41 protein-coding genes (2 of these 41 cut by a window edge) are annotated in these 57,671 nt (G+C 54.4%); 14 read left to right on the forward strand and 27 right to left on the reverse strand.

The window, feature by feature from the left end; genetic code table 11:
- On the reverse strand, positions 1-2,089 hold the 5' portion of the coding sequence (locus CDO73_RS18175; RefSeq protein WP_088489955.1) for a LamG-like jellyroll fold domain-containing protein. Its footprint begins 431 nt before the window's first position; only the first 2,089 of its 2,520 coding nucleotides appear in the window; the start codon lies at positions 2,087-2,089; the stop codon falls past the left edge of the window.
- A 343-nt stretch (positions 2,090-2,432) separates the two neighbouring features.
- Between CDO73_RS18175 and CDO73_RS18180 the strand changes: the two genes are divergently transcribed.
- Complete coding sequence (locus tag CDO73_RS18180) at positions 2,433-4,022, forward strand: ArnT family glycosyltransferase (protein ID WP_088489956.1); 1,590 nt, start codon at positions 2,433-2,435, stop codon at positions 4,020-4,022.
- A gap of 22 nt (positions 4,023-4,044) precedes the next feature.
- Positions 4,045-5,061, forward strand: a complete 1,017-nt coding sequence (locus tag CDO73_RS18185; protein WP_088489957.1) for a glycosyltransferase family 2 protein — start codon at positions 4,045-4,047, stop codon at positions 5,059-5,061.
- A gap of 156 nt (positions 5,062-5,217) precedes the next feature.
- Here CDO73_RS18185 and CDO73_RS18190 read toward each other — a convergent pair whose 3' ends face one another.
- Positions 5,218-6,147 carry a helix-turn-helix domain-containing protein gene (locus CDO73_RS18190; protein ID WP_088489958.1) on the reverse strand — a complete coding sequence of 310 codons (930 nt, stop codon included), beginning with the start codon at positions 6,145-6,147 and terminating at the stop codon, positions 5,218-5,220.
- 263 nt (positions 6,148-6,410) lie between these two features.
- Between CDO73_RS18190 and CDO73_RS18195 the strand changes: the two genes are divergently transcribed.
- Positions 6,411-7,076, forward strand: coding sequence for a hypothetical protein (locus CDO73_RS18195; protein ID WP_256972754.1), 666 nt, complete (start codon positions 6,411-6,413; stop codon positions 7,074-7,076).
- A 373-nt stretch (positions 7,077-7,449) separates the two neighbouring features.
- On the opposite strand, the gene CDO73_RS18200 is transcribed toward CDO73_RS18195, so the two are convergent.
- A complete protein-coding gene (locus CDO73_RS18200; protein WP_088489959.1) occupies positions 7,450-11,262 on the reverse strand; it encodes an alpha-L-arabinofuranosidase C-terminal domain-containing protein in 3,813 nt (1,270 codons plus the stop codon).
- 189 nt (positions 11,263-11,451) lie between these two features.
- Positions 11,452-11,964 carry a hypothetical protein gene (locus CDO73_RS18205; RefSeq protein ID WP_143536154.1) on the reverse strand — a complete coding sequence of 171 codons (513 nt, stop codon included), beginning with the start codon at positions 11,962-11,964 and terminating at the stop codon, positions 11,452-11,454.
- Between the two features lie 394 nt (positions 11,965-12,358).
- Here CDO73_RS18205 and CDO73_RS27245 point away from each other — a divergent pair, with 394 nt between their 5' ends.
- Entirely contained in the window at positions 12,359-14,233 is a 1,875-nt protein-coding gene (locus CDO73_RS27245) for a glutamate synthase subunit beta (protein ID WP_088489961.1), read from the forward strand.
- Between the two features lie 468 nt (positions 14,234-14,701).
- Here the strand turns inward: CDO73_RS27245 and CDO73_RS18215 are convergent, their stop codons facing one another.
- The 4 genes from CDO73_RS18215 to CDO73_RS18230 all read right to left on the reverse strand — a co-directional run bounded on the left by CDO73_RS18215 (position 14,702) and on the right by CDO73_RS18230 (position 22,423).
- Positions 14,702-17,485, reverse strand: coding sequence for a glycoside hydrolase family 3 protein (locus CDO73_RS18215; RefSeq protein ID WP_088489962.1), 2,784 nt, complete (start codon positions 17,483-17,485; stop codon positions 14,702-14,704).
- A 229-nt stretch (positions 17,486-17,714) separates the two neighbouring features.
- Positions 17,715-18,746 (reverse strand): DUF4179 domain-containing protein, encoded by a 1,032-nt coding sequence (locus tag CDO73_RS18220; protein WP_088489963.1) that lies wholly within the window; start codon positions 18,744-18,746, stop codon positions 17,715-17,717.
- The gene (locus CDO73_RS18225; RefSeq protein WP_088489964.1) at positions 18,743-19,309 is read right to left on the reverse strand and encodes a sigma-70 family RNA polymerase sigma factor; all 567 of its coding nucleotides are present in this window, start codon (positions 19,307-19,309) and stop codon (positions 18,743-18,745) included. Before CDO73_RS18225 ends, CDO73_RS18220 begins: the two co-directional genes overlap by 4 nt.
- Before the next feature lie 669 nt (positions 19,310-19,978).
- Positions 19,979-22,423, reverse strand: coding sequence for a polyprenyl synthetase family protein (locus CDO73_RS18230; protein ID WP_088489965.1), 2,445 nt, complete (start codon positions 22,421-22,423; stop codon positions 19,979-19,981).
- Between the two features lie 159 nt (positions 22,424-22,582).
- On the opposite strand from CDO73_RS18230, the gene CDO73_RS18235 reads away from it, so the two are divergent.
- Positions 22,583-24,250, forward strand: a complete 1,668-nt coding sequence (locus CDO73_RS18235; RefSeq protein WP_088489966.1) for an RNA-binding domain-containing protein — start codon at positions 22,583-22,585, stop codon at positions 24,248-24,250.
- A gap of 237 nt (positions 24,251-24,487) precedes the next feature.
- Here the strand turns inward: CDO73_RS18235 and CDO73_RS18240 are convergent, their stop codons facing one another.
- From CDO73_RS18240 to CDO73_RS18260, 5 genes are all read right to left on the reverse strand, one after another.
- Positions 24,488-25,336 carry an aldo/keto reductase gene (locus CDO73_RS18240; RefSeq protein ID WP_088489967.1) on the reverse strand — a complete coding sequence of 283 codons (849 nt, stop codon included), beginning with the start codon at positions 25,334-25,336 and terminating at the stop codon, positions 24,488-24,490.
- 99 nt (positions 25,337-25,435) lie between these two features.
- Positions 25,436-25,651: a hypothetical protein gene (locus tag CDO73_RS18245; protein ID WP_088489968.1), complete on the reverse strand. Its 216-nt coding sequence runs from the start codon at positions 25,649-25,651 to the stop codon at positions 25,436-25,438.
- Between the two features lie 207 nt (positions 25,652-25,858).
- Positions 25,859-27,142, reverse strand: coding sequence for a galactokinase (locus CDO73_RS18250; protein ID WP_256972755.1), 1,284 nt, complete (start codon positions 27,140-27,142; stop codon positions 25,859-25,861).
- A 152-nt stretch (positions 27,143-27,294) separates the two neighbouring features.
- Positions 27,295-27,705, reverse strand: a complete 411-nt coding sequence (locus tag CDO73_RS18255) for a hypothetical protein (protein WP_088489969.1) — start codon at positions 27,703-27,705, stop codon at positions 27,295-27,297.
- On the reverse strand, positions 27,702-28,148 hold the full coding sequence (locus CDO73_RS18260) for a LytTR family DNA-binding domain-containing protein (RefSeq protein ID WP_088489970.1): 447 nt from the start codon (positions 28,146-28,148) through the stop codon (positions 27,702-27,704). The genes CDO73_RS18255 and CDO73_RS18260 overlap by 4 nt, the downstream gene beginning before the upstream one ends.
- A gap of 145 nt (positions 28,149-28,293) precedes the next feature.
- Here CDO73_RS18260 and CDO73_RS18265 point away from each other — a divergent pair, with 145 nt between their 5' ends.
- On the forward strand, positions 28,294-28,650 hold the full coding sequence (locus CDO73_RS18265; protein WP_088489971.1) for a hypothetical protein: 357 nt from the start codon (positions 28,294-28,296) through the stop codon (positions 28,648-28,650).
- Between the two features lie 97 nt (positions 28,651-28,747).
- Here CDO73_RS18265 and CDO73_RS18270 read toward each other — a convergent pair whose 3' ends face one another.
- Positions 28,748-29,200, reverse strand: coding sequence for a GNAT family N-acetyltransferase (locus tag CDO73_RS18270; protein WP_088489972.1), 453 nt, complete (start codon positions 29,198-29,200; stop codon positions 28,748-28,750).
- A 155-nt stretch (positions 29,201-29,355) separates the two neighbouring features.
- On the opposite strand from CDO73_RS18270, the gene CDO73_RS18275 reads away from it, so the two are divergent.
- The 3 genes from CDO73_RS18275 (at position 29,356) to CDO73_RS18285 (ending at position 31,774) form a co-directional block, all read left to right on the forward strand.
- Entirely contained in the window at positions 29,356-29,988 is a 633-nt protein-coding gene (locus tag CDO73_RS18275; protein WP_088489973.1) for a TetR/AcrR family transcriptional regulator, read from the forward strand.
- A 98-nt stretch (positions 29,989-30,086) separates the two neighbouring features.
- Positions 30,087-31,067, forward strand: coding sequence for an ABC transporter ATP-binding protein (locus CDO73_RS18280; RefSeq protein ID WP_088489974.1), 981 nt, complete (start codon positions 30,087-30,089; stop codon positions 31,065-31,067).
- Positions 31,064-31,774: an ABC transporter permease gene (locus CDO73_RS18285; RefSeq protein WP_088489975.1), complete on the forward strand. Its 711-nt coding sequence runs from the start codon at positions 31,064-31,066 to the stop codon at positions 31,772-31,774. The genes CDO73_RS18280 and CDO73_RS18285 overlap by 4 nt, the downstream gene beginning before the upstream one ends.
- A 41-nt stretch (positions 31,775-31,815) precedes the next feature.
- On the opposite strand, the gene CDO73_RS18290 is transcribed toward CDO73_RS18285, so the two are convergent.
- Positions 31,816-32,823 (reverse strand): LacI family DNA-binding transcriptional regulator, encoded by a 1,008-nt coding sequence (locus CDO73_RS18290; RefSeq protein ID WP_088489976.1) that lies wholly within the window; start codon positions 32,821-32,823, stop codon positions 31,816-31,818.
- A 300-nt stretch (positions 32,824-33,123) separates the two neighbouring features.
- Here CDO73_RS18290 and CDO73_RS18295 point away from each other — a divergent pair, with 300 nt between their 5' ends.
- Positions 33,124-34,488, forward strand: a complete 1,365-nt coding sequence (locus tag CDO73_RS18295) for a GH1 family beta-glucosidase (RefSeq protein WP_088489977.1) — start codon at positions 33,124-33,126, stop codon at positions 34,486-34,488.
- A complete protein-coding gene (locus tag CDO73_RS18300) occupies positions 34,485-37,892 on the forward strand; it encodes a cellobiose phosphorylase (RefSeq protein WP_088489978.1) in 3,408 nt (1,135 codons plus the stop codon). The genes CDO73_RS18295 and CDO73_RS18300 overlap by 4 nt, the downstream gene beginning before the upstream one ends.
- 90 nt (positions 37,893-37,982) lie before the next feature.
- Here CDO73_RS18300 and CDO73_RS18305 read toward each other — a convergent pair whose 3' ends face one another.
- Both CDO73_RS18305 and CDO73_RS18310 read right to left on the reverse strand, forming a co-directional pair.
- Complete coding sequence (locus CDO73_RS18305) at positions 37,983-39,266, reverse strand: mechanosensitive ion channel family protein (protein ID WP_088489979.1); 1,284 nt, start codon at positions 39,264-39,266, stop codon at positions 37,983-37,985.
- Between the two features lie 231 nt (positions 39,267-39,497).
- Positions 39,498-40,655, reverse strand: a complete 1,158-nt coding sequence (locus tag CDO73_RS18310; protein WP_088489980.1) for a cobalamin-independent methionine synthase II family protein — start codon at positions 40,653-40,655, stop codon at positions 39,498-39,500.
- A 318-nt stretch (positions 40,656-40,973) separates the two neighbouring features.
- Between CDO73_RS18310 and CDO73_RS18315 the strand changes: the two genes are divergently transcribed.
- Both CDO73_RS18315 and CDO73_RS18320 read left to right on the forward strand, forming a co-directional pair.
- The gene (locus tag CDO73_RS18315; RefSeq protein ID WP_088489981.1) at positions 40,974-42,323 is read left to right on the forward strand and encodes a glycosyltransferase family 2 protein; all 1,350 of its coding nucleotides are present in this window, start codon (positions 40,974-40,976) and stop codon (positions 42,321-42,323) included.
- Between the two features lie 197 nt (positions 42,324-42,520).
- Entirely contained in the window at positions 42,521-44,035 is a 1,515-nt protein-coding gene (locus CDO73_RS18320; protein ID WP_088489982.1) for a carbohydrate binding domain-containing protein, read from the forward strand.
- Between the two features lie 77 nt (positions 44,036-44,112).
- On the opposite strand, the gene CDO73_RS18325 is transcribed toward CDO73_RS18320, so the two are convergent.
- Both CDO73_RS18325 and CDO73_RS18330 read right to left on the reverse strand, forming a co-directional pair.
- On the reverse strand, positions 44,113-46,563 hold the full coding sequence (locus CDO73_RS18325) for a flavocytochrome c (RefSeq protein ID WP_088489983.1): 2,451 nt from the start codon (positions 46,561-46,563) through the stop codon (positions 44,113-44,115).
- Positions 46,563-47,186 carry an NADPH-dependent FMN reductase gene (locus CDO73_RS18330; protein WP_088489984.1) on the reverse strand — a complete coding sequence of 208 codons (624 nt, stop codon included), beginning with the start codon at positions 47,184-47,186 and terminating at the stop codon, positions 46,563-46,565. The genes CDO73_RS18325 and CDO73_RS18330 overlap by 1 nt, the downstream gene beginning before the upstream one ends.
- A 208-nt stretch (positions 47,187-47,394) precedes the next feature.
- Here CDO73_RS18330 and CDO73_RS18335 point away from each other — a divergent pair, with 208 nt between their 5' ends.
- Positions 47,395-48,333, forward strand: coding sequence for a LysR family transcriptional regulator (locus CDO73_RS18335; RefSeq protein ID WP_088489985.1), 939 nt, complete (start codon positions 47,395-47,397; stop codon positions 48,331-48,333).
- On the opposite strand, the gene CDO73_RS18340 is transcribed toward CDO73_RS18335, so the two are convergent.
- The 8 genes from CDO73_RS18340 to CDO73_RS18375 all read right to left on the reverse strand — a co-directional run.
- A complete protein-coding gene (locus CDO73_RS18340; RefSeq protein ID WP_088489986.1) occupies positions 48,299-49,225 on the reverse strand; it encodes an FAD:protein FMN transferase in 927 nt (308 codons plus the stop codon). The genes CDO73_RS18335 and CDO73_RS18340 overlap by 35 nt on opposite strands.
- 518 nt (positions 49,226-49,743) lie before the next feature.
- Entirely contained in the window at positions 49,744-49,941 is a 198-nt protein-coding gene (locus CDO73_RS18345; RefSeq protein ID WP_088489987.1) for a hypothetical protein, read from the reverse strand.
- Between the two features lie 212 nt (positions 49,942-50,153).
- A complete protein-coding gene (locus tag CDO73_RS18350; protein WP_088489988.1) occupies positions 50,154-50,987 on the reverse strand; it encodes a hypothetical protein in 834 nt (277 codons plus the stop codon).
- 430 nt (positions 50,988-51,417) lie between these two features.
- Positions 51,418-53,991: a S8 family peptidase gene (locus CDO73_RS18355; protein WP_088489989.1), complete on the reverse strand. Its 2,574-nt coding sequence runs from the start codon at positions 53,989-53,991 to the stop codon at positions 51,418-51,420.
- Between the two features lie 12 nt (positions 53,992-54,003).
- Positions 54,004-55,005 (reverse strand): AAA family ATPase, encoded by a 1,002-nt coding sequence (locus CDO73_RS18360; RefSeq protein ID WP_179218743.1) that lies wholly within the window; start codon positions 55,003-55,005, stop codon positions 54,004-54,006.
- Positions 55,006-55,272: 267 nt separating this feature from the next.
- The gene (locus tag CDO73_RS18365; RefSeq protein WP_483880247.1) at positions 55,273-56,238 is read right to left on the reverse strand and encodes a recombinase family protein; all 966 of its coding nucleotides are present in this window, start codon (positions 56,236-56,238) and stop codon (positions 55,273-55,275) included.
- A gap of 139 nt (positions 56,239-56,377) precedes the next feature.
- Positions 56,378-56,716: a recombinase family protein gene (locus tag CDO73_RS18370; protein ID WP_088489990.1), complete on the reverse strand. Its 339-nt coding sequence runs from the start codon at positions 56,714-56,716 to the stop codon at positions 56,378-56,380.
- Between the two features lie 197 nt (positions 56,717-56,913).
- Positions 56,914-57,671, reverse strand: the 3' portion of a protein-coding gene (locus tag CDO73_RS18375; RefSeq protein ID WP_088489991.1) for a restriction endonuclease. Its footprint extends 163 nt past the window's final position; 758 of the gene's 921 nt are visible here — the last part of the coding sequence; its start codon lies beyond the right edge, outside the window; it ends in the stop codon at positions 56,914-56,916.

Raw genomic sequence — 57,671 nt, forward strand, 5'->3', positions numbered from 1 at the left:
GGATCAGATTGTCCGGCAGGCTGACGCCGGAAGCGCCGTCGAACACGGCCGCTTGGCCTTTCGCGCCGGCCGCATAAGTCAATTTGCCGCCCGTTTTGCCGATCCGGTCGCCGGTGATGCCGCCTTTGGCGAACTTGCCTTCGCTGTCGGAGAGGTTATTTTCGAACGCGTAATGCGCTTGCAGCGTCGCGTTCTTGACCGGAAGCACCGTGATCTCGAACGTCGCGGTCTTCTGCGCGCCGCCTTTGACGATCTTCGCCGTCAGCGTCGCGGTGCCCGCGGGTTGTCCTTCGGCCGGACGCTGGATCTTGCCCGACGAAGAGATTACGTTCTCGTTCGAACTGCTCCAAGCGATCGAAGCGCCGCGGCTGCCGATCGTCGGCAGCTTCAGATCCGCCGTTACTTTGCTCGTATCGCCCAGATCCAAGCCTTCCGCGATTCTGTCCACGACCTGCTCGTCGGTCAGATCGGCCAGACGCGTGCCCCATGCCGCTTCGCCTTTGCCGGACACGACGGTGAAGGTCATGACGTTCGTCTGCGAGACCGGGTCCCACTGGCGCAGGAACACGCCGTCGAATTCTTCGCCGCCGAGCGTCAGCTTCGCTTTGTTATCCGCGTTCTTGCGCCATTTGCCCTGAAGCGCGCCGGTAACGGTGCCGTCCGCTTTCAGCGTGATCGACTGCGTTTCGGCAATCGCGCCGGAGTAAGCTTTGCCGTGATTGACGTACGCGTAATCGCCCGCGATCTCGTCTTTTTTGACCGCCGCCAGCTTCTCGCCTCCGTAGCGGTAAGGCGCGACCACCGGCCAGCCGTCTTTGTTCATGAACATCTGATGCACGCGCACTTCATGCGCTTCGCCCTGCTGAGGGAAGCGCGTATGGAACACGAGGAACATCTGCCCGTTCTTGTCCGTGTAGACGGAATTGTGTCCCGCCGACAAATAGCCGTAGCCGATGCCCGTGCCCGGATCGCCCGCTTCGCGTTCGAACAGGAAATTGCCGATCAGTTTGTTGCCGATCTCCGTGTTCTCCGTCGCCGCCGGCAGCACCGCGTTCTGACCGAGCGAATCGACGTACGGGCCGTCGATGTTCTTCGAGCGGAACACGCGCATATTGTAACCGCCGTCCGCGCCCAGCCAGCCGTAGGTGACGTAGAGATAATAATTTTTGGTGCTCTTGTTGTATTCGATGTACGGACCTTCGCCGGATTTGCCGTAGCCGCCCGCGATCTTCGTTCCGAAGTAGCGGTCGATCATGCGCCCGTCTTTGGCCTTGCCGTCTTTGCCCGGGAAGATCGGCTGTCCGGTCTTCGGGTCGATCTCCAGCAGGAAAATGCCGCCCGACCACGAGCCGTACGTCATCCACAGCTTGCCTTTCGTATCGTAAGACAAAGCCGCGTCGATCGCGTTCGGATACTGCTGGTTGTTGTACGAACCGTCGGCGTTGAACCAGTTTTCGTTTTCGCCGGTCAGTTTGCCCGCCGCGATCAGCTCGTCGATTCCGGTGTTTTTCCATTGTTTGTTGACTTTGCTGTCTTTGTCGTAGGCGTCGTTGGCGGTGAATCCGGAATACATGACCGTATCGCCGTATTCGTACGGGCCTTCGATGTTCTTCGAAGTAGCGAAGCCGATCGCCGAACGGATATACGTGGAAGACGCGCTGTAATAGATCATATATGCGCCTTTGGAACCGTCTTTGTTGACGTAGTCTTTATTCCAGAATACGTCCGGCGCCCAGACCGCGAAGCCGTTTTTGCTGTCCGAGTCGTTTTCGCCCGCCCATTCGAACGATCCGGCCAAATTTTTCGACAGATCGCCGTACAGCGTGTTTCCGGGAGTTGTGTAACCGTTTGCAAAAGAAGTCCAGTTCATCAGGTCTTTCGACTTGGCGGCCGCGATATGCGAGCCGAACACGTAATACGTGTCGCCGTCTTTGACGATCGAAGGATCGTGTACGGAGACTTCCGAGAACGTCGGAGGCGTATCGGCCGCCGCCGCGTCGGCCGCGCTGCTGCAGCCTGCGGTCATCGGGACGAGCAGCGCGAGCGACAGCAGCACCGCCGTGCCGCGAGTAAACTTGCTGAGATTCATGAAATGAGATTCCTCCTTCGAATATGGAATACAGGAATAAATAGAGCTTGCCCTATCCATTTCGTCTTCGTGTTACATTTTCCTTCACATTTTTAAAAATAAATAATAAAAAAGTTAACTATATAAGCTTTTTTATTTATTTTCATGCCATTTAGCGATTAATTTTCACAACTAGATTTCCCTTTAAGTTAATTTTGTTCAAAAGTTTATTTTCGTTTCGACAATTTTGATTTCTGCTGTTTACGATTGAATCGTTTTCCAAAAATTCGGTTATATAACTCTTACGTTTATAGCTTTATACCCTTGCCGCCATTTATCTCAAGACTTTCGAAGGAGTCCTACCATGCAGACAAGCCCGCCGTTCCGGAAAAGTTCCGGACAACCGCCGTTCGCGTACGGACCGAAGACCCCCTCTTCCTCCGCCGTCCGCCTGATTATCGCAGCCTACTGCCTCGTTTCGTCCGCTCTGCTGCTGCTGCTCTGTACCAAGTCCTCGCCGCTGTATCCGCTGAACGACTGGGTGGACGCCAACTCGTTTTTCACGATGGGCAAAGGCATGGCTCACGGACTCGTTCCGTACCGCGACCTGTTCGAACAGAAAGGCCCGCTGCTCTATTTCATCCATACGCTCGCTTATTGGATCTCCGATCGTTCTTTCTTGGGCGTCTACGTGTTCGAAACGATCTCGTTCGCCTTCTTTCTTTACTACATACATAAAATCGTCGCTCTTTTTCTCGACGTTCGTTACTCGCTGCTCGCCCTGCCTTTTTTCGCCGCCGTGATGCTGAACCTGCCGAGCTTCACGCACGGAGACAGCGCCGAAGAGTTCACGATGCCGCTGCTCGCGTTCAGTCTGTACGCGCTGCTGCGCTATTTCAAAGAAACCTATCCCGACCCGCCGCCTTATGCCATGCTGCTCGCCAACGGAGTCGCCGCGGGCATGGCGATGTGGATCAAATATTCGCTGCTCGGCTTCTGGTTCGGTTGGATGGCGGCGCTGTTTTTCTGCATCGTGCTTAATCGCCGTTTCCTGCGTTCTCTGCTCTCCTGCGGAGCGTTCCTCGGCGGAATGGCGCTGTCTTCGCTGCCGTGGATCGTCTATTTCGGCGTTCAACGGGCGATTCCGCAGTGGATCGACGCGTACATTCTGGCCAACTTCCGTTTCTACGGCAAAGAATCGACGCTCGAAGACAAAGTCTGGCTGGTCATCTACCGTTTTCGCGACAATCTGCTGCACAGTCCGATGCTGCTGCTGACCGGGTTGCTGGCTATATTCTTCGTTTTCGGACGCAAATATCTGCCTCCGCTCGCCGGACGTTTGTCGCTGCTGACGACGCTCGCGTTTCTCGTGCTCGGCGTATACGGCGGCGGAAGAGGCTACGTTTATTATTTTATGGTCATCGCGCCGTTCACGGTCTTCGGCTGGATCGTGCTGCTCGATCTGCTGCGGCGGGCGACGAAAGATCGGCTTACGTTTCGCTTCGCGGCGGCGGTTCCCGTTCTCGGCCTGCTGATCGTGCTGCCGCTGACCTATCTGTTCAACGGCAATGTTCCGATGATGAAGGTCGCCCGGGAAGATCTCGCCCAGAACCGGTTCGCGCGAATCATCGAGCAGACGCCGAACGCGACGCTGCTGAACTACGGCAGTCTCGATCGCGGCTTGTACACGACGACGGGAATCGTGCCGAATTACCGCTATTTCCAGAAACAGAATTTCGCTTATGCCAGCTTCCCGGAAAACATGGACGAGCAGCGACGCTACATCCGCGAACGCTCCGCCGATTTCGTGCTGACCAGCTTGAGCCGACAGGATCCCGACCCCGATTCTTATCCGCCGCCCGAATTAGCAGAGCTGTACGATTCGGTCGCGCGGCAGGAGCAGGTTTTCGAAGGAGAAACGTTCGTTTATACTTTATATCAATTGAAAAAGTAAAGTGGTTCGGGAGGAAAAAGGAATGGACAAGCTGTATCTGGTTATTCCCTGCTATAACGAAGAGGAAGTGCTCGGCGAGACGGCCAAACGGTTGAAAGAAAAAATGACCGCCCTGATCGCCCGCGGAGCCGTCTCCGAACACAGCCGGATCGTGTTCGTGAACGACGGGTCGCGCGACCGCACTTGGCCGATGATCGAAGAGCTGAACGCGGCCGACCCGATCTTCGGGGGCGTCAATCTGGCACGGAACCGGGGACACCAGAACGCGCTGCTCGCGGGCTTGATGACGGTCAAAGAATACGCCGACGTCGTCATCTCGCTCGATGCCGATCTGCAGGACGATATTGGGGCGATCGACGAATTCGTGGAGAAGTACCGGGAAGGATGCGACATCGTCTACGGCGTGCGCAAAGCGCGGGAGAAAGACACCTTCTTCAAGCGCACCACCGCCGAAGGCTTCTACAAATTGATGAGGCTGATGGGCGCCGATCTCGTCTACAATCATGCGGATTACCGCCTGATGAGCCGCCGGGCGCTGGAAGGTCTGGCCGAATTCGGCGAGACCAATCTGTTCCTGCGCGGCATCGTGCCGCTGATCGGCTACCCGTCTTCGACCGTCGAATACGAGCGCAACGAGCGGTTCGCGGGCGAGTCCAAATATCCGCTCAAAAAGATGCTCGCTTTCGCCCTTCAGGGCATCACTTCGTTCAGCATCAAGCCGATCCGCATGATTACCTCGCTCGGCTTCCTGCTGTTCGCCGTCAGCTTGGTCATGCTGCTCTATTTCCTGACCGTGCACGTCAACGGCCGGACCGTGCCCGGCTGGACGACGATCGCGATCTCCGTCTGGGCGATCGGCGGCCTTCAGCTGCTCGCGATCGGCGTTATCGGCGAATACATCGGCAAAACGTATCTGGAGACCAAGTCCCGCCCGAAATTCATCGTGGAGCGGGCGATCGGGATAAACGCCCAGCAGAGCGCGAACGCCGGCACGGCGGGCCGGATTCCTGCGGATATCGGCCGCAGCGCGGCAAAATGACGTCTGGGCGGGAAGGATGTTAAAGCGCCGGAAAGCCTGCGAAACCGTCCTTCTCGGCAAATTCGACTGCGAGTTTCGCGTAAAAAGAAAAAAGGAGGAGCCTTCCGGCTTCCTCCTTTTTGAGTTGATCTCCCGCCGATCGAGCGCCTGCGCGTTTTATTCCGCGGCCGCGAGCTTTTTCGCCGGGCGCAGCACCGCATACCCGTACCCTTCCGGGAAATGCCGCTGGTAAGTTTGCAGGCCCGGCGCTTCGTTCCAGACATAGCCCAGTTTCGACGGATCGAAGTTCCACGCGGTGTCCTCCACGACCCGCATGACTTCGCCGTTGTCTTTCAGGTAATCGAACGGCGGATGCCAAAAGACCAGATATTCCGATTCGGGCACTTCGCGGCATTCCATCCCGTCCGGCACTTCGCCTTCGTAATCGGCAGCTACCGGAATTCCGTACAGATAGCCGCTCGGTCCCCGCTCCGCCTCGCCCGCCTTAATCCAACCTGCCGTATGCCCGATCTGCCCCGCCAACGTCTCGTGCGACAGACTCTCGATCGTGCCGCTGACCTCGTCGCAGTCGTGACCGTTAGACCAGAAGTCGCCGTAATTCGATACTTCCGGGTCCCAGATGCCGATAAACCGATGCCGCGGAATTCGTTCCGTCTTGATCTCCGCCTGCTGCGCGTGAACTTCGCTCATGCGTCCTCGCTCCTTCATCAGATAGTGATAAGGGGAAAAGACTTCAGGGCGAACGGCAAGCGCGATCGGACTCGGATGGCGGCGGTACTCCTGCGGCGCGACGCCGAATGCCCGGCGAAACGCCCGCGTCATCGCTTCGTGCGACGAGAATCCGTGATCCAGCGCGATATCCAGTACCCGCCGATCCGTATCCCGCAGTTCCAACGCCGCGAGACTGATTCGCCGATAACCGAGATAATCCCGCAGCGTCGTGCCGGTCAGACGGTGAAAATGCCGCGCGCAATAATACGGCGAGTAGCCGAGCTGCTCCGACATCGCGGCCAGCGCCGGATTTTCGCCGATATGGCGGTCGATCCAATCGACCATCTCCTGCACCCGTTCGTTCCATTCGTACATGTCTTTCTCCCCTTTCGCCTCCATGTTACCGGAACGCTTCCGCGCGGATTTGATCCCGTTCGTGCATTTTGCCGTGCCGAGCGCCGCCTTGCCGATTCGATGCTTTCCTTTTTCGATAACGCCGCTCCGCTTTCCTTCGGTTGCGATCTTCCTCGCGGCTTCTGCTCGTCTTTTTCACCGGACGTTCGAAAGGGTATGGTTAGCATGGGAGAATTATCGGCGCTCGGCTATACAGCGGAGAATTCGTCGAAAGGAGGAAGACCATGTTCGGATTGTCCGATCTCGTCTCGCTGATCATCTCGGCGTTCATCATTCTGCCCGTCGTCGTCTTCCTGCGGGAATCCGGGTATCTGCTCGGCAGCGCTTTGTTCGGCGTCAGCAATCCGCGGATCACGCTCGGTTCGGGACCTCGCCTGTTCAAGCTCGGGATCTTCGACGTGCGCCGTTATTACCATCTCTATAGCTGGTTCTCGTACGACGAGATCCGCCGCGAGAGCCGGCTCGCTTATATCTGCTTGTATGCCGGACCGATTCTGGTCAATCTGGCGCTCGCTTTCGTAATCAACTTTCTGCTGGCCAACGGCATTCTGGAATGGCAGAAGACGTTCTGGGACCGGCTCGTCTTCTATGCGTTCTATTACGCGCTGTTCGATATCATTCCGATGCGCACGACCAACGGCAAGCCCAATAACGGCATGATCATCTACGAGATGCTGCGCTACGGCCGAAGAACGGATTACAATCACGAGCCGTTCCTGCCGTCGACGAGCGAGAGCGAAGAAGCGTATCTGCAAGAGATGGAAGCCTACCGCGAGAACGTGAACAGCAACCCGATTTTGCGTCAGAAAAAAGAACGTCGAATCCGTCGCGCCCAGTCGATCAAACAAGTCAAAGAGCGCGTCAGAAGACGTCCGCGCACGAGAAAATAAGAGCGGCTCGATAGGAGCCGCTCTTTGACGTGTCGAGGTTCTCGATTTCCGTTTCGCCGCCAACCTTGCCGCTTAAACCGCCGTCGCGATCCCGTGCGCATCGAGCTTGATCTCTCTTCGCGGTCTAACGGAACGAGCCGACGCTTAGCGGGCATTCGGAGCCCTTTTTTAAATGCTAACGGAACGAGGCGACGCTTAGCTTGAAAAAAGGCGATTTTTCAGCTAAAAAAGAGCACAATCGACCGGCTAAGGAATCGTCGTTCCGTTAGCGAAGCCCTTGTCGCGACTCTTGCTCGGCCTATGCGAACGAACGCTTCTTGGAATCGGCTCGCTTCTCCTTCTCCGCCTGCGCCGCTTTCTCCACCTTCGGATCTTAAAACGTTCCGTTCGAACGCTCCAACACCAGCACGTTCGCCGAGTTGGCCGGCAGGCGAAGCACGGCTTCGGAACCGGAAACGCTCGTCTCCAACGTCACTTCGCATTCCGCCGGAACGATCGCTTCGGCGTTCTTCTTGTTGACGTTCGGCACGCGCAGCAGCGAAGCGTCTCCGGTCAGCGTGATCAGCTTGGCCCGGGCCTCCACGCTCAGACGATCGAGATTCAGCCGCACGTTCTTGTCCACGCCGTCCGCGTTGACCAGCTTCACGTAGATCTGCCGGTCGTCCGCCGTCACCGAGTGGAACACCTCGCGGTTATACGCTTCGAGTTTGTAATCCAGCACTTTGCTGCTCCAGCCGCTCGCCGGGTCGGCGTACGAGCCGATCAGATTCCGGCCGGATCGGCCGCCGTAATCGACGGTAATCGTGTACTCGCGGCCGTCTTCGAGCGGCTCGTAAGCGGCGGCCCGCAGATTGCCCGCGGCCGTGCTGGACGAATAATCGCCGAGCGTATACGCTTCGACGCCGTCTTTGTAGACTTTTACGCCCGTCGCTCGACCTTCGTAGTTGATCGCGTATTCCAGCACGTTTTTGCGTGCCGGCGAGATGTCGGTCAGGCCGACGCCGACATAGAAGCCGTCTTCGCCCGCCGACTTGGACGCGACCAACTCGACTTGATAGTCCGTCCAATCTTCGTTGATCACATATAGTCCGTTCAGTCCGGAGCGCTGCGGCTTCAATACGAGCCCGCGGCCGATCTCCAGCCTATACCCTTCCGAACCCGGGATAGCCTGCCAGACGGGATCGAGTCCCGCAATCGCCGCAAAGTCCGCTTCCAGCAGTACCGCGCCGTCCTTGTTGGACGTGACTTTGACGCTTTTCACGACGACCTCGGCGCGGCCCGCCGCGATCTCGATGCCGCCCCGCGGGATCAAGTCGACCGGCTTGCCCTGGCTGTACGTCGAGAACGACGTCGGCAGCACGCGGCTTCCCAGGTACCGCGCGAACATCCGCTGCACGTAATAGTTCGGCGTGAACCAGACGGTCTCGTCGTCGAACCAGATGCAGTCCGGCGTCCAGCGGTACGTGCCGTCGGTGAGCACTTTGTTGAACAGCGGCGCGTAAGCGGCGAGGCGCACCACGTCGGCGTTGCGTTCGAAGCCGGTCATGATCGCCGCTTCGGCGATCGCGCCGGCCAGCGTATTTTTGTCCGTGGACGCGTATTCACCGACGAAGACTTTGGACGTCTCGCGCCAGTCGATGCTGCCGTCGGCGTTGTAGGCCCGATAATAATAATTGTAGCGGTCCGCATTATTCAGCAGATAGTCGTTCGACCGGTAGTAATGCTCGTCCGCGATCGTATCCATATAGTTCGGCTGCTTGGCGTACCAGCTCACTTTTTCGGCGATCACTTTGTCCCGGTCCGCGAATTCGACGTCCGCCGTACCTTCCAGATTGCCGCTCAAGAACTTCCACCCCTGCTGATACGCGTCGTCGTCCGCCTGCGCGCCGACCGTGGAGATGATGTGCAGTTCGCGTTCCGGATAATGCCGCTCCATGTATTCGTCGATCCGCGTCTTGAACACTTCGAAATTGGCGAAAAACTCCGTGCCCCAGTTCTCGTTGCCCACGCCCAGATAACGCAGATCGAACGGCGCTTCGTGGCCCATTTTCCGGCGCATAGCCGCCCATTCGTTGCTTTCGAAGTCCGTCGAGAGCGCGAAGTCGATCAGATCCGTAAAGTTCCGGATATAAGTTTCCCGCAGTTCGCCGCCGGCCGGATGCGCGTAGTCGGAACGGGCCTGGCACAGCACGCCGCAGGCCATGACCGGAAGCGGAGTCGCGTTCAGGTCTTCGGCCAATTGGAAATATTCCATATAGCCGAGGCCCATCGTCATCATATAGCCCCAGACGTTGAAGTTTTCTTTGCGCAGCTCGATATCGTCCACGGAGTCTTTCCAATCATAGACGTTGTCCCAGATAAACGAACCTTCCGAGATGCAGCCGCCCGGGAAACGCAGGAATTTCGGATGCAGCCCGGCCAGCGCCTGCACCAGATCGCGGCGCAGCCGGTAGTTCGGGTTGCCGAGATAGTTGGCGCGAGCCGAAAGCGAACCTGCTTCTTCGTCCGCGCCCCACACCTGCTGCGGCACCAGCGAGACCAATTCGATCGAGATGTCGCCTTCGAAGGTGAGCGCGAGCTGACCGAGGACGTTTTTCGAACCGGTGAGCACCAGCGTCGACGATACGGAACCGTCCGCCGGGTAAGGGACGCCGTACTTTTTCCACGTTCCGCCGCTGTCGATCTTCACGCTGACGACGCTGCCGGCCGTTTCGCCTTCCGGATCTTGCAGCTGCAGCGTGATATAGCCGCCCTGCTCCGATTTGGCCCAGACCGTAAAGTCGTATCGGGCTCCGGCCCGGATGTTCATCGCGCAGCCGTTGTTCGTATCGTTGAAGCCGCGGTTATAGATCGTCGCGCCGTCCGCTACGGTCACGTAATACCCGTTCACGTCGGGATCGTTCGAGCCGAGAAATCGTCCGAGCGTATCCGTATTCCGCGGGGTCATCTTGTCGATATCGCCGTACCACCACAGCAGCGGCTGACGGTTGCGTCCGGTCGAACAGCCGCAGGCGCCGGAAGCATGGGAATACGTATCGAATTCGAACGCTTCGAACGAGCGGTTCTGGATCATCTCCGCATAGATGCCGCCGTCCGCCGCATTGTTGATGTCTTCGTAAAACAACCCGTACATGACTTCGCTGACGTCGACGACGCCTTCGAGTCGCTCTTCTCCGTGGATCGTCAGCGTATAAGGCGGAAGCTCCGGCGGCAGAACCGACACCTCGAAATCGCGTTCCTCCGTGCTCTCGCCCACTCGAAGCGTGGCGGTGAGCACCGCGGCCTGCGGTTCGCCGACGCCGCTCGGCCAGACTCGACCGTCATTCGAAACGGCTTTCGGAGAATCCGATGCCCAACTTACGGATACTTTGCCGCCCATCAGGGAGACCGGCAAAGTCACGTCTTCGGTCAAAATGGCGCTCGGGAACGTCAGATATTTGACTGCCGCCAACCGCACGATCTCTTCGTCCGTCAGCGATTCGCACATCACTTCGATCACTTCGTCCGCCGACAAACCGGCCGCGTACACGCGGAAATCAAACAAGCTCCCGGCAAAATCGTCGTCCGCCGCGAACTGCGAACGTCCGATGTAGTTATGCGTATAGCTTGCTTCATCCGCCAAACTCTCGAACCAGCGGCGAAGCTGCGCGTAATGGCCGCTCGACGTCTGGCTGATCATGCCGTCCGCGGCCGCTTCGCCGTTAACGTAGATCATCTGCCCGGCGCTGCTGAGCGTTCCGCCCCGCGTGCCGGTCACGCTCATGGCGATATGCATCCATTCGTCCCGCACGAAGCCGCGCCCCGGATCGGCGACCAGATCGCCGCCGGCGGCCAATGTGCCGCGCAGCGCGCGGGTCAGGAACAACGAAGGCGCGCCTTCCCCGCCGCCGAAATCGCAGATGCGCTCCCATACGCTCGTGCCCGCATCGAAACGTACCCAAGCCGTGATCGTCACGCCGCTATGATCGTCCACACCCCGAAGCAGGTCGTCCGGCATCCGCAAATACGAGGTTCCGTGCGGCCCTCCGGCGAATACGGCCGCGTTCATATGGCCGACCCGCTCCACGGCAGGAAGCTGACTGCCTTCCGCCGAAGCGTGACGGCCGTGCCCGGAACTATCCTGTCCGACATTCGAAGCGTCATCGAACTTATATCTTGCGATTAATCGTTCTTGAAATGAAGTCATGTTTAAGCTCCTATCGTTTCTCTTTTTATGTATTTAGTTAATTTATTTATTAATTATAAATATTTATATTCGGTTTCGATTAATCATAACGTGTTGTACGTACAACTTCAAGCAGAAAATCAACCGTTTACAAAAATGCAAAAAAGCCCGAAGGCCGCAAGCACAGCTCGCGAACTTTCGGGCAGGGATTTACGGCTTGGCTTTCGAAGACGACAGTTCTTCCAGTACCGACACGATCGTTTGCGTATGCGCGTAAGCGGCACGGTTTTCTTCCAACTTCTTCTGGATCGCGGCCAACGAGGATTGGGTCGTCGGATCGCCGGCATCCGTCGACAGCTCCGGCATCAGGGCTTGAAGCTTATGTACCGTCTGCTCGCCTTGTTCGATCTCCGATTTCAGCCGCACCAGCTCCGACTTCTGTTTCGTCAATTGTCCTTCGATCGACGACGAAGAGTCCGACAAGCCGATCTTCCCGTTATCCTGCATGGCGTAAGTGACGCCCGCCGCTTCTTCCAACGAACGGACCGGCACGTAAGAACGCCCTTGTACCACGATCGCTTCGGCCACCGGTTTGCCGTGGCGCTCCACGCCGATTACCGCGCTTACTTTATGACCGACGAGGCTCGAAGACGCCGCGGCCGCCGTTCCTCCGAACAGCAGCAGGCCCGCCGTCAGGCCGATCGCCGTTTTATTGAATTTCATCGTGATTCCTCCTTCGTTTTCGGTGCATTTTCGCTTTTTCGCGAACACTAACCGCATAACGGCATAGACGCGCCGAGCAGCTGAATAGTTGCTTTCCGCCGCTTTATCGCCCGCATCATAAATTTTGATCGGCCCCGATACCTTCAAAGTGACTTACTTCATGACGCGCTGCCGACGTTGCTGGTAATCTTGAGACATTTCATCCTTACGGGTACTCAAACGCATTCCAGACTTATCGCCCGGATCGCAACTTTGCGCCGACGGGCAGTTTGTTTCGCTTCGGCGAAACGCAGACGGTTCGCGTTCTTTTTTCGCTTCGGCGCTTCACAGCATGATCGAAGCATCGAAGAAACGCGAATCGGATTTTGACGACATCGACCGGAGGTAGATCAGCATGGGAAAAGCGACGGGATTCATGGAATACGAACGCGTGACGCCGAGCGAATGCGAAGCGCGGGAACGGATCGCGCACTGGAACGAGTTTGCAGAAAACATGGACGAAGAAAGCCTGCGCCTGCAGGCCGCGCGCTGCATGGACTGCGGCACGCCTTACTGTCACGCGGGACGGCTGCTGTCGGGAATGGCGGCGGGCTGCCCGCTGAACAATCTGATTCCCGAATGGAACGACCTCGTTTTCCGCGGAGATTGGCGCGGCGCGCTGGATCGTCTGCATAAACGCAACAACTTCCCCGAATTCACCGGCCGGGTCTGTCCGGCCGCTTGCGAAGGTTCCTGCACCGCCGGCCTGATCGGCAGTTCGGTCACGATCCGCTCGCTGGAGAAAGCGATCGTGGACCGCGGCTTCGCGGAAGGCTGGATCCAGCCGGAACCGCCGACGGTGCGTACCGGCAAAAAGGTCGCGATCGTCGGCTCCGGTCCTGCGGGCCTTGCCTGCGCCGCGCAGCTCAACAAAGCCGGTCACAGCGTCACCGTCTACGAACGCGCCGATCGGATCGGCGGACTGCTGACGTACGGCATTCCGAACATGAAACTGGACAAGCGCACCGTTCAGCGCCGCGTCGATCTGCTGGAAGCCGAAGGCGTCGTGTTCGTGACGAACGCCGAAGTCGGCCGCGATATTCCCGTCTGGGAAGTCCGCGCGCGCCACGACGCGATCGTGCTGGCGGGCGGCGCGACGGCCGCCCGCGATCTGAACATCGAAGGCCGGCAGCTCGGCGGTATTCGTCAGGCGATGGATTATCTGACGGCGAGCACGAAGAAAGTGCTCGCGGGGTTCGCCGACGAACGGACGGCGGTCGGCGTCGGGGCAGCCGTCTCGGGAGCGGCGGGCGAAGCGGATCAAGCTAAGATAAGAAGCGACGAGTCGCATCGCTCGCGAACAGGCCGAGACGACTTGCAGGCGGAGCGCGAACTCTCCGCCGCAGGCCGCGACGTCGTGGTCATCGGCGGCGGGGACACGGGCACGGACTGCGTGGCGACGGCGCTTCGCCAAGGCTGCCGCAGCGTCGTCCAGCTCGAGATCATGCCCGAGCCGCCTTCGCAGCGCCCGGCGAGTAACCCGTGGCCGGAATATCCGCGGGTGAAAAAGACCGATTACGGCCAGCGCGAAGCCGCAGCCGTTCAGGGGCGGGACCCGCGCCGTTACGTCACGTCCGCCAAGCGTTTCCTCAGCGAAACGGGCGAATCCGTCTGCGGCGTGCAGACGGTCCGCGTCGACTGGCGCCTCGGACCGGACGGCCGATCGACGCCGTACGAGATTCCCGGCAGCGAGCAGGTCTTCCCCGCGCAGCTGGTGCTGCTGGCGCTCGGCTTTACCGGGCCGGAGCAGCCGCTGATCCGGCAGTTGGAGCTGGAGAGCGACGAGCGCTCCAACGTCCGGACCGGCGGGCACGGCCGGGACTGGGCGAGCCGCGGCGAAGCTGCGGCTCGCGCCCGCGAGGCTGCGGGCGGGGGCGAAGGCCTCGCGCAGCCGGCCTTCGCGGGGTTCGGCGCAGGCGCGGAATCCTGCGCCGAAGCGGGGCCGCAGGCCCGGCTCCGGACGACGCCGGCGTCCGGAGGCTCTGCCGGTGCGACATCGGCACCGGTGCAGGCGCGCCTGCCGTTCGGCGCGCCGTCCAGCCCGGCCGGCCTCGGAGGGCCGGGCAGCGGGGATCCGGCGGCGTTCTTGTACGCCGCCAGCGCCGAAGGCGTGTTCGCGGCGGGCGATATGCGCCGCGGGCAGAGCCTCGTGGCTTGGGCCATCCGCGAAGGCCGCGAAGCCGCGCGCGAAGTGGACCGCTACCTGACGGGCGGGACGGGGCTGTATTGACGGCTGACTGTGCCGAGCACGCAGACTGTCGCGATTGAAGAAATGGACCGAAGTCGAAGACGACTCCGCATGCACCCGTAAGTCCAGCCTCGGCTTTACCGCAAGCGGATACGAAACATCAAAAAAAAACGACCTCGTTTCCCGCCGTCTAGGCGCAGGAACCAAGGTCGTTTTTAAATGTCTTTCGGGCTTATGCGGCTGGATCAGCCGAGGGGCGGCTGCGGTCGACGAGCGGATCCGCATCAGCCGGACAGATCCGCAGCCATCCGTTTCTTGAAGATCCCCTTCTAACGGATCGTACGGACGCTTAGCCGAGCAAAACCTGCGAAAACGCCGAAATCCGGCAGCCTTTTTGCGTCTAAGCGTCATCTCGTTCCGTTAGAGCAGGCTATGCTCACGAAGGATGAAGGATCCAGAAGAGCCGTTCCGCCGAGACGGAGCTGCCCTGCCGGATCCGACAGAACGCATTTACACCCGTTTGAACTCCACCGCGCCCAGTTGCAGGCCCGGTTTCGTGAATTCGACGTCGAGCTTGTACGTGCCCAGCTCCAGTTCGATCGTCACGAGACGCTGTTTCAGCCAGCGGCCCTGCGTTCCGTTCATCTGAACGGTCGTCAGGATTTGGCCGTTCAGCAGCAGATTGCACGCGCTTTGCGCGAGTTCCGCTTCCGGCGACATCACGTTGACGGCAACGCGGTACACGCCCGGCTGCTCCACTTTGAAGTAAACCGGCGAATCGACGGACGGCTGCACTTCGCCTTCCGCGGACAGCGCTTGGGCGCTATCCAGTTGGATCACGTCTTGAGCGGCGAATTTCTCGACCGTCTCTTCGCCGCGTTCTCTGGAGAAGACCGGCGCGTTCATGATGAACTTGCAGATGTTCTTCGCGCTGCGCTGCAATTCGCCGCGAGTCACGGTGCCGTTCTCGAGCGATTCCATCGTGTTGTCGCCCCAGATATTCGTTTCCGCGCCGTAGTTCATGACGACCATGTACAGATCGTTTTGCGCGCGGACCATGAAGTTCGTGTTCTGACGGCTCGCTTCTCCGCCGTTCGCCGAATCGTTCATGATCGCCCACCAGTCGGTCATGACGATGCCGTCGAAGCCCCACTCGCCGCGCAGAATCGTCGTGTTGAGGTCGTAGTTCGAAGCTGCCCAATGGCCGTTGATCGGGTTGTACGACGTCATGATGCAGTTCGCGCCGCCTTCGCGTACCGCGATCTCGAAGCCTTTCAAGTAGATCTCGCGCAGCGCGCGTTCGGACACGACCGCGTTAACTTTGCTGCGATACTGCTCTTGGTTGTTGCACGCGAAGTGCTTCAGGGTGGCGTTGGAACCGCCTTTCATGATGCCGCGCACGCAGGCTGCCGCGAATTCGCCGGATACGATCGGATCTTCGGAGAAATACTCGAAGTTGCGGCCGTTCAGCGGGCTGCGGCGAATGTTCAGGCCCGGTCCGAGCAGCGCGTCCACGTTGTTCAGCAGCAGCTCTTGACCTTCCAGCACGTACAGTTCTTCGACCAGTTCTTTGTCCCATGTCGCCGCAAGCAGCGTGCCGATCGAGACCTGCGTCGCTTGGCCGCCGCTGTCCATCCGGATGCCCGAAGGGCCGTCCGCCGTGCAGGCAACCGGAATGCCGTAGCCGAGCAGCGCATCGCTGACGCCGCCGAAAGCGGAAGCCGTACCCGAAGTGACGAGCGGGCTGCTCATGCCTTCGCCGCGAACGAGCGTCGCCAGTTCTTCGTTGCTGAGCTGCGCCACGAATTCGTCCATCGAAGCTTTGCCCGCTTTCACGTCCTGAAGCTTGATGCCTTTGTCTCCGCTCTCCGCAAGCGTCTGCGGCAGGCGGTCTTGGATGCGCTGCGCCATATCGACTTTGCGGGTCGGCACGTTTTCGCTTTCCAACTCGTAAGTTCCGTCCGCTTTGCGCGCGCCCGGTTTGATGCGGAAGAATTCTTCGACCGGAGCCATCGCTTCTTCGAGCTGCTCGACCACGCGAAGCTCGTTGACGATGTAGCCGTCCGCTCCGCCCACCTGCACGACTTCGAGCTGCTTGACGCTCGAGCCGACATGCAGCAAGTACGTGCCTTCTTCGAGCACGTAAGCGTGAGCATGACCCGTCGCGCCGGAATCGTCGTACGAAGCCAATTTCGAAGTCGGGAAGCTCAGCACGAGACGCTGCGATTCGCCCGGTTTGAGCGAGTTCGTTTTGCCGAACGTCACCAGCTTCAGAGCGGGTTGGCCGAGACGACCTTGCGGGGCTTCGACGTACAACTGCGCGACGTCTTTGCCTTCGTACGTGTCGCCCGTGTTCGTCACGGTTACGCCGACTTCGATCCATTCTTCGCCGTCTTTTTGAACGATCGTCGCCGCTTCCGGTGCTTGGCTGAAAGTCGTGTACGACAATCCGAAACCGAATTCGTATTGGACTTTCTCCGGGTGAAACGTTTCGAAGTACCGGTATCCGACATAAATGTCTTCTTCGTAAGCGCTTCTGAACTCGTTGCCGTAGTTGCCGGTCGACGGATAGTCGTTGATCGAATACGCGATGGTATCGGTCAGCTTGCCGCTCGGCGTCACTTCGCCGGACAGCACGTCCGCGATCGCGTTGCCGCCTTCCATCCCGCCGTGCCACGCATAGATGACCGCGGCGATCGGATGTTTGTGCGAAGCTTCTTTGACCCAGCTCATGTCCACGATGTTCGAGACGTTCAAGACGACGATCGTCTGCTCGAAATGGTTCGTGACCTGCGTCAGCATGTCCAGCTCTTCCGGCGTCAAACGGTAGCTGCCCGGCGCGTCGGCGTTGTCTTGGTCTTCGCCGGCCGTACGCCCGATCACCACGATCGCTTTGGACGATGCGGCGCGCGCGCTCGCGACGAGTTCGTCGGTCAGCGGCATTTCTTTCTGATGCCACGGTTCCGCGGCCCATCCGCCTCCGCCGTTGTCGAACGGATTCTCTTCGATCCATTTCGTATAGACCGCAGCCAGTTCTTCGTTGACGGTCAGCGACGATTTGCCGCGCAGTCCGTCCAGCAGGTTCGTCGTATGCGAGACGTGCACGCTGCCACCCGATCCCGTGCCGCTGCGGTAATAGTTAAGCTGCACGCGTCCGAAAATCGCAACGTTTTCGCCTTCGCGAATCGGCAGCGCCTGTTGTTCGTTCTGAATCAGTACCGCGCCCTGTGCGGCGACTTTGCGGCTGAACTCCGCAAATCCTTTCAATGGGCCTCCAACGTTCGTTTGGCTCAATTGTGTTCCCTCCCGATTCTGTATATGGGGTGTGTCCCCTGCGCGCATGCTGCTTTTCGTCGACCGGTCTCGAGCAAAATTGACCGCGCTTTCCGAAAACCGTTTCGTAAACGTCGAGAAAACGCCGCGCATCTTTCTCCACTATAAAGAATGTCGGGGGAAGAAGTAAAGCTTTACGTGGAAAGAAGCGGCGAAGATAGTCCGAAGACGGTCTTCGCCGCTTGGTCTTTCACGGTTCGATCGGAATCGCTTCCCCCAGCTCTTTGTCTTGCGACCCGTCGTAAGGAATCAGGAAATACTTTTCCGCTTCGAGATCGATCTTAGGGAAACGGGAGTACGAATACGAGTCCATGCCTCCCGCAAAAGCGGACTGATCGAACTCTTTGCCGCTTGCCGACACCAACCGGAAACCGTAAAACGTATATTTTCTGCCCGGTTCGGCCTCTTTCGTCATTTTCATAAAGACTCGGGTAGACAAAGGGCTGACGACCACTTTTTCGATCAGGATCTGCTGTCCGTTAGTCAACAAGACCTTGCGACCCATACGGACGGTCTTCGTATCCGCGAGGATCGCAGCGCGCGAGCTTTCGACCTCGAACTTCCAGGGCTTCGTCACGTTCGTAGGCACCGACAGAAAACCTTTCGGGTAGAAACCGCTGTATTCCAAAGAAACATGCAGCGTCTCGCCCGGGGGAAGCTCGCTTAACGAAGCGTCTTCGTAGAGCGTATACGTTCCGTCCTGCTCTTTTTCGCTGCCATAGCTTCCTCCGCCCATCGATACGTTCTCGCCGTTAATCAATACTTTCGCTGTCATCTGGAGACCTTCGCCAACCTCGATGCCTTCCGCCGGTTTAAATTTCAAGGCTATTAACAGTTGATCCGTATCCACGATCACCTCTTTCAACGTCAGACTCCCGAATTCGTTGATCGCGGTTTGTTCTTCCTGCGTCTTGTACGCGGAATAATCGGCATTCGGGCCGTCGCCCGCGAAACGCTCGATCAGCCCCGCCACGAACGGCAGCCGCGCCAGCGCTTCTTGACCGGAAGGCAGCGTCGCTCCGATCGCCAGCAGCAAGGCGACCGCGGACGGGATCAGCCATTTGGCTCGGCGGCGCGCCCGGGACGGACGGCTCGATCCCGACGAAAGCAGCTTGGTTCGCACGCGCTTCTCCCAATCTTCGCGCTCCTTCTCAGGCAGCGGCCCTTCTTCGTACGTCGACGTCTCGGTATTCAGATCGTTCAATTCGTCGTAGATGTTCATTCCCCGTGCACCTCTTTCCGCGCCGTCCAGATCTTCTTCAATTTCCGTCTGCCGCGCGAAAGTTTATTGTGAACCCACGATTCCCGGACCCGTCTCTCTTCCGCGAGCTCCCGAACCGGAACGCCTTCCAGATAATGCTGCTCGAACAGCCTGCGCTCGGATTCGGGCAGACGCGCCAACACCTCGTCCGCTTCGATTCCGCGCGGCGCGAAGCCGGTTTCGCTGCTTGGCAGCCGCTCCGCATCCAACGCTTCGGACGAACGACGTTCCCGTTCTTTCATCGCCCGGCGCGCGTAATCGATCGCCCGGTACTTCGCGACGGCCGCGCACCACTGTCTGAACGTATTGCGTTTAGCATCGAACGATTCGATATGATCCCAGATCGCCAGCAGCACGTCGTCCAGACACTCTTCGCGATCCTGCGGGCTGCCGGGCAGATAGCGATTCACGATCACCGCGAGTAATCCGCCGTGCAGGTCGATCAGCTCGCGCAGCGCCCGTTCGTCTTTTTTCCGCAGCCGCCTGACGATTGCGCGCTCGCGTTTTTCTTGTTCGTTTTCCACCCGATCCCTCCTTCCGATCCCTTTGTCAGTACCGACAGTATATAGTACGAAATCCGAATGGCGATTCTATCAAGGCAGCGGAAACTTTTCGCTGGCTCAAATCGTCTGTAATCCTGAAGCTTGATCTGAAATCATACTCATTAGGAGGCCGATCATGTCCTTGTTTAAGCTAGAAGCGATCACACCCTGCCCGTAGCGGCCGAGTTCTCTTCCGGGGCCGCTGCGGGCGGGGTCTCATAACCGGGAGTGTGATCGCAAGTGAAACCAAGCCGCAAAAACCGTCCCCTGGCGTACTACCGCCACCATCGTATTCGAGCCATTCGGCGCAAACAGTCTATTCTCGAATTTCGTGGCTGGTGCGTCAAAGATAATCAGTACAGCCGCCTGTCCAAAGGAAAGGTGCATTGTTCCTGTAAGTATTGCAGCGAAAAAACGCGTAATATCGGCTATCCTCATTCGCAGCGGGTAAAGCTTGCGGCTTTGTCGGAACCGTTCCAAGACTAGCCGCAGAAGTCCCTCTGAACAAGGCGAACCCTTCTGCTTAAAGCCTCAGATCTTCTCCAACAATTAAAAAGAAAGAGCCGCCGCTCCGCAAACTACGCGGGCGATCGGCTCTTCTTTTTCTGTACTTCTTTTTCTACACTAAACTGCTTCGGCCGACTCTTCGCCTTAACGCTCCCGCTGCACCAGATAATCCAGCAGATGCTTCAGGAAACGCAGGCTGTCCGGCAGTTCTCGCACGGCGTCGGACGCGTCGCAGTAATGCTGCCACATCGCCCGTTTGGCTCCGTCGATCCCCAGCACGGTCGCGAACGTCGAACTGCCGTTGGCTTCGTCCTGACCCGACGGCTTGCCGAGCAGCAGCGCTTCGCCTTCGGCGTCCAGCAGGTCGTCGCGGATCTGGAACGCGATACCGGCATGGTAAGCGAACTTCTCCAACAGCTTGATCTGCTCCTGCGTCGCGTTCGCCAGCATGGCGGGCATGATCAGGCAGGCTTCGAACGCGACGCCGGTCTTGTAGAAACAGATCTCGTTCAGCCGTTCGAGACTCAGACGCTGCCCGCGCGATTTGAGATCCAGCGCTTGGCCCATGCACAGCTCTTCGGCTTTGCGCGCCGAATAATGCATCAGCTCAAGCACCGTCTCCGGCTTGAAGCCCCGAATCCGCGACTGCTCGCGCACGCCCTGCTGGATCAGCAGCAGGCCGGACAATTCGGCGGTCGCGCCGTCGTAGCGCGTATGCAGCGTCTGCCGCCCGCGCCGGGTATCCGCATTGTCCTGCGAAGGCAGATCGTCGAAGATCAGCGAAGCGGTATGCAGGTACTCCAGCGATTTCAGCAGCGGGCGCACCTGCTCGCGGTCCAGCCCGTAGCCTTCGGTGGCGACCAGTCTCGCCAGAATCGGCCGCAGCCGTTTGCCCGAGCCGGCAAGGCTGTAATTGGCCGCGTCGATCAGCGAATCGCCGACGGCCGGAACGGGCGAATAGGAAGCGATCGGCAGCGCTTCGTCGATCTCCGCGCGAATTTCGTCCAGCAGCTCGCGGAACCGTTCGCGGTCCTCGCGGTCTTTTTTCATCTCGGTCAGCATGCGGTCGCGCAGCAGCTTGTCGAAGAACTCCACGTCTTCCGCCTGCTTCACCATCTTCTGAATGACCCTGTTCAGCTCCGGCATGCCGGAAGCCAGCACGTCCATCAGTTCTTCGTAACGCGGGATGCCGAGACGCTGGCGCGCCCGTTTCAGTCCGTTGATCGCCCGGTCCAGCAGCACTTCGCGCGTGTTGGCGTCGCCGCCGTACACGTCATGGATCAGATACGCGATCACGCTCCAATACATCTCGAACGGATTCGGCAGATCAGTACGCTCGCCGCGAGTTTTCCAGAAATACGTATACGGCGTGACCGCGCCCGCTTCCAGATCGTCGAACAAGTCCGCGAAATCGTCGGCGAGCTGGTTATAGATCCCGTAGAAAAAAGTCCGCCGCGCGAATCCGTCGTCTTCTTCCGCATGGCCGACCGAACGCGCGATCAGGCGGGAGCCGGACGACTTCAAGATCACCGGCACGTAGAGCTGCTCGGCACTATAATCGGTACGGCTCAAGTTCTTGTTCCGGTCGACATCCTGCGCTTCGAAGAACACGTAAGCCTGCTCGAAAAACGTGCTCGCCAGCCCGCCTTCCTGTCGGCTCTTGATATACAGGAACGCTTCGCCCAGCTCGCTGTGGATATAACGGATCAGGTCGATATTGCGCCCTTCCCCGCTCTCGAAAGCTTCGTTCCACTCTTCCCATTTCGGCACTTCTCCGCCGAGCAGCGCGCCGCGGATCAGGTCGGAATAACGGCTTTTCTCTTCGTCGCTCAGCAGCTTAGAGTCGAGCAGATCGTCTACGAACGGATAGGTCAGCCCATACGAATAGCCGAGCCTGACCGCTTCATCTAGTCTGCGCGCGCGTTCTTCCCTCGACGTATGTTCGTCCATTTCTTCGCGCGTATGCAGTACCACGCCCGCGATGATCTTGAGCAGCTTGCGCTGAGCCTGTTCCGCGCTGAGACCTTCCGGAATATTCTCCGAAACCCGTTTCAGCTTGGCGATCATCCAGATCACCGCGTCCTCGATTCCTTCCTGCATCCCCCAGCGGTACAGCGCCGCCGTGTCGAACCCGTCCGTCGGCATCTCTTCGCGCGACGATTCGCTTCCGAGCAGCGAACGCTTCAGTCCCGCCGCCGTGCGTCGTACCCTCCGCTGCGTATCCGTGTCGTCGAGCGCCCGGCCGAGATCGCGCATGTACAGGTAAGAAACACTGCGTTCCAGATAATCGTCCAGCTTGCCGGCCGCCTCCATCCAATGTAGATAACGGTCGTAATCCCTCGGATCGGGACTGCGGGTACCGCGAAATAACCGGGCCGGCCACGGACGGACGTGACCTTTTTTCCAGATGCGAAAATCTTCGATCAAGGCTGCGGAATAAGCCCGGTTCTGCACGCCAGCGAGCAGTTCTTCCAGATACCGCTTCGCGCGAGCCTCAGAGCTTCCGTAAGCGGCGGAAGCCTTTTCTTTGAGCGTGCGTATATGCGGTTCGGCCGATTCCGGCGAAGTTATCGATGATGTCAAACTCATATCCATTCCCCTTAGGTTTATGTCGTAGCGAGATTCTCTTGCGAGATCGTTAACGGGTTATACGGATAGGAACGGGGATGGGTTACGAAAGTTGTTTTTGTTTGCGAGCTGAATTTTCTGTAAACTTAACACAACGATCACGTCGAAAGAGGGATTGAGATGGACCAAAAAGATTTAGTTAATGAGCTTCACAGTATTTTGAATCTTTATGGTGAAAACGAATGGATTGAACTTAAAGAAGCGAAAACCAATTATGACTTCAATAAGCTCGGAGAATATTTCTCTGCACTAAGCAACGAAGCGAACCTCCGTAAGAAATCCAATGCTTGGCTTGTTTTTGGTATAGCAGATAAAAAAGGAACTGTCGTAGGAAGCACCTTTAGACATACTCCCGGAAGCTTGGACAGCTTAAAGAAAGAAATCGCCGATTTTACGGGAGGAATGACTTTTCAAGAAATCTACGAGCTTTTCATTGAGGATAAGAGAGTCATCATGTTCAAAATTCCGCCGGCGCCAAGAGGCATGCCTACTTCGTGGAAAGGGCACTACTACGGAAGAAATAACGAGTCTTTAGCGGCACTGTCTCCGGATCGGTACGAAGAGATTCGATCGCAAAGCAGCCTAAGCGATTGGTCGGCAGAAATCATTCCGAACGCTTCGATAGAAGATCTAGATCCTGCGGCATTGATCAAAGCCAGGCATGAATATTCGAATAAGCATCCTCGCCTAAAAGAAGAAGTCGAAGCTTGGGATGATATAGCCTTTTTGAACAAAGCAAAAATTACGATCAAAAGCCAAATTACGCATGCAGCGATTTTGCTTTTAGGCAGGCCCGAATCCGAACACTTATTAAGTCCTTCAGTCGCTAAAATCTCTTGGATTCTCAAGGATAAAGATAATATCGAACAGGACTATGAACATTTCGGTCCGCCGTTTCTTTTAAACACCGAAATGGCCTTCTCCAAAATTCGAAACTTGAAGTATCGATACATCGCGGACCATAGCTTATTTCCAATCGAAATCAATCAATATGACTCTTATGTAATCAGAGAAGCTTTGCATAACTGCATCGCTCATCAAGACTATCGACTTGCGGGAAGAATCAATCTTGTAGAAACGCCGGATCATTTGATATTCACGAACCTAGGCCATTTCCTCCCTCAAAGTATCAAAGCCGTTCTTCAACATGATGCACCTCAAGAATTCTATCGCAATCGTTTCCTTGCCGAAGCGATGGTGAATCTGAATATGATCGATACGATCGGCTCTGGCATCAAGAAAATGTTTATCACTCAAAAAAATCGTTTCTTTCCGATGCCGGATTATAACCTTAGTCAGTCCAACAAAGTAGAAGTGCGAATTTCCGGCAAAGTTTTAGACGAGAATTATACGCGTTTATTGATTAATCGCACCGATCTGGATTTGGATACGGTTATGCTGCTTGATCGGGTACAAAAACGTGAGAAGCTTTCAAACGAGGAAGTTAAACAATTGCGTGCGAAAAAGTTAATCGAAGGAAGACAGCCTAATCTGCATCTGTCTGCTCAAATCGCGGAGATTACCGGCGATAAAACGGCTTATATAAAGAATCGAGCTTTCAACAAAGATTATTATAAAAGTGTCGTTCTATCTTTCCTTTCGCAGTATAAATCCGCCACTCGTAAAGAGATTGACGAACTTCTGATGGATAAGTTTTCAGATATGCTGAATGAAGAGCAGAAAAGAAAAAAAGTCGATAATTTGCTTTATGAAATGTCTAAAAAAGACCAGAGTATCACCAATTTAGGAACCAATAGAAACTCCAAATGGAGTTTAACTAAAAGTTGATGTTTTCTTTTTATCAAGGAATACTTTTAGGGATACTTCAGCTAAAACAAGAGTAAAAACCGCGCTATAATAACGTTTTCCAATACCTTTTTCTACTTAGATACGCATATTTCGAGTTTAACTTTAAGTTAAACTCCAATGAAAATTTTACAGCAAACAACAAAAAGAAGCCCTTCGGATCACTTACCGAAACGGGCTTCTTTTCGCTTTAAATTTCTCCTAGCAATCCCTTAAGGCTCAGAACTCCTCATACTCCGCCGGGTCCTGATTCCACAACCGCTTATTGTCTTTGCTGAACGCCGAGATCGTCCGCATCTGTTCGTCGGTCAGTTCGAAACCGAAGATGTCGAGGTTCTCCTGCTGGTGCTCGCGCGAACCGGCTTTCGGGATCGGGACGGCGCCGAGTTGGGTATGCCAGCGCAGGATAATCTGGGTCGGCGTCTTGCCGTGTTCGGCCGCGATCGCTTTGACCGACTCGGCTTCCAGCACGCCGTCGCCTTTGCCGCGGCCGAGCGGGCTCCACGATTCGGTAATCGTGCCGTGCTTGGCGTTCGCTTCGCGCTGCGCCGCCTGCTCGAAATACGGGTGCAGCTCGACCTGATTCAAGCTCGGCGCGACGCCCGTCTCGGCGACGATGCGGTCGAGATGTTCCGGCAGGAAGTTGCTGACGCCGATCGATCGAACGTAGCCGCGTTTCTTCGCTTCGATCAACGCCTGCCACGCTTCGACGTATTTGCCCTGCTTCGGATTCGGCCAGTGGATGATGTACAGGTCGAAATAGTCAAGGTCCGCGCGCAGCAGCGATTCTTCGATCGTCCGCAGCGCTTTGTCGTAAGCGTGATGGCGTCCCGGCAGCTTGGAGCAGATACGCAGCTGATCGCGCGGCACGGAAGCTTCCCGCACGGCGCGCCCGACCGCGCCTTCGTTCTCGTAGTTGAACGCCGAGTCGATCAAGCGATAGCCGATCTCGATGCCGCTCTTGATCGACTCCACTCCGGCGAAGCCGTTCAGCGTATACGTGCCGAGCCCGATCGCGGGGATATCGAGCCCGTCGTTCAACTTAATGTTCGGTACATGAATAGTCATAGGAAACCCCTCCTTTTGTTCGTATAAGATTACCCAATCACGCGGGGAAGGCATCATTCAACGAACGCGGAACGGGCGGCTCGCTATACGCTAGGTTTTCTACTCGACCGGCAGACTCTCCACCGCGGTAAAAAACACGTCGTACAGATCCCAATCGAACTCGCGGCGAACGTATTCTTCGATCTCGCGAAGCTGCTCCTCGCCCGTGTATTCCAGACAAGGACGGCCTTCGCTCCACAACGTGCGGCATTCGAAATTTTTCACGACCTGTTCGATCACGTAATCCTGCGGGACATTTTTGCGGCTTGCGCTCATGTTTGACGACTCCTTCTCGTACCTTGTCCCTTGTCAACACTAAAGGTAGGGATACGCTCCCCTGAATCGCACTAGAAGCGTGTGCGTTTCAGTGAAACGTAAACCTTTGATTAAGAGTTGAAAGGGTACTTGGTCAAAGATGACGGAGGCTCTCGATGGCCTCCGTTTCTTGTTCCAGTGTACGATTCGCCCTGCTTGCCCGCAAGCTTAAATCAACCGTTCCAAGCAGACCGCGCCGTCCGCGCGAACTTGAATCTCCAACGATTCGGTGCCGAGCGTGGAGCGGATCAGCTCTTGATACGCCGGTACGTCGGATTGCGGGAGAATCGCCAAGATCACGCCGGCAAAGCCGCCTCCGTGCACGCGGCAGGCGCCTTTGCCGAGCTGCTGAATATAACGTTCCGTGATCGCCAGCGCGACCGCGACTTCCTGCTGCCGCGTCGATTCCGGACGGTAGACGTTCTGGAGCCATTTCCACGACGAATTGCCGGATGCCGCGATCAGCGGCAGGAACGCCTCAAGATCGTTCTTGCGCAGCGCTTCGAGCATGCCGTCTACCCGGTTGTTTTCTTCAAAGAAGTGCAGCGCACGCAGCACCGCGCGGTCGCCCGCTTGCTCCCGGATCTCCGGCAGCTTCGCGTACAAAGCCTCCGGCGACGTTCCCCGGCAGACGTCCGCTCCGAGCAGCTCGGCGACCGCGAACATCTCGCGCGGCACCGCGGCGTAATCTTCGGTGAGATCGGCATGGTTGCCGCCGGTGTTCACGATGACCAGCGAATAGCCGTCGTCCGCGAAGCGGTACGAAACGTGTTCGATCGCCGGCGTATCCGGGTCTTCGAAATCGATCGAGATCAAACCGCCGTGCGCGCACGCGATCTGGTCGAGCAGGCCGGACGGCTTGTTCCAGAATTTGTTTTCCGCGTATTTGCCGATCTTGCCCATCTGCACCGCGTCCAGCTTGCCTTCGTTATAGAATTCGTTCAGGATCGAGCAGACCAGCATCTCGAACGAAGCCGACGAACTGAGTCCCGACGCGCTGTACACGCTGCTCGATACATACGCATGGAAACCGCCGATCGCATACCCTTTTTCCGCGAAGCCCGAAGCGATGCCCCGGATCAGCCCGGCGGTTCCGTCGTCTTCGGCGCTGATCTCGAGCTGATTCAGGTTCACCGCATACACCTTCTCGTAACCTTCCGAACGCAGCGTGATCACGGAATCTTCCGTCGGCGAAGCCGCGGCGATCGTATCGAGGTCGATGCTGCCGGTCAGCACTTTGCCGCGGTTATGGTCGGTATGGTTGCCGCCGATCTCGGTCCGTCCCGGCGCGCTGAACAGCTTGACCGTCTCCGATCCGTAATGCTGCGCGTAGGCGTCCAGAACGCCGCGATAGCGAGCCGTTTGTTCGTTGAGTTGTCTGTCGCCGTATAGACGCTTCAGAGCGGAGAGTATCTCCGGTCGTTCCAAGTAAGCGTTGAAGTCCTGCATCATGCAAAATCCCTCCTGAATATGGGGTAAGTAGGTAGAAATGCGAGCGGATCGAGCCGCCTTCTTCTCCAATATGCCATACTTTTGTATGCGCATACAGGGCAGCGTCCCAATATTCAGGCAGGTTTCGCAACTTTTTGGATCGGAAAGGCTTTTTATTTGAGCTTGGCGTTCAGTTCCTGCGCTTTTTGGCGGCTATCGATTCGTGCATAAACATAGAAAGCGAGCGTGTGCAGCACCAGCGAGACCACAATCATGCCGGGGAGCCAAGGCAGCAGCAGATGGTACATTTCGGTCGAGAACAGAGCCGTTCCCAGCATTGCGCCGCCCAGCGACAGCACCGACGAGATCAGGATATTCCAGATCGGCTTCAGCGTAAAATGATTCCAAAGCGCGTTATACATCACTCCGAAAAGAAGAGCGCAGATCCCGGCGATTCCGGTCACGTTCCATAGATAGCCGATCCCGACCTTTTCCCCGCCGTAGAAAACGCTGAGCAGCAGCACGACCCAGAGCAGCGATACCGTGAAGACTTGAAAAAAAGACTGGCGAAGTTGAATGATCATGTGAGAACCCTCCTGAATTGCGGGATATAAAAGCGATTGACCGCATGGGTCGAGCCGTCCGTCAGTACGACTTCGATACGCGCATGGGCGGCGGACGAAAACTCGCGAATATGCGCCGTGCCGATGACGGTGCGGTTGTTGATACGGACGAAACGCGGGGAAACGAAATCGTCTTCCGCCGCTTTGAGGCGTTTGTTCAGCAGATACCGTTCGCCGGTAATCAGCGTCACGCCGCACATCCGGTCTTCCGATTCGATGACCGCAATCTTCGAGAGCGGCACCTGCACCACCCGGTCGTTCGCGGCGTTGATCAGTCCGATCTTGTCTTCCGAGCGCTCCAGCGCTTCGCGGATCGGCGTCCAGCTGGCCTGTTCTTCGGGATGCGTCGCGATTTTCGCCGTTCGGCGGTCCAGCCCCGCATCCGTTTCGAATACGATTTTCATGCCGTCCTCCTTTCTTCTTTACGGGTTTATCTTATAATCAAGAACATGCGCCGATCTATCGTTTGGCGTTTTGCTGCAAGGATCGCGCGTTTTGTTGCAGAAATATCGAAAAAAACGCGAAATCCAAACCCTTGGAGGTGTCTGTTTGATCACGAAAGTGACGCGATCGAAGCTGTTCTTCCCGCTTGTCGCTCTGATCGTATGGATCGCGATGATCCTGCTGTTCGGCTCGTTCTCTCGATTCTCGCTTGCCGGGCTCGGCCTGCTGATCTACGGCGTCTGCATAGCCGTCTACAGTTATGCCGATGACGCAACCGTCGTAGGGCGCAGCAGACAGCGGCTCGCGGGCGAGGTCGGACTGGCGGTTGCCTGCATCAGTATCCTTAACGCGTTCGATTTGGAGTCGCAATCGTTATTTTTCAAAGGATTCGTCGCGGTATTCTCGTTAACGATGGCCTATGTATTCGGGAAAATGATTCGGGATACCGCGAGGAAGAAATAAAAGGCTTCTTGAATCCCTCCAAAACGGGCCGCACAGCAAAAAGGACGCTTTCTGAAGCGCCTTTTTTTCTTGCTCGATCAACTAAGCTTGCCGGGGGTTACTGCCGCCAGACCATGACCTGCTCGCGCGCTCCCGTGGCTTCGTCGATCTGTTCTTTTTCGATCTCGAAGCCGTTCCTGCGGTAAAAAGCACAGGCTCCGGCGTTCTGCGCGAACACGTTCAGCATGATCGTTTCGCGTTCGTTTTTGACGTGTTCCAGCAGCATTCGTCCGTAACCTCGCCCCTGCTTCGCCGGATCGACGAACAGCGCGGCCAGATATTGGTCGACCATCGCGACGAAGCCGGCGACCTCGCCGTTTTCCATACAGACATATACTTCGGAAGCCGGCAGATACTGCTGCTCCATCGCTTGTTTATTGTCGATCCAATAAGCAGCGTCGATAAAATCGTGCGCCGACAGCGAAGCGTCCAGCCAGAGCCGCGCAAGACGCGGGAACTGCTCGGGAGCCGCCGGGACGATCGTGACGGACGACGCGGATTCGGAATGCATAGGGATAAACCCTCCTTTGTCTAAAAGTACCGTTTCGCTCTCTTTTACCCTATCATGTCCGCGAATCGACGCACAATGACGACTGCGGCGTTGACAAGCGCTTCGCAAGCGACTATGATTGGTTCAACGAACGTTTAGTGAAATGAGGAATACGCATGAAAACGAAATCGATAGGCAAACGTATGACGAACCGCGATCTTCAAGCCGCCGAACGCAAACAGCAGATTCTGGGCGCGGCCAAACGGCTTTTTGCGGAAAAAGGCTATCACGCCACGTCCATGCGCGAGCTGAACAAAGCGATCGGCATGGCCGAAGCGCTGACGTATCATTATTTTCCCGGAGGCAAGTTCGAGATTCTGACCGCAGTGCTGCAGACGTCGCAGGAAGAACGGATCGGCGGAATCGTGGAATTCTTCCGCGACACGTTCGCGGACCCGAGCCGACCGCTGCAAGACGTGCTGACGGAATTAATCCGGGGATTGGCAGGCAAACTCGCGGAAGATCAAGATTATTTTCGGATTCTGATCCGCGAACGCGCTCTGCTGGACGAAGAACAGAAGAAGCAGATCGACGACCTTACCCGCCTTCCTTTCGAAGCGATATCGGCGTATCTGGCGCTGCGCGCCAAGCAAGGCGAACTGCGGAAGATGGATTTCGGACTGGCCGCTTCGCAGTTTCTGGCTCATGTGGTGTTTACGCTTATCCAGCAGATGATCCGGGAACAGACGTTGGATCAGGCGGAAGCGCAGCGGTTGGCGGCGTTTTACGTCGAACTGTGGGCCGCTTAACGGTAGACGAAAAGAAATAAGCACTTCGGTGCTTTCTTTTTCGCCTTTTTAACTCAACGAACGTTCAATAAGTAAAATAGATAGAAGGAGTGTTATTCATGGACGAAATCATTCGGACGCACGGATTGACCAAACGGTACGGCGAGCATCCGGTGCTGCAGGACGTATCGCTGACGGTCAGACAAGGGGAAATTTACGGCTTTCTCGGCTTGAACGGGGCGGGCAAAACGACCACGATCCGCATGCTGCTGGGCATGATCCGGCCGACTTCCGGCGAGATCTCGATCCGCGGACGCAGCGTGATCGAGGCCAAACCCGATCTGTGGCAGCATGTCGGCTATATGGTCGAGACGCCTTACGCCTATCCGAATTTTACCGTGCAGGACAATCTGCGAATGATTGCCAGACTGCGCGGACTGCCGGAGAAAAGCGCGGCCGACGACGTCATGGAACGCTTGCAGCTCAAACGTTACGCCGATACCAAAGCCAAACACCTCTCGCTCGGCAACGCCCAGAAGCTCGGTCTCGCCAAAGCGATGATCCATAACCCTTCCGTGCTGATCTTGGACGAACCGACCAACGCGCTCGATCCGGCGGGCATCGTGCAGGTGCGCGAACTGCTGCGAAGCTTGGCGGAAAAAGAAGGCGTAACGGTATTCATCTCCAGCCATATTCTCGAAGAAATGTCGAAATTGGCTTCGCGGATCGGGATTATCCACGGCGGTACGCTGGTCGAAGAGATCAGCTCGCGGGAATTCGAACAGCTTCGGCGCAAACGGCTGACGGTCGACGTGCGGCAGCACGCGGAGGCGGCGAACCGGCTGCTCGGCGAAGCCGGATACGCTTCGCGGACCGCCGCGACGGGCCGGATCGAGATCGCGGACGATGCCGCGATCCGGCAGCCGGAGACGATCGCCAGACTGCTGACGGAAGCCGGACTGCCGCTGGCGGCGCTGACCGTCGAAGAAGAAGGATTGGAATCGTATTTTCTGGAACGAGTCGGCGCGGGCGTCCAAACGCCGAGCGAACATTCGGTTCCGGCCCACTTATCGCTCTCGAACGGAGGAATCGCGAAATGAAATCGTTATGGAACGCTGTTTATGTCGAGAATCGGAAGCTGAGCCGCTCGCCGGTACTCTGGGGCATGTTGGTCTTTCTGCTGTTCGTCACGGGGATTCGTTCGGGCGGAGCGGATTGGAACGAGCATCTGGGCAATATGAGTTTTCTGTTCGCCTCCGTTTTCGGCCTGATGGGCTTCGGCACGATTACCGCTTGGACGTTCGGGCGCGAATACGCGGATCGGACGATCAAAGACCTGCTGGCGCTGCCGATCTCGCGAGTCAAGATCGTGATCGCCAAAGGCGCGGTGATCGCGTTCTGGTGTCTGGTCGCCACCCTGCTGATCTTCGGATTCTCGCTGCTGCTCGGCCTGCTGATCGGCGTTCCCGGCTTGTCGTCGGAGATCCTGCTGCATCATCTGGGCCAACTGCTGCTGATCGCCGTGTTCCATCTGCTGCTGTGCTCCCCCGTCGCGCTGCTCGCCAGCATCTCGCGCGGCTATCTGGTCCCGATCGCTTACGCGTTCACGACGCTGATGGTCGCCCTGACCGCCGGTCCTACCGCGCTCGGCGCGTATCTCCCGTGGTCGATCCCGGCGCTGCATCTCTCGTCTAGCGCCTCCGCCGCTTTCCCGCTCAGAACGGCCAGCTACATCGTTCTGATCGTGGTGTTCGAGCTGGGAGCGTTAGGGACGATGTCTTGGTGGAGACGGGCGGATCAGCGTTGAACCAGAAAAGGGCCTGCGGACGATTCCGCAAGCCCTTTTTCTTATCCCCCGCACGACTTCCGCACCACCAACTCCGGCTCCACCTGAATGCACCGGTTGTCCATCTGCTTATTCATCAGATCGAACAGCAGCATGGCGGCCATCTTGCCGATGCGGTCGGTGTCCTGCTTCACGGTGGTCAGCGGCGGGAAGGTGTAGCGGCAGGCTTCGATATCGTCGCAGCCGACGATCGCCACGTCTTCCGGCACGCGCAGCCCGCGCTCGCGCAGCGCCCGCATCGCGCCGATCGCCAGCAGGTCGGAGGCCGCGAACAGCGCGCGGGGCAGCTCGCCGCCGTCGATCATTCGCCGCATCGCTTCGTACCCGTCTTCTTCCTGATAACCGCCGCTGTAGCTTTTCCGCATCGGGTCCGGCTTCATGCCGAATTTCTCCAGCGCCGCGTCGAAGCCTTCTTCGCGCTGCTGCATCGGCAGCGAAGCGCGTTCCGGCCCGATATAACCGATATCCCGGTAGCCCAGCATATAGAAATGTTCGACGACCTTCAGCGAGATCTTCGCGTTGTCGGACATGATGTAGCAGGAATTTTTGCCTTTTAATTCGATATCGATCCCGATGCACGGCACGCCGCTGGCGTCCAGATCGAACACGCTGCGCTCCACTTCGTCTCCCGAGATCACGATGCAGCCGTCCACCTGAAAATAGTTCGAGCGCGCCAGATAATCTTCGCCTTCTTCGAGAAACTTCTCGTTGGAGAAGAACAGCAGATCGTAACCGAGCAGCCCGATCTGTTTCTTGAACGCATTGATCACCTGCACGAAAAAAGGATGACCGAAATCCACGTTCAGTTTGCCCGCGAATACGACGCCGATCAGATGCGATTTCTTCGTGGACAGCGTACGGGCCGACGAACTCGGGCGATATTTGGTCTCTTCCATGATCTTGAGCACCCGCTGCCGGGTCTCTTCGCCGATATCCGGATAATTGTTGATGATCTTCGATACCGTCGCCACCGACACCCCGGCCAGACTGGCAATATGTTTGATGTTCATGATTGTCTCCCTTTCGGCTAGTGCGCATGCACGCCCTAAACCAGTTTCGAATCTTTATATTTATCGGATCGGTCTCACGTTCGCAATCGGATTTTTCTCTGTATTCTATGCCGGAAAAGCCCGCAGCGTCAACCGATCGGCTTCAGATCCACTGGACGTACACGTAAATTTCACGGTTCGCGCTTCGAAAGCGTATTTACAAAACGCCGCAGCGGTTCCATAATGAGGATGAAAACGAACGAAACCACTTTCGTTAACGGTTACATAAGCATTCATCCCGAAAGGACGGTTGATCGATCTATGACTCAAACTCTCGCCTTCCCGGAAGATTTCCTCTGGGGGGCCTCGACTTCTTCTTATCAGATCGAAGGAGCGGCAGCCGAAGACGGCCGTACGCCGTCGATCTGGGACACGTTCTGCCGCGTGCCGGACGCCGTGGCGAACGGAGACCACGGCGACGTCGCCTGCGACCACTACCATCGTTATGCCGAAGACATCGAGCTTGTTCGCAGCCTCGGTTTCCGCCATTACCGCTTCTCGGTCGCTTGGCCGCGCATCGTGCCGCAGCCGGGCGTGATCAACGAAGCGGGCCTCGCTTTTTACGAACGTCTGCTGACCGAGATCGAACGCGCCGGGCTTCAGCCGATGCTTACGCTCTACCATTGGGATCTTCCTCAGTGGATGCAGGACCGCGGAGGATGGACGAGCCGCGAAGTCTTGGAACATTTCCGCTTCTACGCTTCCGCCGTCATGGACCGTCTGGGCGCGCGCATTCCGTGGTGGAACACGATCAACGAACCGTTCTGCGCGGCGGTACTCGGCTACGGACTCGGGGTTCACGCGCCGGGTCATCAAGATCCTTATGAAGCGATGCGCGCCGCCCATCATCTGCTGATGGCGCACGGAATCGCGGTCGAACTGCATCGGGAGAAAAAACTGACCGGCAGGATCGGCATTACGCTCAATATGGAAATGGTCGATCCCGCTACGGACGATCCGGCCGACGTTGCGGCGGCGCGCCGTCAGGACGGCTATCTGGTACGCTGGTTCGCCGATCCGATCTTCCACGGCCGTTATCCGCAGGACATGATCGACGAATACGGCGAACAAGCGCGCGGCATGGACTTCGTGCAGCCGGGCGATCTGGAAACAATCGCGCAGCCCGGCGACTTTATGGGGCTTAACAATTACACGCGCAGCGTGATCAAACACGCCGACAACGGTTCGCTGCTGCGCACGGAACAAGTCTTGTTCGCCGCTCCCGTGACGGACATGGGCTGGGAGATTACGCCGAACTCGCTGTATCGTCTACTCAAGCGCATCGAACAGGACTTCACACGCGGCCTGCCGATCCTCATCACGGAGAACGGTGCCGCTATGCCCGACGAGCTGCAAAACGGCGTCGTGCAGGACGATACGCGCATCGCGTATTTCCGGGATCATCTGGCGGCCTGCCATCGCTTTATCTCCGAAGGCGGACAGCTCAAAGGCTATTTCGTCTGGTCGTTCTTGGACAACTTCGAATGGGCGTACGGCTACGACAAACGCTTCGGCATCGTCTATGTCGATTACGGGACGCAGCAGCGAATTCCGAAACAAAGCGCAAAATATATCAGCCAAGTCATCGCGGACAACGCCGTGACTCTTGAGGAGGCGTCGAGATGAACCGCACCGAAACGAAGATCGAACAAAGCCGCTATTCGTTTGACGAACAAGGACGCTTCGTGATCGACGATTACGAGCAGGCGAAGCCTTTTGCCAGCTTCCTGCCGGGCATCGCCGGACTTCGCGGCATCCCGATGTGGGCGTTCTACGTCAACCGGGGGCAGGGCATCGCGAGTTTCGGCGTCGAGGACAAGAACAGCTCGATCATGGAGTTTTTCCCCGCGGACCGCAGCTACAGCCTGACCCCGCTCCACGGATTCCGTACCTTCGTCAAAAAAAGACCGGCGGGCGCCGGCGATTGGGCGTTCCACGAACTGTTCCCGCCGATCGACGCGCCCGAAGATGAGCACCGTCGCATGTTCGTGTCGCGCAACAAACTGGAACTGGAAAGCGTCGATCCGGCGGCCGGCCTGCGCATGTCCGTGCGCTATTTCACGCTGCCCGGCGAACGCTACGCGGCGCTGGTCCGGCAGGTCGAATTGACCAATCTGGACGGCGCGCCGGTCGAACTCGAAGTGCTGGACGGCATGCCCGCGCTGCTGCCTTACGGCATCGACAACGGCGCGTACAAAGAGCTCGGCTATACGCTCAAAAGCTGGATGGACGTCGAGCAGCTCGAGAGCCGCGTGCCGTTCTACCGTCTGCGCGGCAGTACGGCGGACAGCAGCGAAGTCGGACTGATCGAAGCGGGGCATTTTATGTACAGCTTCTTGTCGCAAGGCGGCACGGATACGCTTCTCTCTCCGATCGTCGATACGAGCCTGATCTTCGGCACTAACGCGTCGCGGATTCGACCGGACGGGTTCCGTCAGCATACTTTGGAAGAACTGTTGGCTGCGAAGCAGGTCACGACCAACAAAGTGCCGGGCGCGTTCAGCGGGTATACGGTCGAACTCGGCTCCGGCGAGACGGTTCGGCACTGTATGGTCATTGGCCACGTGCCGGATATCGCGATCGTGCAGCAGCGGATCGGCGAGATCGCAACGACCGGCTACATCGAAGCGAAAGCGGCCGAAGCCGAGCAGTTGGCCGATCGGCTGACCGACGACGTCGCGACCGTTTCCGGCATGCCGCTGCTGGATGCCTACGTCCGCCAGAGCTATCTCGACAATCTGCTGCGCGGCGGTTATCCGCTGCTGCTGCCGAGCGGCGCGGAGACTCCGCATGTGTATCACGTCTATTCGCGCAAACACGGCGATCTGGAGCGGGACTACAACTTTTTCAAATTGCAAGCCAAACCGTACTCGCAGGGCAACGGCAATTTCCGCGACGCCAACCAGAACCGCCGCAGCGACGTCTGGTTCAACCCCGGCGTCGGCACGTTCAATATCCGCATGTTCATGAGCCTGATCCAAGCCGACGGCTACAACCCGCTGGTCGTCAAAGGCAGCACGTTCCGCTTCGCCGACGAAGCGGCCGCGGACAAGCTGCTCAAGCTGTTGAAGCCGGAAGGTCATGAAGCTTTTGCCGGGTTCCGCCGCAAAGCCGCCGACGCGTTCACGCCCGGCGAATTGGTCGAGTGGATTCAGAACCATGCGGAGCACCTGCTGACGGACGAAGAAACGTTCGCCGCGGAAGCGCTGAGTCTGGCGAAGCAGGACTTCGACGCGGACTTTGGCGAAGGCTATTGGACCGATCACTGGACGTATAACCTCGACCTGATCGAAAGTTATCTGGCGATCTTCCCCGACCGTCTGCGCGAGCTGATGTCGGAACGGGATTACCGGTATTACGACAGTCCCGCTTGGGTCGAGCCGCGCAGCCGCAAATACGTGAAGCTTCCGGACGGGCGCGTGCGGCAGTATCATGCGCTGGCCGAGAGCCCAGACAAAGAAGCGCAGCTTCATGCCCGCACCCGGGATGTCCATTGGATGCGGACGAACAACGGCGAAGGCGAGATCTATACGTCCAATCTGCTCGAAAAGCTGCTGTCGCTCGCGACGATCAAACTGGCGACGCTCGATCCTTCCGGCGTCGGCATCGAGATGGAAGCCGGCAAACCGGGCTGGAACGATTCGATGAACGGCCTCCCGGGCCTGATGGCGTCCGGTTTCGGCGAGCTGTGCGAACTGCTGCGCTTGGTCGAGTTCTTGCAGCAGGCGCTGGCGAAGCTGCCGGAAGATACGCATCTGCGCTGGCCGAGCGAGATGCAGACGCTTCTGGAGCGGGTGTCGGAAGCGTTGGCGGATTATGAGGCGGAGACGGCCGGGGACAACGCGGCGGACGGCGGCGCAGCAAAAGCGACTGGCAGCGGCGAGACAGATGCGGTGCGCGCAGCGGCGGCAGGTCGAGTCCGCGATGCAGCCACCGAGCCGAGCGAAAGCGGCACGTTCGCCGTCTCCGAAGCGGATCACCGCCTGTGGGACAAGCTGGCGACCGCGCGCGAACAGTATCGCGAAGCGATCCGGTTCGGATTCGCCGGCGAAGAGCGCACGCTGAGCGCGATCGCGGCGGCGGCGTTCCTCGAAGCGGCGCGGCGCAAGCTGGCCGACGGCATGGACCGGGCGCTGGAAGCGGGCGGCGGATTGTATCCGACCTACTTCACGTACGAAGCGGCTGCGTATTCGCTGACGCAGGATGCGGACGGCGCGGAGATCGTCGACGTGCAGACGTGGAACCGCGTCAACGTGCCCCATTTCCTCGAAGGCGTGGCGCGCGCGATGAAGGTGCACAGCACGCCGATTCCGGCGTCCGAATTGTACGACCGGGTACGCGGAAGCGGATTGTACGACCGCAAGCTCGGCATGTACAAAGTGAACGAGAGCCTCGACGGACAGCCGTTCGAACTGGGACGCACGCGCGCGTTTACCCCGGGATGGCTGGAGAACGAATCCGTGTTTATGCATATGGAGTTCAAATACCTGCTGGAATGTCTGCGCAGCGGGCAGTACGAGAAGTTCTACGACGATCTGCGCCAAGCGCTGCCTCCGTTCATGGATGCCGACGTGTACGGCCGAAGCACGCTGGAGAACTCCTCGTTTATCGCCAGCAGCGCGAATCCGGACGAGAGTCTGCACGGCACCGGATTTATCGCGCGGTTAAGCGGTTCGACGGCCGAGTTCATCCATATGTGGCTGCATATGATGACCGGCGGCGAGCCGTTCGGATTGCACGGCGAAAGCGGCACATTGAGCTTCGCCCTTCGTCCGAAACTGCCGGAATGGCTGTTCACGCCGGAAGGCAAGTTGAGCTTCCGCCTGCTGCGCGGATGCGAAGTGACGTATGTTCAAGATGTTGCGAGCGGCGGGCCGCGCGCGACTTACGGAGAAGGCATGCTGCCGAAACGGTATGTCTTATGGGATGCGGACGGCGCCTGCCGGTCGCATGACGTTCCTACGCTCGGCGAAGTCGAAGCGCTGGCAATCCGCGAAGGACGGGTTGTGCGGATGGATGTTTATTTGTAAAAGTTTTGTTTGTAGAGTTGGATAAGGCATAGAAAAACGGACGCCGTGAAGGCGTCCGTTTTTGTTGTTTTTTCGCGTCATGCACTTGCCTTAAACGACTTCGGACTCTACCGGCTGTTTTTCCTTCAAGCTCGCCTTGTCTTCATTTTCCCGAAACCGCGCAATATCATGCCCCGTCGGGTTCTGGAAGATCCGCAGCCCGAACATCGGGGCGACGGCGAAGATATGGTCGAAAATATCCGCCTGCGCCGCTTCGTACACGACCCATGCCGTATCGTTGGTGAACGCGTAGATCTCCAGCGGCAGACCGTTGTCGCCCGGCGCGAGCTGGCGGACGATCATGGTCATGTCCTGATGGACTTTCGGATGATGACGCAGGTATTGCAGCACGTACTGCCGGAACACGCCGATATTGGTGAGCTGCCGCCCGTTTACCGGGTTTTCCCGATTGATATGGTGCTCTTCGTTATATCTGCTGATCTCCGCCGCCCGTTCGGTCACGTAATCCGAGATGTAATGAATCTTCTTGAATTCCTCGATCATCTCGTCCGTGCAAAACCGGATGCTGCTCGTGTCGAGATTGACGCTGCGTTTGATCCGCCGCCCGCCGGACGTCTGCATGCCGCGCCAGTTGCGGAACGAGTCCGAGATGAACGCGTAACTGGGCACCATGGTGATGGTTTTGTCGAAATTCATGACTTTGACCGTATTCAGCGTAATATCGATCACGTCGCCGTCCGCGTTATACTTCGGCATCTCGATCCAGTCGCCGACCCGCACCATATCGTTGGACGAGAGCTGGACGCCGGCTACGAGGCCGAGAATCGAATCTTTGAAGATGAGCATAAGCACCGCGGACAGCGCGCCCAGGCCGCTCAGGATGATCAACGGATTTTGCCCGATGAGGCTGGAGATCACGACGATGCCGCCGATGATGAACAAGACGATCTTGACGACTTGGATATAGCCTTTGACCGGACGGATCTTGGAGATCTCGAACGAGCGGTAGATCGCTTCGAACGCGTCCAGCAGCGCGTTCAGCACGATGATCGTCGCGATGATCATATAAGCGGCGGCCAATTTCTCGATCAGCGATTGATAGATCGGAAAGACCGGCGCGAAGAAGTAGATGATGATCGCCGGAACGAGATGGGAGAGTTTGTGGAACACCTTTTTCTCCACGATGATGTCGTCCCAACGGTAACGATTGCTGCGAACGATGCGAATGACGGCGTTGAGTACGATTTTCTTGGTAACGAAATTGGCTAAAATGCACAGAACGGCGATAAAGACGACCATGACGATGTTCGAAACGTACAGGATCGTCGTGTCGTTCATTCCCGTGTCCTGCAGGTGACGCTGAATGAAATCCATGTAGAGCCTCCTAACTCGATGATGCGCAGGTGAGTACGCTGACCGCAAATAAGGTTAGGAACCTTGGATGGAATGCGGTCAACTCACTAGGGCTTATTATAGAGGAAGGCGGCGGGCGAGGGCAAAATCGGGTCGTATGAACGGCAAAAAAGACACCCCGAAAGGTGCCTTCAAAGCGATCGTTCAAGCGATGCTCGCAAATTCGAAATTCGATTCGCCGCTTCGTTCTGACTACGCCCAATACTGCTGAGCGATTTTCTGCCCCTGCTTGATCTTCTCCCACTGTTCCGCGTGAGACAGCTCGTTGCCGCCGTCGCAAGAAGCGAAACCGCATTGGTGGGACAGCAGCAGGCGGTCTTTGTCGATGATCGTCGACGCTTCGTTCAAGAGGCGCAGCACGCGCTCTTCGTCGTCCAGCGTGTTGGTCTTCGACGACAGCAGGCCGAGCACGATCTCCGTATCCGGACGGTCTTTGAACACTTCGAGCGCTTCCAGCGAACCGGCGCGGTCGTCGTCCCATTCGAGGAAGAAGCGGTCGTATTTGAGCTGTTTCAGGAACAGGTTGGCGATCTTCACGTACGAACCGCCGCCCATGTTGCGCGAATCGTAGTTGCCGCGGCAGTTATGCGTCCACATTTTCAGACCCAATTCGTGCCCGAAATCGATGACCGTGTTGTTGATATCGATAAACTCGGCCGCAAGCGCCTGTACCTGTTCTTGGTTAATGTTTTCGCCCGTGTACGGGGAGTTCGGGTTATCGTCCGCGAACAGCTCCCAGAGGCAGTCGTCGAACTGAAGGATCTTGCCGCCGGCATCCGCGAATTCCTGCACGAATTCTTTATACGCTTGGGTCAGTCCGGCTTTCAGCTCTTTGGCGTCCTTATAGACGGAATCGGCGCCGCCGATATTGTCCGACCACGACAGCTCGCCGAAGATATGGGACGGAGACGGCACGCAGAGCTTCGTCTCGCGCTCGCCGGCCTGATCTTGCAGCTGCTTGAACGATTCGATGAAATGATGATTCTTGCCGCCCAGCTCGCCCGTGATGCGCAGTCCGATGTCTTTGCGCGTCTCGTATTTGGAAGTGCCGTCCACGTCGCGGAAGAAATAGCCGTGATCCGCGATATACCGCTCGATGCCTTGGAAGCCCCAGACGAAGTCCAGATGCCACATCGATTTGGAATATTCGCCGTCCGTGAGGATCGACAAGTCATGCTTGATCTGATCCTGCACGACGGACTCGATCGCTTTGGCTTCGCACTGTTGATAGCCGTCGAATTCTTGGTAAAAAGGATATTGGATATCGTCGCGGTGTTCGATTTGCGTTTTGTATTTCAGCAGGTCTTCCGGACGAAGCAGGCTGCCTACGAGTTGGAATTTATCTGTCATGGTTAAGTCCCCCTTAATATTGGATCGTCGATACGTTTCGAGTTCGTTTCCGTACGTCGATTGTACCACGCGCTTGAATTTTCTTATGTAAACTTAAAAAGCATGACTGGTTATAGGGAACGCGTATAGGCAGTTTTTCGGCCGGAATATCCGAAAAAAATAGCAATAAAACGTTTTATTTTAATAGTTAATAGGAAAAATATTGATATCAAAAATTCTATTGAAATGTGGCAAGCAAGCAAATATAATAACATTCAGTTAACGAGTGAATATTAAGGTCTACGCCTTAAGAACTACACATCGAGATCGGAGTCCATCATGAGAAACGAACCCTCCCCCCCGGACAAAACGTCCCCTCCCGCACGTTCGAAGTTCTATCTGCCTTTGAAAGGAAAGTTCTATGTCAGTCACGGGCTGGCCGCTTCTTGGATGCTCTTCTCCATTTTGCTGTCGGCGGCTTGGATCAACGAACTCGGCAGCCTGATTACCGTACCTGCGGCGATTTTCATCATTATCGGCTTGTCGTACATTCCGGGCTACACCAATGCATTCATGGTCTCGAGCCTTCTGCTGGACAAGCAGCCGCCGCTCAAAGAATCGTATCCGTACGATCCCGTCACGATTCTGGTCGCCTGTTACAACGAAGAAGCCGGAATCGCGGATACCCTTCGCTATATCTCGACGCAGGACTACACCGGAGACGTTCAAGTCATCGTCATCGACAACAACTCCACGGACCGCACGGCTGCCGTGGCCGAAGAGATCGCGGAAGAGTTGGGGCTTCGTTTGAACGTCATCTTCGAAAGCACGCCGGGCAAAAACCACGCGTTGAACGCGGCGCTCGCGCACGTCGAGACCGACCTCATGCTCACCTTGGACGCCGATACCCTGCTGCACCAGAAAGCGCTGCGCCATATCGTAGCGAGATACAAATCGTCGCCGGACGACGTCTGCGCCGTCGCGGGTGCCGTCTTGGTACGCAACAGCCGCGGCAATTTCCTTGCGAAAATTCAAGAATGGGATTATTTCCTCGGCATCGCCAGCATCAAAAGACTGCAAGGCTTGTTCCAAGGTACGCTCGTCGCGCAAGGCGCTTTCTCGCTATACCGCACGAAGGTCGTACGCGAAGTCGGCGGCTGGCCGGACGCGATCGGCGAAGACATCGTTTTGACTTGGCGTTTCTTGAGTCAAGGTTGGAAAGTGTATTTCGAACCGCTGGCCGTGGCGTTTACCGATGTGCCCGAGAGCCTGTACCATTTCTTCAGACAAAGAAGCCGCTGGGCGCGAGGCATGGTCGAAGCGCTCAAAGTCGTCAAACCGTGGCAGCAGCCGTCGCCTTACACGAAATATCTGACTTTTTGCAATCTGGTCATGCCTTATCTGGACCTGATCTACACGTTCGTCTGGCTGCCGGGCCTCGTGTTGGCGTTCTTCGGCTACTATTGGGTGGTCGGGATCACGACGCTGCTGGTGCTGCCTTTGACGTTCATGGCGAACTTCATCTTGTACACGTATCAGAAAAAGGTATTCAAATCCTTGAATCTGCGCGTCCGCAAAAATGCGCTCGGTTTCTTCGCTTACATCCTGCTCTACCAGATCATCATGAGCCCGGTGTCGGTCTACGGATACATGCAGGAAGCGCTCCGACTAAATCGGGTATGGAAATAAACAAGCAAGGACAAAAATGCAAACGAACGGCTCCTTTTCCGGCAGCAAGGCCCTTCGCGGAACCTGCTGACGAAAAGGAGCTTTTTGACATGGTGCGAATCTGCGCGGGAACGCGAATTTTTCCGATAGAATAGATAGAGAACCGGCATGGAATTCTTAGGACGCGCGATAGGCTTGTATACAGACGGGAGACGAAGATGAAGCGCAAACTGTTGGTGTTATTGGTTATACTGCTGATTATGGGAAACGATACATTTAACGATCGCACGGCCGAAGCCGACGCGAATTCGAACTTGTTGGAGAACGGAGACTTCGAAAAAGGTACGGCGTGGGAGGATTGGGGCGGCTTCTCCTACGTAACGGACGCGGCACAGGCGTATCAAGGCAAACGCGCCGCCAAGTTGACCAAAAGCGAAGGAGGAGCCGGCAACCTGCTGACCGTTGCGGTCAAAGCCGGTCAAACGTTCGTGTTATCCGGTTACGGTAGAACGGTCGGGCAGGGTCAGACGGCTCTGCTCGGCGTGGAATGCATCGATGCAAACGGCAAAAAAATTCCGGGCGGCAGGTCCACGGTCAGCTTCTCCAAAGAGGATTATCAGAAGAAAGAGATCCGTTTCACGGCCGTGCCGGGCACGGAAAAACTGCTCGTCTACATCTACGTGATCGAAGCCGTGCCTGACGGAGCGGCTTACTTCGACGGAATCGTGCTTCAGAGCGCAAGTTCAAGCTGCACAGCCGACTGCCGGGTGGATAACGCTACGTTCTTGTCTCAAGATTGGTTCGATACCAAACAGGCTCCGGCGGATATCGAGAAATATGTAGCGGAGATGAAGCAGTTCCGGATCAAATACCAGTTTGCCGATCTCGGGATGCTGGACGACTCCGGCAATCTGGCGCCCAAGAATTACGCGGGACTGGCGAACTGGATCAAATATTCGAAGACCGCCGATCCCGACCAGAAAGTGATCGTCATCTTGAACTTTAACAAAAGGGTGATTGCCGATTCGGCGGGCGAACAAGTTCCGAATGCCAAGTTCGGCACGGCAAGCTTCAACGCCAACGTCGATGCGCTGGCCGATCAGCTCGTGAACAAAGGCGTATCCGTCGACGGCGTGCTCTACAAAGCGGACGGCGTCCATATCGATTTCGAATCGTTTGTCACGGACGATCCGACACTGCTGCAAACGTTGAAGTATCTGCGCGCGCACTCGCTAAAAAACAATGCGTATTTCTCGATCTCTTCGCCTGTCGATTATTCGGCGACCAAGACGTGGACCGGCGCTTATATTCAGAAGATCGCGCAGGTTGTGAATCAGATCAATCCGATGTTGTACGATCAGATGGGCTGGAATTCGCCGATCGACGATCCCGTCTCTTACGAGCAGTTCTGGAAAAGCGAAGTGCTGCGTTACAGCAAAGCGATCGGTTCGGCCGGACCGTCCTCTACGCCGAGCCAACTGGTGCCGATCGCGCCCGCTTACGAGAGACGGCTGATCAAAGAACATCTCATCGTCTATCATGATCCTTATGTCGAAAATATCGCTTCCGCCGTTTCCGGTCTCAAGTCCGCGATCGCGGAAGGCGCGAACGTGCACGGCGCCGCGATCTTCTGGTGGCCGACCTTCGCCGGACATTATCCGTATCTCTATCCGGAAAGCTATTATCTGGTGGATCAGGAGAATTGGACGACGCTGTGGGTGAATTCGCCTTAATGCAAAAGACCTCTCGCATGATTATGCGAGAGGTCTTTTTAATACGGACGAATAAGGAGACGAAAGAGAAAAAGGGATCAGTTCGTCACGTGCTCCGCCGACCGCACCTGCTCGGCGATCGCAACCCGTCCGGCGATCCGCCCGAATGTGAAGATGTCCGTCAACGAGTTGCCGCCCAGCCGGTTGCCGGCATGGATGCCGCCTGCGACTTCGCCGGCCGCGTACAGGCCCGGAATCTGCCGGCCGGATTCGTTCAGTACATGCGTATCGGTATCGATCTTGAGTCCGCCCATCGTATGGTGAACGGCCGGTTTGCGCGGCGTCGCGTAGAACGGAGCGACTTCGACTTTGAGGTCGAACGCGCCTTTGCCGAATTCGGGGTCATGGCCTTGATCGACGTACGAATTGTATTTCGCGATCGTCTCGACCAGCACTGCCGGATCGACGTTGATCTGCCGCGCCAAGTCTTCCAGCGTATCGGCCCGGAACAAGGTTCCTTGCGCGACTTGCTTGTCGATCTTCTGCTGGTTCGTGTTGTACGCCGTTTCTTTGATCTTGTCGTCGGCGATCAGGTAGAACAATCCGCCGTTGTTGATCGCGGCGATCGACAATTGGTCGCGGCTGCCGTATTCGTTGACGAAACGTTTGCCCTGCTGATTGACCATCACGAAATTCTGCGGCGGCACCTGCAGCCCGCTGAACAACGCGCCCGTCTGCGGGTCCGAGACCGGCATCATCTGCGAGAAGCCCATGCCGACCAGATCGGCTCCGGCGCTCTGGCCGAGCAGGATGCCGTCGCCGGTAATCGCCGGCGAGTTGGACGTCTTGATCTCGTCGTCGATCTCGCTCCAGTACGTGTTGTACTGCTTCAGCATCCGCGTATTGGCTCCGAATCCGCCGGAAGCCAGCACGACGGCCCGCGCATGAACCGTCACGGTCTGACCCGCCACTCCGGTGCCGACGACTCCGCTTACCCGGCCGTCCGCTTCGATGATCAGCTGCTTGACCGGCGTATCCGTGATGATCTGTCCGCCGTTCTCGCGCACGAATTTCTCCAGCGCCGCCACGAACGCGTAGCCTTCATGCTTCACCGGCTTGTGGCCGCGGCGCCACAGCGCGCCGACCGGCATCGTCACATCCTTGTAATCGAATTCGACGCCCAGTTCTTCCAGCCATTTGACCGATTCCAGCGCTTGGTCCGTCAGCACTTTGACCAGATCGTATTGGCCGTAGATCTTGTTGCCCTGCAGGTCGGTGCGTTTGCCGCCGAAATAGGTCTGCATCCGGTGGAAGACCGCGGAATCGAACAAGAATTCTTGGCCGTTCTTCGTCTGCTCCAGATAATCGGCCACCTGCTGTTTGAAGATCCGGAAGTCTTCGAGATATTCGGCGTCCACCTGTTCTTCCGGCGTCGCCGCCAGTCCTTCGAGCGTATGCCCTTCGCCGGGAATCGCCGCGAACGTGCGCTGCCACTCGGGATCGGCCGCGTTCATCGGACCGCCGGTACGTACGGTGTTGCCGCCGATCGCCGGGAATTTCTCGACGACGATGACTTTTTTGCCCTGCTGAAGCACGCTTGCCGCTGCCGCCAGTCCCGCGCCGCCGGCTCCGACGACTACCACGTCCGCCGTATACTCTTCGTCGCCGCGATTGATCGCGCTTTGCGCTTTCGGCCGTTTTTTCAAGACGTCCGGGTTGGCCCCCGCCATCTTCACCGCTTTCGCCACCCCGTCGATGACGCCGTTGCTGGTGACCGACGCGCCGGACAGAATATCCACGTTCAGCGTCTGGCCTTCGATGATCTGGTTCGGAATGCGGGTAAAGACCACGTCCGCGATCCCCTGCGATTCGCCCGACGTATCGATCTCGATCTTCTCGATCCGCGTCGAACTCATCTCTACGACCATCGGCAGATCGCCGTTGTGGCCGAGCGCCGTAACGTTGTACGTGCCCGGTTCGAAGTTCACTTCTTCCGGCACGTTCAGCAGATTGGCGACTTTGGCGAAACGCATAAACCGGTAGAAGCAGCTATCCAAGAAGTCGACCGTGGGTTCCGACTTGATGTTCCCTTCTCCGTCGAACGCTTCGTGCGCGCGGCCGAGCAGGAATTCCGATCCCGGCATGACGCTGGCGTTGACGCCCGGCGCATCGAGAATCTGACGCAGATGCAGCTGCGCGCGCGAGGAACCCTGCACGTCGTACGCGGCTCCGACCACCATCACCGGTTTGCCGTCGAGCGGATGCAGGTTCCACGACAGCCATTCCAGAATGCTTTTCAGCGCGGAAGGGATCGAATGGTTGTGCTCCGGCGTGGCGATGATGACTCCGTCCGCTTCCGTGATCTTGGTATTGAAGTTCTGAATAACCGGGCTGAGCGATTGATCGTCCGACTCGTTGAACATCGGAACGCCTCGAAGTTCCAGAATCTCGATCTCCGCTTTGTCGCTAAAATGGTTCTTCATGAACTCCAGCAGTTTGCGGTTATACGATTGCGCCGCATTGGTGCCGACGATTCCGACGAATTTCATTAGAATCTACCTCCTTGGCTGGCCGTTTCCCACGAGAATCGTTTGTTCTGCTCGGTCTTGAAATCATGTTCCTTCATCAACTGCTGATTGATCTTCACGAACAAACGGAACTCTTCGAAGATCTCGTCCAATTCTTGCACCTTGTCCGCATAGACCAGATGGCCTTCTTCGTCAAAAGCCGTCAGCGAATGTCCCAGCAGAAACTCCGAACTTGGCAGCACGCGCGCTTTGAGTTCCGGGGCATCCAGGATCTGACGCAGATGCGCTTGAGCCCGCGACGTGCCGAGCAGACCGTGAGACGCGCCGACGATCAGGACCGATTTGTTGATCAGCGGGCGGGTCGTATAGGAGATCCATTCGATCACGCTCTTGAGCGCAGCCGGGATGCTGTGGTCGTATTCCGGAGTCGCGATGATCACGCCGTCCGCCGCCGCGATCTTCTCGCACAGCTCTTGGACTTCTTGCGGAGCCTGACGACCTTCCGGTTCGTCAAAGGCCGGGAGATGCTTAATCTCGCAGACCTCAATCTGGGCTTGGGCGGAAAAATGCTTGCTCATGAATTGCAGCAGTTTGCGGTTCGTCGAAGTATTCGAGTTGGTGCCGACAATGCCGATCAGGTTCATGATGGATTCCCTTCTTTCATTTGTGAATAAATGCACAATATACTTCAAAAAAATTTGAGTTCGAGTGGACTTGAGATCGGGCTTGGCGGGGTTTACCTTTACAAATAAATTTTAATATGGAAACATGGATTTGTGAAATATGCCTTTCCTTATCGACCCATAATAAACTTCTTATACCCTAACATTTTAAAAAGAGCAGGTGTCGCCCATGACTTCGATCGATTCTTCCCATATCATCCATTATCTCGACTCGATTCTTAAGCACGGAAGCTACACCAAAGCCGCCAAAGACCTCTATGTCTCGCAGCCGTACCTGACCCAGATGATCAAGCGGATCGAGCACGAGATCGGCACGGAGATTCTGAACCGCCAGACCTCCCCGCTGCAATTGACCGAAGCCGGCAAACTGTATTACCAGCATCTCATGTCCCTCGAAATGGCGCACGAACAGTTTCATAAAAAGATCGCTCATTACTCCACCCGGGACACGCAGACGATCAAGATCGGCATTTTGTCGAGTCTGGGTTACTATCTGCTGCCGCTGTTCCTGCCCGACTTTCTGAAGCAGCATCCGTCCGTGCGGATCGAGATCCAAGAAGATTATTCGGAGACCAACGAGATCCGCGCGCTGAACCGTGAACTCGACTTTTTTATCGGGCAGAATCCGGAGACGCTGTCGCCGAATCTGGACGTCGTGTCGTGGGGCCCTCACGGTTATTATGCGGTGATCGCCGAAGACTCCGCGTTATCCGGCTTCGATCCGCAGACGTTCGAAGACAATAACGCGGCGATCAAGACCCTGCTGCAAGAACCGCTGGTGCTGACCAAAAAAGGCTCGTCGATCCGCCGGCAGCTCGATCATCTGTTTCAGAAATTCAAGATCAAGCCGAATATCGTGCTGGAGAGTACCAATATCTTCACGATTCTGGAATTGGCCAAAAAAGGACTGGGGATCGCGTTCGTTCCGTACAGCATCTGCTCCTCCGACGTGCCTCAAGGCTACCGCCTGCTTCCGCTGCCGCTGGATCTGCTGTCGATCGACTATTTTATCGCCCATGCCAAAGACAAGACGTTATCTCCGGTCGAAAAAGATCTGGTGGCTCTATTCGCGGCTAACGTTCAATGTACGGATGCAAACCGCTCGTGACCGCCAGTTCGTTGTTTTCCGTGATGACGATCCCTTCGATCCCGGCCGCCTTGTTCAGCGTACGAATGATCTCGACCGCGCTTCGGCCGAACAATCGCGTCGTCCAGATCTCGCCGTCGAGCGACCGCTCGGAGACGATCGTCAGACTCGCGACGTCGCTCTCGACCGGGTAACCCGTTCGTCCGTCGAAAATATGATGATACTTCCGGCCCGCGATCTCCAGCTTCCGTTCGTAGATCCCCGACGTGACGATCGACCGATCCCGCAGCTTCAGCACCAACGCATAATTCCCCCGCGGCAGCTTCGGATTCTGAATCCCCACGCGCCACAGCCCGTCTTCCGAAACCGGATTGGCACCGAACGTCAGCACGTTCCCGCCGAGATCGATGTATCCCGCTTCCGCTTGATTTTGCTTGAAACTCTCGACGATCTTATCCGCAAAATACCCTTTAGCCAATGCGCCGAGGTCGATCTCCATCTTTTCTTTTTGCAGGAAAACAGACTGCTGCGACGCATCCAAACGGATGTCGCGGGGATCGATCAGCCGCAGACACTCGCGGATTTCTGTATCGGAAGGCTGCCGGGCACCGGCAAAGCCGATTTTCCATGCCTTGACCAGCGGGCCGATGGCGATGTTTAGCAGACTGCCTTCGACGAGGCTCTCACGCCTGCCGATGGCGATCAGCTCGAACAGGTCCGCATCGACCGTGACCGGATTTTGGCCCGCTTGGTGGTTGATCTGCATGAGCGCGGAATTCGGATTGTTGGCGCTGAAGCGCTGCTCGTAGTCGATGAGGCGCTGCTCCGCTTCCTGTAAGAGCGCGTCTGCGTCGAGGTGATGAACGACCATTGTGATGACCGTTCCCATGAGGTGAATGATTTTTGGGTTCATGTTGGGTGTCCTTTGTAGGTTGAGATGGTAGAGATGAATCGAATGCGTGAAACGTCAGGTTTAGCATACGGGGTGTAAGGGGGATTGAGCAAATGGGGGAGGACCGGGAGGCGTGAGTGTCGTATAGAGTGGGGACGAGATTCGAGGCGAGAGTTTACGAAAGGAGGAGTTTGTTGGATGAGGCTAGGATGTTGGTTAGTTGCCGCTGTGGTAGCCGCCGCCTTCTTAACCTCTTGCAGTCATGCGAGCGAATCGAAACAAGGTTCTCCGATTGTGTAGATCATTTACGAGGGGAAACGATACGAAGGCACGCAGATTTATCCGTCGCAGCCGGAGGGATTGGTGCCGACTCATATGGTGACCGACGGAGACGACTTTGTTCCGAGGCTGGAGATTTTTAGCGATGCGAAGGGTTCGGATTTATATGTCAAGGAAGGGACGGAGTGGACGAGGTTTGAGCGGGTGGAGTAGGGAATGAGCGGCTGATAGGTTATTGCATCTTGGGGCATCGGTTAGGACTAATCATGTAAATCAAGCTCTTGCCGGTTTCCGGCTTGATCGAATATGATCTCAAACTCCCATCCTTGCGCATCTTCACGAATTCTTTTGCCGTCTTTTATGTAATAGATGAAGGCTCCTGCTTCTTTGGCTTGCAGACGTGCGTACTGATGCGCCTTGATTAAGATTTCTTGGAGCTGCGTGCGGTTGATGATCATGCGAATCGCCCTCCCTTTTTCGAACTAATATAGCATAAACGAAAAACCATCAACCGGATTTAGGTTGATGGTTTCTTATTGTACATATGGAGGTAAGCCAAGGTTATCATTAAACCATAATTAACAAATTTATAAAAAGTAATGTATAATATTTAAATTAATTATATAGTATTAAAATCTTCATTAATAAATTGAATCTATCATGTAAAACTTTAACTCTTTTCTATTTGTGACATCGCTAGTTGTCGTTCTATTCTTACGAAAGATTTCGTCATTTCTGAAAGCACTACTGCTTCTCTTTGAGAGATAGTAGGAGGACGGGTATTTCCATGTCCAGCTAGCGGCTCGGAATTCCTTCTTTTATAAATTTCTAGCATATAATTCAAAATTTCTTCTGGTAAACTTGATGTATTTTTATATTTTTCAAAAAAACTGCCTAAGGTTTGATCCTGTATACTCGCTAAACCTATCACATCTTTTCCAAGAGTTTCAAACACAGAAGCACTTGCATGTAAAACTTCCGCAAAGTCATTTGCAGAAATAGCTCTTTCCATTCGATCAATAAGCAAACGTATGTTAGGATGTTGATCAGGACTTACTTCTTCAATTTCTTCAACTGGAAGAATATATACTTTCACGTTCTCATCATGACCAATAAGTTGAAATGAGATTGAACTTCCTTCTTCAGCAAGAATATCATTTATAGTGTTACAATCCACCAATCCATTTTGGATAAAATCCGCTAAAGTTTCAACAAGTTGGTTGGTGTTAGGCCGTCGCATAACCAATTCAAGTTCACCATTATGCCAAGCATACTCACCTAATTGGTAATGCCCCCAATCATCAGCTTCAAGCACATAAAGTGGTTTTCCAATGATATTTCTTGCGATGTTAACAAATCTATTTTGCCGTAAAATAGTAACTTCGGAATTGGAATCAGAAGATAGATCTCTTATTAATCTAGTAAGCTTAAGACGTGTATTATCAGAAATGACTTCAAACTGAAGCGTTTCTTTTTCATGATTTGTTAACCCCAAAAAAATCATTATCACACCATCCTTGTACTACTAGTATTAAGCTTTCAAAAAACTACTCAATTGAGCAGATTTTTTGAAATGGAGGCGAGGGGAGTTGAACCCCTGTCCGAAGGCAACGCAACATAGGCTTCTACGGGTGTAGTCACAGTTTTGATGTCACCCGAGTATCGCCCCGTAACCGGCTATACGTTGGGTCAGCTTGATTGTCTTCTTCCGTTTACCCCCAGGCGGAGACTAAGCGGCGTATCCCACTATAGGTTGGGCCCTCATCCCGGCACATGGGCGATGCTGAGCGAGGGCACGCATCACAGTTTCTTAGGCTGCGAAAGCGTAGTTGTTTTGTTGTTTGCCAAATTAACCCCCTCTCATTACAAAAACTAAGTTTCTCTTAAGAAGAGGGGCTGGCTTTATACAGTAAAATCTAATTTCACTCTATGTTTTATTCCCTAATCTCATCTTCTACTTCTAACTCTATTTCGTTCTCCAAACTCTCAATCTCAATAACATTACGGACAAGTTCATATATTGCTATATCTTGGTTTACAGCCTCGAAGCTAACTACTAAAGAATATTTTGCAGGTATGTTAGCATCCCAGCCTTTATGCCCTCGAACAGCTATGCAAAAACTATCCGTTAATTGATTCGATTTAACTATAGTCCAGTCCTTCTGCAAAGTGCTGTACGACCTAGAAAAATCTTTAGCTTGTCCATGGTTGCTTTGTTCACCAATTGTCCAATTGAAATTTCCATCATCATCTACAGCAGATCCTGTTACTAGTATTCTTTCAGCAAATGAATTAATATCTTCGCCAATTTTACTACATCTCCAGTCGAGCCATGTCGATAAATATCGACTGATCGTTCTCCTTGTATTTCTTGGTTTCGCAGCATATGATAAAGTGACCTCAATTTGTATGTCAAAATCCTCCCCGATAGCATTCATTTCCTCAGGAATAGGAACTCTAAATATATGTGCCTGACCTTCTTGAAGATACAACGTTTCTTCAGTAACCAGAGTCACACGATATTCGTCATTCCTAGTTGCTCTCGTAACATTAGGAAGACCATATCCAACATGTCTAACAATATCTTGTACGCTGTAAAACCCATTTATAAGTTCCTTTGGCCATCGAGCAGATTGTGCGATTAATGCCCTATAGAGCAATGCTGGAGAATTCGGATATAGCTTTTGAATTTCTGCTGCAATGTAGGCAATCTTTGGCGTTGAGAAGGAAGTCCCTATCGCGTCTTTTGAGAAAGCAGCACCTTCAGGCGAAACACGGATTAAATCTGTACAAATTTCTGAAGGAGTGGTAAATTGCAACTCTTCTCCATTTTTATTTTTAGCCCATGTTCCACCGTATTCAACTACATCCGGTTTAACAGAATTCCAGATCCCAGAACCTGATCTTGAAAAAGCTGAAGGCTCATTTTTCCTTCCGATAACTACTGTATCCTCTGTTTCTAAACTAGAGTGTGATATCGATCCTACGGTCAAGGCTTGTACGCTCTGTGCAGGATTTGCAATCCTTGATCTCTCGTCAAATAAGTAGGTTGGGTACGTGATCATCTCGTTGTAAAAATCTTTTATCGTATTAATGTGTATGTTGCCTGTAGCTTGTATAAATAAAAGATCATTCTCATAACTTTGAAGATCAATCTCTGTAGCCCAAGGTGACATATGTTTGATTTCGCAGGAATTTATCTCTGCGACTGAATGGTTGAATATTTTAGTTTTCTTATCAGCTTTTTTGGCAAACTCATCAACAATTGCCTTAATAAAAAGTGGTGGGAAAACACTGCTCTGAATTGCGTATTCATTATTTTCATTCAAAACACGAGCATTCCTTATATAGCATGGAAGTTTGTATGTACCTGATTGTGGTATTTCAAACGGATACAAAATAGCACCCGCGACTCTAGTACCATGACCCCCATTACTAACTTCATCTGATACTGAAGTGGTTCCCTTCACATAACACTTCGAATCATCAGTAAGTATTGCAGGTTCTAGATATTTATGCCCTTCTTGAATTCCACTATCAATAACTGCAATAATTGGTGAGTCATCGTCTGGGGGAACTATTTCAACATCAAAATTAAAATCTGATATAGAACCTTCAATGGATTTTCCTATGCACAGGTCTCCTACATATTCAATGGCGAATATAGGTGAGAAATTGTAGACTAAGTCACGCAAACATTTACCGTTTATTCTAACCCTAACCGAAAAGCTATCACAAAACTCTAAAAAAATTGGCTCTCCATCTACAAATGAACCTATGAATTCCCCATTATAATGTGAGATGAATTCTGAAAATTGTTGCTCTCGAGTTGATTTCAATTCATCCCATACATCATAGGCATCGTAATACTTTTGCTGCCAATTTAAAAATCTTCTGCTCTTCTTAAATTCTTCATCACTTACGTCATCGGCTTTTATTGGAGGTTGTTCCAACTCAAAAACATTTCCAGAGCAACTGATACTAACCTCGATCTCGTACTTATCGTTTTCACTTATTGTTTTCCAAATGTTCAACAAATTGCTTCCAAACATCTTCTCAAACCGGGATTCATCTTTGTGGAAAGCGTATACACGAGCAGGTGTATTGCATCTATTTGAAACTTCGTTAATAAAATCTTCTGTTTTTTGATATAAAGTAGCGAAATTAAAATCACCGTTTGATACAATAACATAACCATTTTCGAGTTCGGAGATAACTTCGAATCCTAGCCCTTTCAAAAAATTAACATCGCTATTAGGGTCTATCTCTAATAATATTGGAATACCAGTTTTAATTTCTGGTAATTGTTCCCTGACTCGCTCTTCTTGCTTATCTTTCCAAAACTTAGACAACTGAGATGCTTTGCTCTTGATGTATCCTCCATGACCTACTCGGTTTTTTCTGTTCTCAAGTGTCCTTAAGTCCTTTTCTCCTCCACCTCTTAATTTTGGTTTCCCATACAGCACCAAAGATAAAGGAAGATGTGAGAATTCTCCTGTCGTCGCCATAGCCCCACCTCATTATTGTTTCGTCGAAATATTATCAATTACTTTTAAAATATGATCTTTCCTTACAACTTTCGATCCTTCAAGAATACAACTTTTAGCAGCATTTTGAGCAATAGATACGATGTTGGCCGCAGAGTGTCCTTCAAGTTTACTAGAAAATGCCTCCCAATCGATATCTTTACTTACATTGATAGCAGAAAAAGTAGTTGTTAGCAATTTTTTTATTTCAATAACTGAAGGTTTTGTTATCTCAATGATATCATCAAACCTTCTGAATAAAGCTTCATCAAGCGATACCTTTAGATTTGTAGTAGCTACCACTAGGCCCGACGAATTATACTCATCTAATAATGTCAATAGCATATTAACGATACGCGGTGCCTCTCCCACATCTTGACTCGATGTTCGTGATTTAGCAATAAAGTCGCATTCATCAAGCAGTAACACAACAGGTTCATTTTTGCTATAATCAAAAACGGATCTCAAATTGGATGCCGACTCACCAAAGTATGAAGACAGTAAAGAATCAAACCTCACTTTTAATAAAGGTAGTCCTAGGTTCCATGCCAATCTTTCTGCTGCTAATGTTTTTCCACAACCAGGATCTCCATATAAGAGAATTTTTTTCTTTGGAGTCAAATTAAATTTTGCAAGCCTTTCTTTGGCAGCATATTCTTTCTCTATAATTAAAAGCCTACTTTCAATTTCATCATTTAAAATCATATGATGCTTCAATTGTTCACGCGATATATAAGAAACTAACTGCATGTCATTTCTTTTACTGGTAGGCAACGTTCCCATCCCAGTAACATTGTTCTTATCATTCTTGAACTGTGCGTACCCAGTTTGAACTTTGGGCTTTTCATTGTATTTAATTTTTTCAAGAGAGTCTGCTAAAACTCCATGGTTTTTCTCACGTTCACTTAAAATAATAAGATCAGCAATTTTTTTCAAAGCTATATTATCTTCTGAGAAGATTGCTCTAAAAAGCCTCTTGTATAAATCAGCATTCATATAAACTTATCCTTTCTGATATTGAAATATCGGAATTATTTTTGGTTTGTACAATTAATCCATGAGATAATATTTTTAACATCGAGTTCAGCCAACAATCGAACGATTTTGACAAATGTATATGTTCCCCTCATGTTCTCACATCGCTAAAATACTGTCAAAGCAATTGTTGGCTGATACTCAGACTACATTTTTTCGTTATTAACAATCTAATTCCAATTAACCATAACCATTTTTTGATATAACTTTTGTTGCTCTTTACACAATTCAACTTTTATATACACATGTTTTTTTCTCCCGATGCACAGTAACTTCAGACACAAACTTCTTCACATACTCATTCATCAACTGCGGATTCTGTATCTCATCATCCAGCATTCCAATCATCACTCGAATATCATGCATCAATGACTTCAATGTTTCTTCAGATAGATCCAATTCACTATATGCGTCTCTGATCTTTTCCAGCTCAGCTTGTTTAACAACAAACTCTCCTTTTAAATCCTCCAACATGTCTACGTAGCACACCTTACCGACGCCACTTTTAAGCTCTTCTTCAAGTTGACTAATCCGACGACCCAAATAGGCAAATTCAGATTCTAAGTTAGCCTTCTCAGTCCAAATATGTCTGTTCGCATCGCTATGATATTTCCGAATCTCTTCTTCAAGCTGATTGTCGAATGTAAGCCGCAGCAGCACACTTCTCAACTTGTTCGTTACAGTTTGCTCGATGCGCTCTTTTCTCCAACTCACATATGGACAGAACTCTTTGCCTTTCCGCATATATCCGCCGCAAACGTAATATCTCTGACCGCCATATTTCTTTGTTGTCACCGTTGTAGCTCTGCTTCGCGCTCTGTGTCGTCCCCTTACGAACTTCGACAGCCAGGTTCGCATTAAAAATTCCGATATAACTTCTAACATCCCTTCCAGCAGCATATCTTGTGGTGTTTCCGCTTGTATTTGTTCCGTTACTGAGAGAACTTTGGCTTCATGTTGATTAAGCAGAGCTTTGTAGATTACATGATCGTCGCGTTTACGAGAAAAACGATCAAATTTGTGTACGACAATGGCATCAAATGGACGGTTCGAGCGTTTAGCCAAAGCAATCATCTTCTGAAATTCTGGTCGTTCATCGGTTTTAGCCGAGCGGCCTTTTTCAATAAACTGATGTGTGATTGTCCATTCTTTCTCCAAACAATATTGTTGAATCGCTTTAACCTGTGCCGGAATAGAAAGTTCTTTCTCCGCCTAACGATCTGATGATACTCGTGCATAAATGGCTACCTTCATTGAATATCGCTCCCTATGCTTAAATTTGGGCATAAAAAAAGCAGGTACACCGTGATGGCGCACCTGCGATCAAACAAGATTATTTTGTCTTCCGTTGCTTTCTTTGCATCAATGAAAATTGTGCTGCATCCCAGAGCTTCTGATCGACAATGGCAGGATGAGCATATTCCGCTATTGCCCATTCCGAAACTTCATTGCATTTACCGTCTGCATTCTTCTTTTTATTCCATACACGTTGTCCAATGTAGACCTGATTTGCCAAAATCGAAAGGACTGTGGATGGCGACCAACGTTTTTCTGCAATGATGGATTGTCGATTCAATTTACCAGCTATTCTTTTACCTCCGTGTCCTGCTGCGGCCATTTGAAATATTTGACGAACCAATTCGACTTCTTCTTGCTCTCCAAGCTCGTACATGTCTTTTCTACCGATCTGAATGCGTGGATAGCCAAAGGCACTCTACCGCCGCAATGGAAGTCTCGATCGGCATTCTCACGCATCCCCTTTAATGTCTCGTGCCGCAAATTGACGTTGTAGAACTCGCTGATGACTTCAAGCATCGACTCTAAAAGCAATCCATTGCGTACCTGTTTCAATAGGTTTAGATGCAGCTACTAAGCTTTACTCTTTAAAGATAAAGCATCGTAATAAATATAACCTTGAGTCTGAGCAGCCCTAACTTTTATATCCAACATATCTTTGAAGCTTATATTACCTCCAAAGACAACACTTAAGTCTCCACCATCAATTAGAATAGTTTTGATTGATTTTCCCATAGTTAACGCTGAAACTGAATCTTTTGAGAATCCGTTTACTGAGATGAAAAATCCTCTTCCATACATCTTCCCTTCTATCTTATGTGCAAAGTGATAAAGTGAATTGCTAGCAATAGGGCTATCATGCCATTTCGCTTCTACTAAATAATTTTCTCCATCAAATTTGATAGAACCATCTATTTGTTCACCATCAATTTTAAATGGCTCTGAGACTTTCAGTTCTTCATAGTCCGCCAAACTCTGAAGAAGAGATTCTAATTTATATCCTCTTTGCTGAGAAGAAATGGTTCTATCTGTATACAATTGAATGAAGGTTTTCTCCAAACTCTCTAATGAAACTTTTTTAGACCGTTCAGCTTTGGCAACTTCTTGTTGACGACGAATTTCTTTTGCATTTGCATCACGGATTTCTTGAACTTGTTTTAGATGATTAATGCTTCTTATGGCTTCAGATTCATCTAATTTTTTTAACTTTTTAAAATAGTATGGATCAAATTCACTCCAATTTATCAAAGAAAACAACATCGCTCTGAACTGCCCTAATCCTCCATCATCCCTCGAACGAAGTGATTGAAAAACCAGATCCACAATCTTGG

Source organism: Saccharibacillus sp. O23 (assembly GCF_002205895.1).
GTDB lineage: Bacteria > Bacillota > Bacilli > Paenibacillales > Paenibacillaceae > Saccharibacillus.

What these genes read in the sequence shown, in the direction of transcription:
- CDO73_RS18180 (WP_088489956.1), top strand. Translation starts at nt 2,433, where the DNA reads ATGCAGACAAGCCCGCCGTTCCGGAAAAGTTCCGGACAACCGCCGTTC.
- CDO73_RS18185 (WP_088489957.1), top strand. Translation starts at nt 4,045, where the DNA reads ATGGACAAGCTGTATCTGGTTATTCCCTGCTATAACGAAGAGGAAGTG.
- CDO73_RS18190 (WP_088489958.1), bottom strand. Translation starts at nt 6,147, where the DNA reads ATGTACGAATGGAACGAACGGGTGCAGGAGATGGTCGATTGGATCGAC.
- CDO73_RS18195 (WP_256972754.1), top strand. Translation starts at nt 6,411, where the DNA reads ATGTTCGGATTGTCCGATCTCGTCTCGCTGATCATCTCGGCGTTCATC.
- CDO73_RS18200 (WP_088489959.1), bottom strand. Translation starts at nt 11,262, where the DNA reads ATGACTTCATTTCAAGAACGATTAATCGCAAGATATAAGTTCGATGAC.
- CDO73_RS18205 (WP_143536154.1), bottom strand. Translation starts at nt 11,964, where the DNA reads ATGAAATTCAATAAAACGGCGATCGGCCTGACGGCGGGCCTGCTGCTG.
- CDO73_RS27245 (WP_088489961.1), top strand. Translation starts at nt 12,359, where the DNA reads ATGGGAAAAGCGACGGGATTCATGGAATACGAACGCGTGACGCCGAGC.
- CDO73_RS18220 (WP_088489963.1), bottom strand. Translation starts at nt 18,746, where the DNA reads ATGAACATCTACGACGAATTGAACGATCTGAATACCGAGACGTCGACG.
- CDO73_RS18230 (WP_088489965.1), bottom strand. Translation starts at nt 22,423, where the DNA reads ATGAGTTTGACATCATCGATAACTTCGCCGGAATCGGCCGAACCGCAT.
- CDO73_RS18235 (WP_088489966.1), top strand. Translation starts at nt 22,583, where the DNA reads ATGGACCAAAAAGATTTAGTTAATGAGCTTCACAGTATTTTGAATCTT.
- CDO73_RS18240 (WP_088489967.1), bottom strand. Translation starts at nt 25,336, where the DNA reads ATGACTATTCATGTACCGAACATTAAGTTGAACGACGGGCTCGATATC.
- CDO73_RS18245 (WP_088489968.1), bottom strand. Translation starts at nt 25,651, where the DNA reads ATGAGCGCAAGCCGCAAAAATGTCCCGCAGGATTACGTGATCGAACAG.
- CDO73_RS18250 (WP_256972755.1), bottom strand. Translation starts at nt 27,142, where the DNA reads ATGATGCAGGACTTCAACGCTTACTTGGAACGACCGGAGATACTCTCC.
- CDO73_RS18255 (WP_088489969.1), bottom strand. Translation starts at nt 27,705, where the DNA reads ATGATCATTCAACTTCGCCAGTCTTTTTTTCAAGTCTTCACGGTATCG.
- CDO73_RS18260 (WP_088489970.1), bottom strand. Translation starts at nt 28,148, where the DNA reads ATGAAAATCGTATTCGAAACGGATGCGGGGCTGGACCGCCGAACGGCG.
- CDO73_RS18270 (WP_088489972.1), bottom strand. Translation starts at nt 29,200, where the DNA reads ATGCATTCCGAATCCGCGTCGTCCGTCACGATCGTCCCGGCGGCTCCC.
- CDO73_RS18275 (WP_088489973.1), top strand. Translation starts at nt 29,356, where the DNA reads ATGAAAACGAAATCGATAGGCAAACGTATGACGAACCGCGATCTTCAA.
- CDO73_RS18280 (WP_088489974.1), top strand. Translation starts at nt 30,087, where the DNA reads ATGGACGAAATCATTCGGACGCACGGATTGACCAAACGGTACGGCGAG.
- CDO73_RS18285 (WP_088489975.1), top strand. Translation starts at nt 31,064, where the DNA reads ATGAAATCGTTATGGAACGCTGTTTATGTCGAGAATCGGAAGCTGAGC.
- CDO73_RS18290 (WP_088489976.1), bottom strand. Translation starts at nt 32,823, where the DNA reads ATGAACATCAAACATATTGCCAGTCTGGCCGGGGTGTCGGTGGCGACG.
- CDO73_RS18295 (WP_088489977.1), top strand. Translation starts at nt 33,124, where the DNA reads ATGACTCAAACTCTCGCCTTCCCGGAAGATTTCCTCTGGGGGGCCTCG.
- CDO73_RS18300 (WP_088489978.1), top strand. Translation starts at nt 34,485, where the DNA reads ATGAACCGCACCGAAACGAAGATCGAACAAAGCCGCTATTCGTTTGAC.
- CDO73_RS18305 (WP_088489979.1), bottom strand. Translation starts at nt 39,266, where the DNA reads ATGGATTTCATTCAGCGTCACCTGCAGGACACGGGAATGAACGACACG.
- CDO73_RS18310 (WP_088489980.1), bottom strand. Translation starts at nt 40,655, where the DNA reads ATGACAGATAAATTCCAACTCGTAGGCAGCCTGCTTCGTCCGGAAGAC.
- CDO73_RS18315 (WP_088489981.1), top strand. Translation starts at nt 40,974, where the DNA reads ATGAGAAACGAACCCTCCCCCCCGGACAAAACGTCCCCTCCCGCACGT.
- CDO73_RS18320 (WP_088489982.1), top strand. Translation starts at nt 42,521, where the DNA reads ATGAAGCGCAAACTGTTGGTGTTATTGGTTATACTGCTGATTATGGGA.
- CDO73_RS18325 (WP_088489983.1), bottom strand. Translation starts at nt 46,563, where the DNA reads ATGAAATTCGTCGGAATCGTCGGCACCAATGCGGCGCAATCGTATAAC.
- CDO73_RS18330 (WP_088489984.1), bottom strand. Translation starts at nt 47,186, where the DNA reads ATGAACCTGATCGGCATTGTCGGCACCAACTCGAATACTTCGACGAAC.
- CDO73_RS18335 (WP_088489985.1), top strand. Translation starts at nt 47,395, where the DNA reads ATGACTTCGATCGATTCTTCCCATATCATCCATTATCTCGACTCGATT.
- CDO73_RS18340 (WP_088489986.1), bottom strand. Translation starts at nt 49,225, where the DNA reads ATGAACCCAAAAATCATTCACCTCATGGGAACGGTCATCACAATGGTC.
- CDO73_RS18345 (WP_088489987.1), bottom strand. Translation starts at nt 49,941, where the DNA reads ATGATCATCAACCGCACGCAGCTCCAAGAAATCTTAATCAAGGCGCAT.
- CDO73_RS18350 (WP_088489988.1), bottom strand. Translation starts at nt 50,987, where the DNA reads ATGATTTTTTTGGGGTTAACAAATCATGAAAAAGAAACGCTTCAGTTT.
- CDO73_RS18355 (WP_088489989.1), bottom strand. Translation starts at nt 53,991, where the DNA reads ATGGCGACGACAGGAGAATTCTCACATCTTCCTTTATCTTTGGTGCTG.
- CDO73_RS18360 (WP_179218743.1), bottom strand. Translation starts at nt 55,005, where the DNA reads ATGAATGCTGATTTATACAAGAGGCTTTTTAGAGCAATCTTCTCAGAA.
- CDO73_RS18370 (WP_088489990.1), bottom strand. Translation starts at nt 56,716, where the DNA reads ATGTACGAGCTTGGAGAGCAAGAAGAAGTCGAATTGGTTCGTCAAATA.